The sequence below is a fragment of the Collinsella sp. AM29-10AC genome (assembly GCF_003469085.1).
Lineage (GTDB): Bacteria > Actinomycetota > Coriobacteriia > Coriobacteriales > Coriobacteriaceae > Collinsella.
The window spans coordinates 1-57,671 of record NZ_QSKB01000015.1; the positions used below are offsets into that span (position 1 = coordinate 1).

Below are 57,671 nucleotides of genomic sequence, written 5' to 3' on the forward strand. Positions count from 1 at the left end.
CTGCGGGAATGGCCTATTTGCTCAATGTGTTCGGCTGAGATCGGAAATCAACCTCGGTGCGAATAATGATTATGAGAAATTATTCTCGTCTGAGAATATAGTTTCAAGCATGCCTACAGAATGCCGTCCCCTTGGGCGCAAATAAAAGGCGGAGCAGCCGTTCAGGTCGCTCCGCCGCAGGTAAACCGCTTAGTTGGTATGTCCGCCGCCCGCTGTCATCTGAGCCGCATGCTCCAGCTGGTCCGCTATGGCCTCCCAGCTTTCGCGAGCGGCCTTCGTAGAACCGGGAAAGTTTACGACAAGTGTATGACCTCGTTGCATGCAAATAGCGCGCGAGAGCATAGCGCGGTGCGTCTTGGTCATGGAGTAGGCACGGATCGCCTCTGCAATACCCGGCACATCGCGCTCGCAAACGGCACGCGTCGCCTCGGGCGTCACATCGCGCATCGAAAGCCCCGTGCCGCCGCAGGTGAGCACGACATTGGCGTGGCACTCATCGGCGGCTTCCACAATGGCATCACCGATCTCGCTGACGTCGTCGCGCACAACCACATGTGAGGCGACCGTCCAGCCCTGCGCCTCGATAAGTTCCTCGAGTGCGGCTCCGGCCTCATCCTGGGCAAGATCGCGCGTGTCCGAACACGTCACGATCGATATCTTCAGCTCCATAGTATTCCTCCTACAACACGGCGCCCTCAGGCAGGTCGACGCGAACAATGTCCACGACATCGCCCACCTTGAGGTCGCACGGTCCTTCGTCAACACGCAACAGGCAGTTAGCCCGCTGCATCGTGCCGAGCAGCGCCGAATTCTGCGTCTTGGCCTCGGTCACCAACAGCTCACCGGTCTCGGGGTCGCGCAAAACCGTGGCGCGATCGAAGAAGCGGCGATGCTGTCGCTTTTTCACGCCGTGCGTGAGCGTCGCCTGCTGCACGGGACGCGTACCCTCGGCAAAGCCGCGCATCTTGCGGATCGCGGGGCGGGCGAGCATCTCAAAGCCCACATACGCCGCCGCGGGATTGCCCGAAAGCCCCAAATACGGCTTGCCCCCAAGCAGGCCAAACGTGATGGCTTTGCCGGGACGCATCGAGATGCGGTCGAAGAGCACCTCGCCCTCGCGCCGGACGAGCGCCGTCACATAGTCGTAATCGCCCGCCGAGGCACCGCCGCTCGTAATGACAAAATCGCACTCCTGCACGGCGCGATGCACGAGCTCGGCGATTGCCTGCTCATCATCGGGAGCGATGCCAAAGAACACCGGCTCGGCGCCGGCATCGAGTGCCTCGGCCATCAACGCCGACGAGTTGGAGTCGCGAATCTGCCCGCGCGCCGGCAGCTCACCCGGCGCGACCAGCTCCGTGCCCAGCGAGATAATGCCCACACGCGGCGCGGCATGCACCTTCACGCTCGCATACCCGGCGCTCGCCAGCAGGCCAGCGCCGGCCGGGGCCACAACCTCGCCGGCGTGCATCACAACATCGCCGACATGGGCCTCCTCGGCGGCAGAGCGAACGTTCTCCCCTACCTTGGCAGGCGCCGAGAAGCTCACGTGCGAGCCCTCGTTGCCGTCGCCGTCAAGCACCTCGACGATCTCGTATTTCACCACGGCATCGGCACCTTCGGGTACCGGCGCGCCCGTCATGATGCGGACCGTCTCGCCCACGCCGACCACGCCCTCAAAGACATGGCCCGCGGCCTCGTGTCCGACAACGTCGAGCGTCACCGGCGCCTCGCCAGATGCCTGCGCCAAGTCCGCCGAGCGCACGGCATATCCGTCCATAGCGCTGTTGGCAAACGGCGAAATGTCGATATCGGCCACCGCGTCCTCTGCCAAGGGAAGACCGGCGGCCTGCCACACGGGAATCTCGACAACTTCGGTGCGATTCACGTGCGACAAGACGATCGCCTGCGCGTCCTCCAACGGAATGAGTTTCTCAACCATATACACCTCTAGCATGCTGCGGCGCGCAACAAAAGCGCCGATTCTTTATGTTTCTCTCAGTATAATCCCTCGACGCGCGACCGCGACTTGGCCTGTACCCGCAAATACATCTGTCGGCCGCAAGCCGCGAAACAAAACCAAAACCAACCCACCGGCTCGTCGCGTTTACCGCGTTTTATAATGCTCGTGTTGCAACCCAAAAGAGGAACGTATGACTTTTACCGACAAACCCGAAAGCGCAAACGAGGCGCAGGATCATTCCCAGCCGCTCGACGACGGCGGCCTTTTCTCCCTTAACGACGTCATCATGGCAGGCAGGCAACAGCTCACCCGCTCCGAGCATCTCTTGGCTGCCGACACGCGCCGCAACGCCCGCAACCTACTCGCGAGCGCCAAGCTGCTCGTGCTCGTAGTTATCGTCTCGCTCGCCATGGGCGTTGCCGCTTGGGCGTTTTTGGCCTCGCTGAATATCGCGACCGACTATCGCGAGCACCATGAGTGGATTTACGCGCTGCTCCCCGTTGTGGGCGTTGCCACCGCATGGGTGTACAAAAACCACGGCCTCGCCGCCAAGCGTGGCAACAACCTGGTCATCGACTCCGCTCTGGGCACACGCCTCATCCATATGCGCATGGCCGTCCTCACCTTCGTCTGTTCCACGCTCACGCACCTAACGGGCGGATCGGCCGGTCGCGAGGGAGCCGCGGTGCAGATTGGCGGCACCATCGCCAGCAACATCTCGAACCTCGCCCACCTCAAAAAGCATGACCACCACGACCTCATGCTCGCCGGCATCTCGTCGGCCTTTGGCGCCGTATTCGGTTCGCCCCTTGCCGGAGCTTTCTTTGGCATGGAGATGTGCTTTATCGGCAAGATCGACTACACCGCGGGCATCTACTGCCTGGTCGCCTCGTTTACCGGCTACTTTACATCACTCGCCCTGGGTACCGAGTACGAAGCGAATGTCATTGCCAACGTTCCCAACATGACGCCCAAAACGGTCGTTATCGTTGTTATCAGCGCAATTATCTTCGGCCTGACGGCACGCCTCTTTGCCTGGTCGGTTCGAACAGTCAAGAACCTGTACGGTCGCTTTATCACCAATTACCTCATTCGCGCACTTATAGGCGCACTCGTGGTTTTGGCCGCCTATGCCCTCCTCGACGCCTGGGACTACGCCGGCCTTTCCACGTGGCTTTCCGGCGCCGGATTTGCAGGCAACACCACCCTGGCGGACGCAGTCATCAAGTTGGTCGTCACAGCGCTTACCCTGGGCGCGGGCTTCCAAGGCGGCGAGGTCACGCCCCTGTTTGGCATCGGTGCGGCACTCGGTGGCTGGATCGGTTGCCTTACTGGGCTCGACCCCAGTTTTCTGGCGGCTCTCGGCATGCTCGGCGTGTTCTGCGCCGGCCTCAACGTGCCCATCACCACCTGCATGATGGCCATCGACCTGTTCCACGGCACAGCCGCCGGGTTCTTTGTCATCGTGGCCTTTATCAGCTACCTAACCGGCGGACACCGCGGCGTGTACCCCGCCCAGCGCATCATCTCACCCAAGCGCCGTTCGCTTATTGTGGATGAGGGCGGTACGGTAGCGGATGCTATCGAGCGCCACAACGACCTGATAGAGTAGACGTTAGTATTCGCCGTGCAGCCACAATCGGGGGCAATTCGACCTGAGCGCGACCGCACCGTCACGTCATACGCCAGGAGTCGCCCCATGCACGCAACTGATTTTGGTCGCACGCTCATCATCGCCAACCCCACCGCCCAGTCGGGTGCGGCGCGCGAAGTCGCTGAGCGCCTGCAGCGCTTTTTGGACATGACTGCACGCGCATCCCAGTTTGACCTGGTGCTGACCGAGCGCATGGGACACGCCAAGGAGCTGGCCGCCCAGGCTCAGGGCTATCGCACCGTTATCGCGCTTGGCGGTGACGGCGTAATCCACGAGGTCGTCAACGGGCTTATGACGCAAAAGGAGGACGCACGCCCCGCTCTTGCCGTCCTGCCCGTGGGCTCCGGCAACGATTTTGCCCAGACGCTCGGCATCGACGATTTCTCCGGCAAAGATTTTGGCGCGCTGCTCACCTGCGAGCTGCAGCGTCAGGACATCGGGCGCATTCGCTCGTGGAGCCCTGCGAGCGGCAGCGGCGAGGCTGCCGTTGAGTACTACGATCAGACGCTTTCGGTCGGCATCGATGCCGCCATTGGCCTGGGCACCACCGAGCTGCGCAAAAAGACCGGCTTGACGGGCGCTCCGCTCTACACCCTCTCGGGACTTGAGCAGTTTGGTCTGCGCTACCGCAACTACCCCATGACCATCAGCTTTGATGGCGCGCCCGCCGAGCGCGTGCGCGCGATTATCATGGCCATCCAGCTGGGACCCACCTATGGTTCGGGCTATCGCATCTGTCCCGACGCCGACCCCTGCGACGGCATGCTCGACGTCTGCTACGCCTGCGGCCCCGTCCCTCGCGCGGTAGCCCTGCCTATGTTCCTTTCGGCCAAGGACGGCCACCATACCAAGTTGCCGCCGGTTCGCATGCGTCGTTGCCGTCACGCCGCGCTCACCTTTGAGGAGCCCGACTACCCCATTCAGGCCGACGGCGAGCCCATCGTCGCCTCGCGCATCGAGGTCGACGTCCTCGGCGGAGCCCTCCACGTCTGGCGCCCCACCCACTAGCCATCCCTAAGTTGCGGTGAAATAGGGACTGTTTATGCAGCCGCACCCCCAAAACAGTCCCTATTTCACCGCAACGTATTGAGGGGATCATTCCTCCCCGCCCGGCTTGCGACGGTTGGCCTTTTTAATCGCGTTGAAGTGCTTGTCGTTAAGCCTGCGCTGGCGCGATCGCTGAGGCACCTTGGTCTTGACGCGTCGGCGCGGTGGACGCCCGCGACGCTCAAGCTCTGCCCTCAGCTTACGCAGACAGCAGCTGCGATTCTGAAACTGACTGCGGCTCTCACGCGCCGTCACGACAATCCCCGTGGGCCCATGCTTCATGCGTACCGCCGAGTCCGTCGTGTTCACGCCCTGTCCGCCCGGACCCGTCGCGCGAAACACCTGTACCGCGCAATCGCGTGCCAACTCCTCGACCGACATCTCGGCATAGCGCGCATACTCGCGCCATCCCATCTTGTTCTCATCCATATCAAAACCTCCCCTCATACAAAAAATGTGACAAAGGGACAGTCCCTTTGTCACATCGCATACCAATCGCTTGTGCTGCGCGCCTAGGCGAACGTGATCTCGCCGTTCTCGCAGTCCATTTCGGCGATACGGGCCAGGCTCTCAACGCGGAAGCCGCGCTCGCGGAGCTTATCGCCACCGCCCTGGAAGCCCTTCTCCACGGCAATGCCTATGCCGGCAACCTCGGCGCCCGCAGCCTCACAGATCTTGATGAGACCCTCAAGCGCGCAGCCGTTGGCCAAAAAGTCGTCGATAATCAGGACCTTGTCGCCCTCGGACAAGAAGCGCTTGCCCACGATAACCGGGTACTCCTTCTGCTTGGTAAAGGAGTAGATGGTCGTGGCATACTGCTCGCCGTCGAGGTTGATGGACTGTGCCTTCTTGGCAAAGACCACCGGCACGCCGCCAAAATGCTGAGCTGCGATGCAAGCCATGCCAATGCCCGAAGCCTCGATCGTCAGGATCTTGTTGATCTCGACACCCTCGAACAGACGGGCCCACTCGGCACCCATGTGGTCGAACAGCTCAACGTCGCACTGGTGGTTGAGGAAGGCATCAACCTTAAGGACATTACCGGCCTTTACGATGCCGTCATGGCGAATACGATCCTCAAGCTCCTGCATGGCGCAACCCCTTCTCGCGGCAACGATACCGCGCGATTAATAAACGTTGTTCGATAGTCTACCACGGACCGACCCCCGCCCGCCCCACAAGCCACATCGCACCATAAAGCTGCAAGACCAGTAGATAGGTCCGATTCGTGGCAAGCCTGCCACTACACGCTAATGACGGGCGCGCATCCTCACCAAACGTACCAATGTGAGCGCAAAGCCCACGGTAGCAACGGCCATCAGCACGTAGAATACCAAACGGAAGCCAAAGAGGAACACGTCCGGACGACCCGCCACATAGCTCGTGACCGTCTTGCCCATCGCCGCGCTCGTCTGTCCATACAGGATGCGCGACGCCGCCGTAATACCCAGCGCTATGCCCGCATAGCGCGCCAAGCTGCTCAAGCTGCCCGCAAAGCCAAGCGCCTCACGCGGAGCCGAACCCATATACAGCGAATTATTGGGACTCTGGAAGATCGACGTGCCGCACGACATAAACGCGACGCAGCACACAATCATCAAGACGGAAGAGTGCTCGTCAAGCGTGCTCACCGCAAAGAGACCGCACACGTACACGCCCAGGCCAACGGCCGTGGGCGCTTCACAACCAACACTGTCGGACACCGAGCCCGAAAGCGGGCCCACAAAGGCATTCACGACCGGCATCGCCAAAAACAACAGGCCGGAGATATCGGAGCTAAAGCCGTGGGCATCCTGAAAGTAGAACGGCAGCACAAACTCGGAGGCACCGATACCCACGAACACGATAAGCATGCAAGCCAGGTTAATCGTGAAAGCCGAGCTCGCAAAGCAGCGACGCGCCGCCTCTGTCAACGGCATAGGGCGTTCGCCAGCCTCCGGCTTCACATGCGGCAGCGTATAGAGTCCCACGATAAACGAGATTACGCCAATGGGCAGATTGATAAGGAAGATGCTCTCCCAGGGAAAGCTCGCCACCAGCACGCCGCCGAGCACGGGGCCGCACATCATGCCAAGAGCCACAAAGGTCGCCAGAATGCCCATGGCACGGCCGCGCTCACGCGCCGGAAACGACTCGGTGATGATGCCCATATTGTTGGCCATCGCGGCGGCACAGCCAATGCCCTGCACGAAACGCGCCAAGATAAGCACCTCGAGCGAAGCCGAAAGCCCGCAAAGCAACGAGCCACCCGTAAAGACGATTACACCAAGCTGGAACACATTCACCTTGCCGCGCACATCACCCAAGCGGCCAAACGGCAGCATGGCGACGCACGTCGCGAGCAGATACACCGAGCTCACGAGCTGAATGCGGTCGAGACCCACCCCCAGCTCCTTTTGCATCACTGGGAGCGCCACCGTCACGATGCTCGCATCCAGACACGCCATAAAGGTCATGACGAGCACGGTGAACAGAATCGCCCATTTATTCTTACCGTGGGTGTCGCCCTCTAGGGCAATGTGTTCGCGGCGCAGCTGCTCGGCAGTTTTCTCCATGTATATCCTTTCTATCGTGCAACGCAAAAACGGGACCCCAATCGCCTACAAACGGACACGATCGGGGTCCCGCCTACGGAATCGGAACTATGAGGACGTCGTCAGCCGAAAAGCCATCCCACGCCTCGCACGCACGCTAGCCTAGCACTGCTCGAGTGCCTGCTCAAGGTCGGCAATCAGATCGGCCGTGTCCTCGAGGCCGCACGACAAGCGCACCATGTCGGCGGAAATGCCACAGGCAATGAGTTCCTCATCGTTCATCTGGCGATGCGTGGCATTAGCGGGATGCAGGCAGCAAGTGCGGGCGTCGGCCACGTGCGTGGCGATCTGGGCGAGCTTGAGGCTCTTCATAAAGGTCTCGGCCGCCGCACGGCCACCGTTAAAGCCAAAGCTCACAACGCCGCAGGTACCGTTGGGCATGTACTTCTGAGCGAGATCATAGTACTTGTCGCCCTCCAGGCCCGGATAGCTCACGAAGCGTACCTTGGGATGACTCTGCAGGAACTTGGCAACGGCCAGGCCGTTCTCACAATGACGCGGCATGCGCACATGCAGGCTCTCGAGCGAGCTGTTCAAGAAAAACGCCGCATGCGGGTTCTGCATGGGACCAAGATCGCGCATAAGCTGAGCGGTTGCCTTGGTAATGAAGGCACCCTCGCGACCGAACTTCTCGGCATAGGTCACGCCGTGGTAGCTCTCATCGGGCGTGGTAAGACCCGGGAACTTGTCCGCATGGGCCATCCAGTCAAACTGGCCATGATCGACGATCACGCCACCCAGGTAGGCCGCATGGCCATCCATGTACTTAGTAGTGGAGTGCGTGACGATGTCGGCGCCCCACTCAAAGGGACGGCACATCACGGGCGTCGGGAAGGTGTTGTCGACCATCAGCGGTACGCCGTGGTCGTGCGCGGCCTTGGCAAAGCGCTCAATATCGAGCACGGCAAGGGCGGGGTTGGCGATCGTCTCGCCAAAGACGAGCTTAGTATTGGGTTCAAAGGCTGCCTCGAGCTCCTCGTCGGTGCAGTCGGGAGCAACAAACGTGCAGGTCAGACCCATGCGCTCCATAGTATGGGCGAGCAGGTTGTAGGTACCGCCGTAGATGGCAGAGCTCGCGACCACGTGATCGCCGGCACCGGCTACGTTAAAGATCGCGAGGAAATTCGCCGCCATGCCCGAGCTCGTGAGCATCGCGGCAGTGCCGCCCTCCATCTCGCAGATCTTGGCGGCAACCAAATCGCACGTAGGGTTCTGCAGACGGCTGTAGAAATAGCCCGACTCCTCTAGGTCAAACAGCTTGCCCATGTGCTCCGACGTGTCGTACTTCCACGTGGTGGACTGGTAGATGGGCACCTGGCGCGGCTCCGCATCTCCCGGGTGATAGCCGCCCTGAACACATGTGGTACCGATGGTCTGCTCGCTCATATCTTGCTCCCTTGCCTGGGTTACGTTTTATTCGGTTCACGATACCGCTACCCCGCACCCCTCTCAACCCATCCACAAGGTAGGTTATGGGACAAATTGATCCGGGGCATTTATCTCAAGCCTTGGACATTTGCTCGATAGATAAAAATGAGGCATCCATGAAGCTCTCGATGATTACACGCACCGTCACGGGTACCATAAGCGGGTACACCGTGACCAAGGAGACAACGATGAAGCAAATCGATACGGCCCAGCTCGACATCACCGCCTGTCAGGCTCAAGCTGCCGAATACCACGCCCGTGGCTTTAACTGCGCGCAGGCCGTCGCCTGCGCGCTCGCACCTGCCGTCGGACTCGACCCTCAGATCGCCTTTACCCTCACCGAGGGCTTTGGCGCCGGCATGGGCGGCATGACCGAAACCTGCGGCGCCATCTCGGGCGCCGTGGCCATCATGGGCTTCGTGATGAGCGACGGCATGGAAAACCCCAAGACCAAGGGCCAGACCTACAAGCTGTCGCGCGAAATCGCCAAGCGTTTTGGCGAGAAGAACACGACGACCGTCTGCGGCACGCTCAAGGGCATCGGATCGGATAAGGGTCCGCTCCGCAGCTGCCCCGGTTGCATCGACGATGCCATCGAGATCGCCTGCGATGTGCTAAAGCAGCTCGCCGAGTAGACGGCATCAACATAAAACGACGGCCGGCGCGCTTGGGATCCATCCAAAAGCACGCCGGCCGTCGCCGTCAGAACTCGGCAAATTCGGGAGCGCCGACCTCGATCTCCTCGCGTCCCGCCATAAGCTCGCGCATCTTGGCGCAAAATGGCTCCTGCTCCCCCGCCTTAAACACCAAGTGAAGTGTAACGGTATCCGCGTAATCGGTATCCGAAACCTTGGCACCCGAATCCTGGGCCAAGCGAAGCACCTGCTCATACTGTGGATAGGCCACATACACGTCAACCGGCACGACGCTTGTCATCTCGACGATCTGCCCGGCCTCCTGAGCCGCGGCCACCGCCGTCTGCGTCGCCGCGGTATAGGCGCGCACCAAGCCACCAGGCCCCAACAGCGTGCCACCAAAATAGCGCGTCACTACGCAGCAAACATTTTTGAGCCCCGCGCCACGCAGCACCTCGAGCGTCGGCATACCGCTCGTGCGGCTCGGCTCACCATCATCGCTCTGGCGCTCGCGTCCATCGACCAAAATCCACGCGGGAACATTATGCCGAGCGTCATAATGACGCTTGCGAACCATCTCGATAAAGGCATTCGCCTCATCCTCGGACTCAATATGGACCAGCTGGGCAATAAACCGGCTCTTGCGGTCAACGAACTCGCCCGTAGCCTCAATATTCGATTGCAAAGTAAAATAGCTGTCCAACAAAGCCCCTCAACAAAATAAAGCGCAGCAACAAACAGCCTCAATAATACGATAACCCTAGTAAAAAGAATGACAACGCCGATGATTCCGTCAACGAAAGCGAGAACCCGTCAGCGCGAGCAAGGTGCCTTGAAAGCCGAGGGCATTGACCTTATGGTCATGCCCGAAGGCTTGAAAGGCAGATTGCCGCGCTGACGGGTTCGCAGCGTCAACAAAGTGCCGAGTGGGCCGATAAGCCGGGTTCTGTCGTGAACGGTCATTTATCTTGTCTGCACGTTACCATGCAGCTCCACGCACGCTACCCGAACGCGGACCGGGCCGGCCCATAGCGTTCCTATTCGCGCTTGCTCCGGATGGGGCTTGCCAAGCCGCCGTGTTGCCACGACGCTGGTGGTCTCTTACACCACCGTTTCAGCTTTTCCCTTTACGCCTTGCGGCGCAGGTGGGAGTCTTCTTTTCTGCGGCGCTTTCCGTCGGATCACTCCGCCCGGCCGTTAGCCGGCATCCCGCCCTCTGGAGCCCGGACTTTCCTCACGCGTGCTGCAAGCAGCACATCGCGCGACCGTCTGGCCCACTCAGCAGTGCAAGAGTGTAGCACACCGTTGCCGCAGGCAATGGCACAACACAAGCGTTCGACACGATAAACCAAGAACCGCGCTATGCAGTACAATAGGGTTGTTGATGGGCAACGTCGTCAGTCGAGACGCGACCGCGCTCCGCACCCCTCCGTCTACTCGGTGCGTTCCCGCCTCCTCCCCGAGGCGGGATGTCGGCATTTTTCATGCACCGACAACCCAATAGTCTGCGAACAGCCAGGGCAGCATCGCGCACGGGCAGCATCGCGTACCTCAGCAACAAATGCAAAAAGGGACCCGTCCATTGCGGACGGATCCCTTAAAACAAGTGATCTTAAAACAAGTGATCGTCAAACCGATTTACTCGGCGTCGGTCTCCTCGTCCTTCTTCTCGGAAGGCAGCGGGGTAACCTCGATCTCGACGCCCAGAGTCTCAGCAGCAGACTTCATGGACAGGGAGATACGACGACGGTCGAGGTCGATCTCCATGACCTTGACCTGAACCTTGTCGCCCACATGGGTGACCTGAGAAGGCTGATCGACGTGCTTGTTGGCCATCTCGGAGATGTGCACCAGGCCCTCGATGCCCTCGCCCAGGTCGACGAAAGCGCCGAACGGGACAAGCTTGGTCACAGTGCCCTCGACGATAGCGCCGACGGGGTACTTCTTGACCAGTGCACGCCACGGATCCTCGGTGGTCTGCTTGAGACCCAGGGAGATGCGCTCGCGGTTGAGATCGACGTCGAGAACCTCGACCTCGACCTCCTGGCCGACCTTGACAACCTCGGAAGGATGGTTGACGTGGTTCCAGGAGAGCTCGGAGATGTGGATGAGGCCGTCGATACCGCCGAGGTCGACGAAGGCGCCGAAGTCGACGATGGAGGAAACGGTGCCCTGGAGACGCATGCCAGACTTGAGCTTGGACAGGATCTCGGAGCGCTCGGCCTTACGGGACTCCTCGAGCACGACGCGACGGGAGAGGACGACGTTGTTGCGGTTGCGGTCCATCTCGATGACGCGGGCCTCGATGCGGGTGCCCATGTAGGAGGTGAGGTCCTTGACACGACGGAGGTCGACGAGGGAAGCGGGCAGGAAGCCACGCAGGCCGATGTCGAGGATCAGGCCGCCCTTGACAACCTCGATAACCTCGCCCTCGACGTTCTCGCCGGAGTTGAACTTCTCCTCGATGCGGTTCCAAGCACGCTCGTACTCGGCACGCTTCTTGGACAGGACCAGACGGCCGTCCTTGTCCTCCTTCTGGAGAACCAGAGCCTCGATGGGATCACCGAGTGCAACGATGTCTGCAGGGTTAGCGTCCTTGCGGATGGACAGCTCGCGGACCGGGATAACGCCCTCGGACTTGAATCCGATGTCAACGAGCACCTCGTCATGCTCGATCTTAACGACAGTGCCGTTAACGAGATCGCCCTCATCAAAGTCGGTAATCGTACCGTCGATGAGGTTGTTCATCTCCTCCTCGTTGACATCGTCAAGAGAGAAAATGGACGAGTTCTGAATCTCACTCAAAGGTGGACCCCTTTCGAACTACGGGGCCCCGATTGCTAGGACCTACAGAAGGGTGCGACAAGCACACAACGTTTAGGAACACTCGGGAGCCGACAGATACTAATGTGACGCTTATGCAATCACGTTCGTATAGGTTACGGGGAAATCATTTCGATTTCAAGCGTGAACTGCGATTTTTTACTCGTGTGGAGACTTTTTCGTAATCTTATGAACACACGTCTCCGCAACTTGACGATAACCAGCCAGGCATTCGGCTTTGGGGTAAAGTATCCGGAGCCAACAACTCTAGATCGATTTTTCGAGAAAGGTGCCCGCGTGCTCAAAGCAGTCGTTTTCGATATGGACGAGACGCTTCTCAGCATCAACCTCAACGCGTTCATCCTTCGCTATTTTAAGGATGTCTCTTCGATGCTCGCGGATATCGGCCGCCGCAGCCGTGGTGGCACGATGGCACGCCTCGGCACCATCCTGGTCGACCTCAACGCCAACCGCCGAAGCGGCACGGACAACCGCACCAATCTTGAGTTTTACCGCACCGAGGTCGAGCGCCGATGCGGCATCTGCCTCTCCGATCCCCTCATCTACGAGGCGTTTACCTACTATGATCGCGAAGTTCTTCCGTACAAGAACGACGATGTCATTAACGCCCACGCCATGCCGGGCGCGCACGCCGCGCTCCAGGCCGTACAGGACGCTGGACTGCGTTGCGCGCTCTTTACCAACCCCAGCTTTCCCCAGGGGGCCATCGAGTGCCGCATGGGCTGGGGCGACCTGGCCGATGTTCCCTTTGAGCTCGTCACGCACATGGGAAACACCACCCGCTGCAAGCCCGATGCCACCTACTATCTAGAGCAGCTTCAGGTGATGGGGCTCGAGCCGCACGAGGTCCTTATGGTGGGCAACGATCCCAAGCGCGACTTCCCGTCCCCCGATTGCGGCATCCAAACCGCCTTTGTGGGCCAAGGCAAGCCCAGCCGAGCCACCTGGCGCGGAACCATGGAAGACTTCGCCCGCGACTTTAACGCCGTAGTAGAAGCCTTCTACGAACACCAAGTAGCCGACGAACTGTCTTAACAGACCTGGGTTTTGCCGATCATGATGTTGAGGATCTCGACGTCGGTATCCTTCATACCCACACGGCCCACGTAGCCCATGCTGGCGATCGTCTGCTCGACGGTATCCTGGATCAGGCCCTCGCCGGCACGGAAGCCACGGCCCTGCATAGCCATATCGTGGCCCAGAATCGCAGCGTCCACGGCTGCCGAAATCTTAGCCGCGCAACTCGCCTTGGCGCCATCGCACACGATGCCGCCCACGTTGCCGAGCGTGTTCGAGACCGTCGCGCCAATCTGCTCACGCGTGCCACCGCACAGCCAGGTAATCGCGGCACCGGCACCGCATGCGGCGCAAATAGCACCGCAAAACGCCGAGAGCGCACCAATATAGCTCTTGATATGCACGGCGATCAGATCGGACAGCATCACGGCGCGAACCAGGCGATCATGGTCGCAGCGCAAATACTCGGCATACTCCATAACAGGCAGCGCGCAGGTAATGCCCTGATTGCCCGAGCCGCACACGATGGCGACCGGCAGCGCGCAGCCGTTCATGCGGGCGTCGGACCCGGCGGCTGCACGGGCACGGGCACGGCAGGCGACGTCATCGGCACGAGCGCCCAACAGCGTACGGCCAACCTCGGCGCCCCAAGCGTGCGCCAGGCCCTCGGCACTGATCGCACCGTTCAGCTCAATCTGACGCTCAACGGCAGCGCAGGCGTCCTCAATGTCACCGTCCTCGATAAAGTCGATGATGGTCTCAATCGACATGGGCGTATCGGCGTTATCTGCCGCCCGCTCGGCCACGACGCGCTCGGCGCAGGCGGCACACTCCCCCGCCGACTTGCCGCACACCGGAATACCGTCGAGGGTATGGCACGTGACATTGGTGTGGTGGTCGGTAATCTCGACGACCGCGGTATGGCCCCCGGCCGTCGCAGTCACCTTGATGTAGAGGTTGGGCACACCCTCGACAAGCGACACATCGCAGTAGCCGGCGTCGGCGAGGAGCTCGGTCACGCGAGCACGGTCTTCATCGTCAACGCTCTCGAGCACCTCGAGAGCACTCTTAGCGTCGCCGCCCACGGCACCCAGCACGGCCGCGGCTTCAATACCGTGCATACCGCCCGAGTTGGGCACGGTCACGCTCTTGACGTTCTTGATGATGTTGCCCGAGCAGGCGACATCCATATGATCGGGTTCGCAACCGAGCGTCTGGCTCGCCAGCGCTGCTGCATAGGCAACGGCAATGGGCTCGGTACAGCCGAGTGCGCAGACAAGCTCGCGGTTCAAAACATCGCAAAACGCGGCATCACGGATGGAATCGGTAGGCATAGGTATCTCCTGCTTGCATAACGGGCTGGGCTCTCAAGAATGGTTAGTTCCTTTATTTGATAACAATGCATCAAAAACCGCAACCATGGTTCCGGCGGACGGCGCTCAAGCACAAACTGACAGCATTCATTCATGAGAAGCCGGTCTTGTTGCATGCTAAAGCGTTTGACCAAAAAACGCCCGAGCGTTTACGCAAAAGTCGCGCTATCATGCAGTCGAACGCGGTAAACACCTTTAGCATTTGCGCCGCACAGACCAGAGAGGAACCATCCATGAAGATCGGTATCGGTAACGACCACGCCGCCGTCGAGCTCAAGAACATCATTTCCGAGCACCTGAAGGAGCGCGGCTGCGAGGTCGTGAACTTTGGCACCGACACCTCCGAGAGCTTTGACTACCCCATCGCCGGCTACAAGGTGGGTAAGGCCGTTGCCAACGGCGACGTCGACCTGGGCATCCTCATCTGTGGCACCGGTGTCGGGATTAGCTTGGCTGCCAACAAGGTCGAGGGCGTACGCGCCGTCGTGTGCTCCGAGCCCTTCAGCGCCAAGCTCTCCCGCATGCACAACAATACCAACGTGCTCGCCTTTGGCGCCCGCGTCGTGGGCTCCGAGCTCGCCAAGATGATTGTCGACGAGTGGCTCGACGCCGAGTTTGAGGGCGGTCGTCACGAGCGTCGCGTTAACCTCCTCAACGAGATCGACCACACGCGCGGCCTCAAGGTCGTCGACGAGGCCTAAACATCTCAGTGCCACAAGCTAACAGCAGGGGCCCGCTCGGAACTCATGACCGAACGGGCCCCTTCATAGATTTTGGAATAAAAGGGCGCCGCGGATGGAGTTCCGCGGCGCCCAAGCCACACGCTAACAGCTTTAAGGAGTCAAAGCTGGTTTAGCCAAAGAAGCGCTTGATCTCAATCTCGGCGTTCTCCAGGCAGTCGGAGCCGTGGATCACGTTGGCGTTGACATCGACGGCAAAGTCGCCGCGGATGGTACCAGGAGCAGCGTCAAGCGGATTAGTAGCGCCCATGAGGGTGCGCATCTTAGCAACAGCGGAGAGACCGGAAACAACCATCTTGACAACCGGACCGCTCGTCATAAAGTCGCAGAGACCGCCAAAGAAGGGCTTGTCGGCCAGATGGGCGTAGTGCTCCTCGACGGTAGAGCGCTCGAGCGTGGTCATCTCCATGCGCTCGATGACAAGGCCGCTGCGCTCGATGCGAGCAACAATCTCGCCGATCTTGCGGTCGCGCACGGCGTCGGGCTTAATCATGATGAAGGTCTTCTCGATAGCCATAAGGTAGCCTTTCAAGTAGGTTCGCGCGTGCCCAAGTCCCATTCCGGCACCCGCCTGGACTGCATCGTAACAGAGTTTTAGCTGCAGTTAAACAAAAAGCTGTTTATTGAAACGTTGCAATTTATTAAAGCGTTCCATATGTGTCACTTCTGTTTCGAAGCTCGATTAGAGTACCATCCGACTGCCCATCAACCGCATCGAGCAGAGCAGACGGTCGGTTGCCGCCCGCGAACGTACCCCCTTCACAACCTGCCCAAAGGTCCTACAGAACTTCTCGACAAGCCCCTCCCCCATAGCAACAAAATACGGACGCTCACATCAGCAGACGTCCGTAAAGCAAAAAATGATTCCTCAATAAATGGCAAAAACAGCTTCGGCCAAACCCTTACTTTATCCCGTGGCCCATCTCGACGACCTTGGTCAGCGATCCAAACACGCCCTCGTCGGCCACGAGCTGTGCCTCGGCACGCTGCAGCTGCACGGCAACGGCGGCAGGGGCGGTACCGCCCTCGGTCGTGCGTGCAGCGACAATCGACGGGATGTCGAGCGCCTCGGTAATGTCGTGCTCAAAGAGCGAGCTTGCCTCCTGGAACACCTCAAACGGCAGGTCCTCAAGATTGCAGCCGCGCTTCTCACACATCAGGACCAGATGGCCCACCACGGCATGTGCCTCGCGGAACGGCAGACCACGCTTAGCCAGGTAATCGGCAACATCGGTGGCGGCAAGGTGTCCCACGCCGCACTCGCGCGCCATGGCGTCCTCGTTGACGGTCCAAGTCGAAATCATACCGGCCATAACCGACAGGCACTGCATGAGCGTATGGGCGGTATCGAGCGCGCCCTCCTTGTCCTCCTGCAAGTCCTTGTTATAAGCGAGCGGCAAGCCCTTCATGGTCACGAGCAGCTGCACCAGGTTGCCATACACACGGCCGCTCTTGCCGCGGATAAGCTCGGCAAAGTCGGGATTCTTCTTCTGCGGCATGATGGACGAGCCGGTGGAGTACGAGTCGGAAAGCGTAATAAAGCCAAATTCGGAGCTCGACCACAGCACGATCTCCTCGGAAAGGCGCGACAGATGCATGGCCATGACTGAGCCGGCGTAATGCAGATCGAGCAGGAAATCGCGGTCGGAAACCGCATCGAGCGAGTTGGGAATCACACCCGCAAAGCCAAGTTCGGCAGCCGTCATCTGACGATCGAGCGGATAGCTCGTGCCGGCAAGTGCGGCAGCACCCAGCGGGCAGTTGTCGGCGGCATCAAAGGCTGCCTTCAGGCGCGTAAAGTCGCGCGCGAACATCCAGGAATACGCCAGCAGATGATGCGACAGCAGCACGGGCTGAGCGTGCTGCATGTGCGTGTAGCCCGGCAGAATTACCTTGTCGTACTTCTTAGCCGCATCCACCAGCACATGGCGCAGCTCAAGATTGGCCTCCATGAGCTCCTTGGCCAGCGCCTTGACGCCCAGGCGCGTGTCGGTCGCCACCTGGTCGTTGCGCGAACGTCCGGTATGCAAGCGCTTACCGGCCTCGCCGATGCGACGCGTCAGCTCGCTCTCGATGGACATATGAATGTCTTCGTCGTTGATGTCGAAGGTGAAGTTGCCGGCATCGATATCCTGTTCGATTCCGGTCAGGCCCTTGGCAATCGCCTGCTCGTCCTCGGCACTGATGATGCCCTGGGCCGCCAGCATTTTGGCATGCGCCTTAGAGCCGGCGATATCCTGCTTATAGAGATGTTTGTCGACCGGCAGCGACGCGCCAAACTCCTGCGTGACCTCGGCCACGCCTGCCTCAAAACGACCGCCCCAAAGAACCATGGAACCGTCCCCTTTCTCCAAATACCAAAACAAGCGCCCAAAGCAATGCGCCATATCGCTAAAGCGATTTTTCAACCGCTAGTTTTACACATTCCCCACCGTGTGCGGAGCCATGTAGCTAATTTGCAAAGAAGTGACGCGCCATGCACTTGGCGCCCAACGTCTCCCTCCGGATGTTGCCCTGCGAACCATCGATCCAGGCCTTCAGGCTCATAGGGACGTCCTCGACCCTTGCAGCATCGAACTCGGGCGCGAGGGCAAGTAAAGCATGCGCGATAGCATTGAACATAATGGATACTCCTCATATATATAGGCGCAGAGCCGCCAAATTGATAGAAGGAGCCCCGCCGGACAACCCCGGCGGGGCTCGGACTCAGCCGCAGACGCGGCATCATATATGCGGGCGGAACGTAGGGGCCACCGATGTTAAGAAGTGTCAGCAAGCATAACGAAAGGTAGGGACCCCGTGCGCCCGTTATGTATCACGCGGATGGGCCGCGCGGATACCAAGGGAAGGAGGCGCTAGGCCTGGGCGGCAGCAGAGCTGAGGCCCTGGACCTTTGCCCACGTCTTGAGCGACAGCGTATCGATCTCGATAAAGCCGGCGCTGGCCTTCTCGTCAAACGTGGTGTCGCGGTCGTAGGTAGCCAGACCGTAGTCGTAGAGGCTGAAGGGGCTCTTGCGGCCGACGACATGGCAGTTGCCCTTAAAGAACTTCAGACGGACAGTGCCGGTCACGAACTTCTGGGTATCGGCCATAAAGGCATCGAGCGCGTTTTTGAGCGGGCTGTACCACTGGCCGTTGTACACGGCGGTGGCCCAATCCTGCTCGAGCTTGATCTTGGTCTTGAGCAGGTCGCCCTCGACGCAGATGTCCTCGAGCGCCTTGTGGGCGGTGATGAGCGTCAGGGCTCCGGGAACCTCATAGCACTCACGGCTCTTGAGGCCCACCAGACGATCCTCGACCAGATCGAGGCGGCCAAAGCCATTGTCGCCGGAGATCTTGTTGAGAGCGATGACGATCTCGGAGAGCTTCATCTTCTTGCCGTCGACGGCGACGGGCTTGCCGGCCTCAAACTCAATCTCGGTGTAGGTCGGGGTGTCCGGCGTGTCCTCGGGATTCTTGGTCATAACCCAAGCGTCGTCGAGCGGCTCGTTCCAGGGATCCTCCAGGTGACCGCACTCAATGGCACGACCCCACAGGTTGTCGTCGATGGAGTAGGGGTTGTCGTTGGCGCCCTCGGGAACCGGCACGTTGTGGGCGTGGGCATAGGCGACCTCGTCGGGACGGCACTTCAGGTCCCACTCGCGAACCGGGGCGATAACCTTAAGCTCGGGGTCGAGGGCCTTGACGGCGGCCTCAAAACGGACCTGGTCGTTACCCTTGCCGGTGCAGCCGTGGGCGACGTAGGTCGCGCCAAACTCGTGGGCGACCTCAACAAGCTTCTTGGCAAGCAGCGGGCGAGACAGGGCGGAGAGCAGCGGATACTTGTTCTCATACATGGAGTTTGCTGCGATGGCTTTGGTCAGGAACTCATCGGAGAACTCGTCGCGCAGGTCGAGCACCTGGCAATCGAGAACGCCCAAGTCGAGCGCCTTCTGCTTTTTGGCATCCAGGCCGGTCTCCTCCTGGCCCACGTTGCCGCAGACGCAAACGACGTCGAGATTCTTCTCGTCCTGGAGCCACTTGACACATACGGATGTATCAAGACCACCGGAATATGCGAGAACGACTTTTTCCTTGCTCATGGCTGTTTCCTTTCGCCCTTGGTAGCTAGTTAGAACATCGGTCAGTTGCAAGTCACCTTGAGGTCAAAAACCGTGCAATATCAGGTTATTCAGCAGATTGCATCACAGGCATGCCCTAGAAACATGCGGCTATGTCGTGCTTAAACCCAACGACCTCAAAATGACTCTGTTGAGGCATTGCGCCCCATGGGGACAGAGACGATTGTTATCGTCGTCGGGAAATTGCGCGCTGGCGTCGGATGGCATTGTCTGCAGTGGTGATGATCTTTACGAACTGCATCTGCCTCTCCTTTCACGTATCGCCGGGCGCAATTCAAATATCGCAAACGGTACCTTTTCCTCGGTAAACGGCTCTTTTGCCGTCTCCGTTTTCGATGTTCGCTATATTACGATAAAGTGCACGCTGCGCAAGCGACAAATTCAAATTTCTGAAAAGTTTTTTCATTAGTTTGTGAATTGCAGTGCAAATACGCACCATTCCTGCGAAAATACGCTCGACTACTAGTTGATGGTTATAACGTCTGAAACAATCTCGAAACGAAAGGCGCTTTTTTATGCAAACTTACGAATCGGACGCCAACATCGGCAACATTAAGATTCTCGCCGTCGATATGGACAAGACGCTGCTGACCGACGAGCGTGTGCTGCCCCAGGGTCTTGATGAGCGCCTGGACAAGCTCGCCGACGCCGGCATCGTATTCTGCCCCGCCAGCGGACGTCCCGCCCCCAAGCTCGAGGAGATGTTCGAGGGCATCAAGAACCGCCTCGCCTTTTGTCCCGACAACGGAGCGTGCGTGATCTATCGCGGCAGCTATATCTATAAGAGCAATATTGACGTGGAGCTGTATCAGCAGGTCTTGAGCCGTGCCTCGGAGGATCCTCGCGCTGTCCCCGTCCTGTGCTGCTTCGACGAGTTCTACGTGCTTGCCCGCGACCATCAATACCACGACGAGATCAGCGTCTACTACAACACAATCAACTACGTCGACAGCTTTGAGGGCATTGATTTCGAGTCCAACAAGATTTCGGTCTTCTTCCCCGGCTACGACGCCGAGCCCGCTTTCCGCGAGACCTATAGCCCCGAGTTCTCGGACAAGCTCTACGTCACCAACGCCGGGCGCGAGTGGATCGACTTTATGAACCTGGGCGTCGACAAGGGCGCCGGCGTCGCGCACCTGTGCGAGCACCTGGACATCGATATTGCCGATGCTGCCGCCGTGGGCGATACCTACAACGACATCCCCATGCTGGAGCGCGTCGGGCATAGCTTTATCGTGGACAATGCCGAGGAGCACATGAACGCGCATGCCAAGTGGCGCATTCCGAGCAACAACGACGGGGGCGTACTGACGCTCATCGACGCCATCTTGGCGGCTCGGTAACGTAGCTCATCGGACCTGGCCGGGCGAGGCGGGTAAGTTTTTCGCTCGGTCAGGTCCTGGGCTCGCTCGGAAAGCACATTAAGTGCTTTCCGGCTCGTGCGGAATCTACGAAAAACTTACCCGCCTCGCCCGGCCAGGTCCTGCGGTGACTTGCTTGCCGCCTGGATGGCGTCTTGGCGCCTAGATACTTTGGCTGATTTTTATTGAACGAAGGACGCTCCTTGTTGATGAGGGGCGTCCTCCTGGTTTTGTATTACTTTGGAATTGTGATCATGCCCTTACTTGGCGTCTGCCCAGGTCACTCCAGTCGAAGCTTCGGCGATTAGGGGGACGCGGAGGTCTACTACGTGCTCCATGACGTCGCGGACCATGGTGGTTAGGCGCTCGACTTCGTCGACGGGGCACTCAAAGTCCAGTTCGTCGTGCACCTGTAAGATCATGTGGGCGGCAAAGCCTTCTTCTTCCAGACGGCGGCTTACGCGGGCCATGGCGATCTTGATGATGTCGGCCGCGGTGCCCTGCATGGGGTGGTTCATGGCCGTGCGCTCGCCGAAGCCGCGGAGTTGCGGATTTTTGGCCTTGAGCTCCGGAATATGACGACGGCGGCCGTACATGGTCTCGGCGTAGCCCGTCTGCTTGGCGCGTGCCACCACGTTGTCGAGGAACGTGCGCACACCCGGGTAGGCCTCGTAGTAGCGGTCGATCATGTCGCGTGCCTCGGCCATCGAGATATGCAGCGACTGCGACAGGCCGTAGGCCTGCTGGCCATACACGATGCCAAAGTTCACGGCCTTGGCGCGACTGCGCAAGTCGGGCGTTACCTCGGACACCGGCACACCAAACACGCGCGCCGCCGTCTCGGCATGGAAGTCCTCGCCCTCGTTAAAGGCGCGCACCAGGTGCTCGTCACCCGAGAGATGTGCCAGCAGACGCAGCTCGATCTGCGAGTAGTCCACCGCCAAAAAGACGCTTCCCTCGCCTGCCGAAAACGCCGTCTTGACGGTACGACCCAGCTCCGAGCGCGTCGGGATGTTCTGCAGGTTCGGGTCGCTCGAGGACAGACGCCCCGTTGCCGTGATGGTCTGGTTGTACGTAGTGTGTACGCGACCGTCACCACGGCGTAGCGGGCCCAGCGTGTCCAGATAGGTGGACTTGATCTTAGACTTCTCACGCCAGTCCAAGATCAGACGCACGATTTCGTGGTCACGGGCAAGATCGCTCAGAACCTTGGCGTTGGTTGAATAATAGCCGCGCTTAGTCTTCTTGAGGCCCTTGGTCGGAAGGCCCATCACGTCAAAGAGCACGTGCGAAAGTTGCATGGGGCTGCCGATGTTAAAGGTCTCGTCACCCGCCAGGTCGCGAATGCTGCGCTCAACCTCGGCAATCTGGGTCGCCAGACCCTCGGACAGACTGTGCAGGCGGTCGGGGTCCACAAGCATGCCCGCGCGCTCCATCTTGGCAAGTACCGGAACGAGCGGCATCTCGATACCATCGAACACGTTGGCGGCGTTCTCGCGGGCCATGCGGTCGCGCAACGGCGCCACGAGCGCCAGCGTCAGGGCCGCAGTACGGGCGGCAGGCGCCGGAGCGTCCTCACCGGCACCCTCTGCACCGCGCGCCGCAGGCAGCGCCATCTGCAGATAGGTATCGGCCAGATACGCCTCGTCAAACTCAGAGCGGTCAGAATCCAGCAGGTAGGCGGCAACCACGGTGTCGAAGATACGCGTGGAATCGACTGCCAGCGGATCCATGAGCTCGGGCTCAGAAGAATCGATGGGCGAAAGCTCGTGCAACAACGCCTTCGTATCCGGGCTCGCCACGCGGCCCTCCATAAACAGGCGCGCAAGCACGCCGGCAATCACGCCGTGGGCGAAGTTGAAGCCATCGACTACGGCAGTGGTACCGCCGTCGCCCTCCTCGAGCGCGAACAGGCCCTTGGACGTCGCCAACCACAGCGTGCGCGTCAGTCCAAAGAGCGCGCCCTCTTCCTTGTCGTCGTCCACCACGGCGGCGACCCACTCGCCGGCATCAATCGCGCGGGAGACCTCAGCCGCAACGGCACCAAGCGCGTCGGCATCGCCGGCGGCTGCGCGAACCATAGCAGGTATCTCAAACACACTGGAGGCAGCAGCAGCCCCGCCCTCGCCGCCGATCAACGCCAAGAAACGGTTCTGCATGGCGGTGATACCAAGCGTACCCAGTGCCGCAGACACCTCGTCGGCAGAAAACGCCGGGAAGGACGTCGCCTCAAAATCGAGCTCGACGGGCGCATCGGTGCGAATGGTTGCGACCTTGCGGCTCAGCAGCGCATCGTCGATGTGCGCACGCAGGTTCTCGCCCATCTTGCCCTTGACCTCGTCGGCATGCGCGATGACCTCGTCCAAGCTGCCGTACTGTGCGATGAGCGCGCTCGCCTTTTTGGGGCCGATGCCCGGTACGCCGGGAATGTTGTCCGACGTATCGCCCTTTAGACCGTAAAAATCGGGCACGAGCGCCGGCGTAATGCCATGATACAGGTCGTCCACGCTCTCGGGCGTCATGATCGCCACGTCGGACAGGCCCTTGCGGGTCGAGACCACGTTGACGTGCTCGGTCACGAGTTGATACATGTCGCGGTCGCCGGTCACCAGCAGCATGTCGCAGCCGGCCTCTTCACCCAGGCGCGCCATGGTTCCCAGGATATCGTCGCCTTCCCAGCCCTCGGACTGCAGAATCGGCACGTTGAGCGCGGTGAGCAGCTCCTTGATCATCGGAAACTGCGCATGCAGATCGGGGTCCATGGGCGGGCGTTGCGCCTTATACTGCGGCAGCATCTCCATGCGCACGCGCGGTTTGCCCTTGTCAAACGCCACGACCACACCGTCGGGGTTAAAGGCATCGATCATCTTGAGAAACATGTTCAGAAAGCCGAAAATCGCGTTGGTGGGGCGGCCGTCCGGCGCATTCATGGTGGGCGGCACGGCGTGGAAGGCGCGGTGCATGAGCGAGTTGCCGTCGATAACGGCAAAGGTGCGGCGCTTGTCAGACATATTGAATACCTCGCTTTGGGCTGGGCACGGTTTGCTTACTCCAGTTTACACGCTCCCCGCCCCGCGGCCACCGCACATCAAGCTCCCCCGCCACCGCGAGCCCGCGCGTGATACGATGGCTCACGGTACATCAACCAGCACGATCGATCCGAAAGGAGCCTGCGTCATGGAGCGTCCCTGCGCATGGAAAAAGTACACGCCACAGCAAGTCGAGGAGCTCGAGGGGCTTTGCCGCGGCTATAAGCAGTTTTTGAGCGAGAACAAGACCGAGCGCCTGTGCGTCAAGACCGGCATCAAGATGGCCGAGGAGGCGGGATACGTCGACCTGGAGACCGTGATCGCCGAGGGCCGCACGCTCAAGGCCGGCGACAAGGTGTACGCCGCCAACCACGGCAAGGACCTTATGCTCGTCAACCTGGGCACCGCCCCGCTCGAGCAGGGCTTTAACATCCTGGGCGCCCACGTGGACTCGCCGCGCCTGGACCTTAAGCAGAATCCCGCCTTCGAGGCCGGCGACATGGCCTACCTCGACACGCACTACTACGGCGGCGTCAAGAGCTACCACTGGGTAGCCTCCCCGCTCGCACTCGTGGGCGTCATCTGCAAAAAGGACGGTACCACCGTCGACATCAATATCGGCGACAAGGCAGACGATCCGGTCTTTACCATCTCCGATCTGCTGATCCACCTCTCGAGCGAGCAGATGGCCAAGCCCGCCAAGGACGCCGTCGACGCCGAGATTCTCGACGTGATCGTGGGCGGCCGTCCCGTCAAGTTCGATGAGGACGACAAGGACGCTTCCAAGGAGCCCGTCAAGCAGATGTTCTTGGACATCCTCAAAGAGCAGTACGGCGTCGAGGAGGAGGACTTCCTCTCCGCCGAGATCGAGGTCGTGCCCGCCGGCCCCGCCCGCGACATGGGCCTCGACCGCTCCATGATTCTGGGCTATGGTCACGACGACCGCGTCTGCGCTTACCCCTCCATGCTCGCCCAGATCAATGTGGCCAATGTCGAGCGCACGAGCATCACGCTCATCGTCGACAAAGAGGAGATCGGCTCCGTGGGCGCCACCGGCATGACGAGCCGCTTCTTCGAGAACACCGTCGCCGAGATCATGACGCTCGCCGGCGAGGACAGCCCGCTGGCTCTGCGCCGCGCGCTCGCCCACAGCCGTATGCTCTCCTCCGACGTGTCCGCCGGCTTCGACCCGGGCTATGCCGGCAAGTTCGAGACCAAGAACGCCGCCTTTATGGGTCGCGGCCTGTGCTTTAACAAGTACACGGGCAGCCGCGGCAAGGGCGGCTCTAACGACGCCGACGCCGAGTATGTGGCCCTCATTCGCGACATCATGGACAAGGCAGGAGTGGACTTCCAGACCTGCGAGCTCGGCCGCGTCAACGCGGGCGGCGGCGGCACCATCGCCTACATCATGGCCAAGTACGGCATGAACGTCATCGATTCCGGCGTTGCCGTCCTGTCCATGCACGCCCTGTGGGAGGTCGCCAACAAGGCCGACATCTACGAGGCCTATCGCGGCTACAAGGCCTTCCTCGAGCGCGCCTAATCCACCCCACCCATAACTTGCGGTGGAATACGGATTGATTTGGTCTTTCAATAGCCCAAACAGACCGTATTCCACCGCAATTTCTTTTTTGGCAGAGGAGAGTCCATGCTGCAGGTCATCATTTCGCCCGCCAAGCAGATGCGCGCGGCCCAAAATGCTTTTGAAGTCCTGGGCATTCCACCCTTTGTGCGCGAGACAGCTCGCCTCCACCGCGCACTGCTAGATATCGAGCGGAATGAAGGCAGCGGCGGCCTGCAGGCGCTGTGGAACGTGAGTGACAAACTGCTGGGACCTTGCCTCAACACCCTGCATGAGTTCGGGCCCATCCTGAAAAACGGCGATCTCGACAATCCCGCACTCGCCCGTCACTTCTCCCCTGCCATCATGTCCTATCACGGCATTCAGTACCAGAGCATGGCACCCGAGGTAATGGATGCCGAACAGCTCGCCTGGCTGCAAAGCCATCTGTGGATCCTCTCCGGCCTCTACGGGTGCGTTCGTCCCTTTCATGCCGTCGAACCGTATCGGCTGGAGATGGGCGCGAAGCTTGTCGTCGACGGTGCCCGAGACCTCTACGCATTTTGGAGCGATAAGCTCGCGCGGGCTATCGCCCCGGCAGGCTCAAACACCACGATCGTCAACCTCGCCAGCGTAGAGTATGCCAAAGCCGTTCTGCCCCACCTCGCGGGCGACGCCACGGCCGTCACATGCCTCTTTGGCGAGGGCATCCGCAACGGGAAGCCCATCCAACGGTCGACCGCCAGCAAAAAGGCGCGCGGCTCCATGGTGCGGTGGATGGCAGAAAACAAGCTCGAGGATGCAAGCGAACTTACCGCATTCAACATCGGCTATCGGCACATCCCCGAGCTTTCAGACAAAAACACCCTGGTTTTCATGAACGCGCAGGCACTATAGGCCCGCCGTTTCCAAACACCCCGTTACTCCGCCAAGCCATCGGCCTTTGCAATCTCGCTCGTCGAGCCATCTTGGTAGGTAATCTTAACGTGCTCTACGTCGGATACCGTAACGCCCGACGGAGGTTCCAGACGCCACTCCGTCAGCGCAATGTCCATGGTCGTGGGCACGTCCCCTTGATCTTTGAGCTTCACCGTCAGCGTTTTGAGCGTCGCATCAAACGTCACGCGTTCGATTTCTTCACCCGGAATAGACCCGCCGCTCAGCTGCAGCTGCACAAACTCGTCGCGCGGATACCAATAGTCGCCCGGTGCGGCAACCGTGTTGCCACCAGAAACTTTCATGGTCATAATCGGCAGGCCCTCGTCGGCTTCAAACCCCCAGGTGGCGCCGCCAGGACCGCCGAACGTCCAAATACAAAAGGCAATCACCAGCACGGCAAGCACCGCAAAACCAATCGCGACCAACCCATGGTGCGCACGGCTTTCCTCGGCCGATACACCCCATTGTGTCTCTCGATATAGATGCTTGTCTTCCATGTACGCCTCCCCACAGGCACGCTCGTTGGCCCAATCGTACCCATTCAGGCTATACTTGAGCCCATTACATAAACGGGGAGCTTGCAGGACAAGACGGCAGGCTGAGACTGGGCGCGCCCGCCCTGACCCGCAAACCTGATATGGGTAATGCCAACGAAGGGAGCCGTGCCAATGAGCGCACAGACCGAGCCCAAGCTCGTCACGCAAATCGACTTCGCCCGCGCCGGGCGGATCACACCGCAGATGAAGGAGGTCGCCGAGCGCGAGCATCGCGACCCCGAGTACATCCGCGAGCGCGTGGCCGACGGCCGCATCTCCATTCCCGCCAACATCGTGCACATCAAAAAGGGCATGCGCGCCTTTGGCGTCGGTGAGGGCCTGTCCACCAAGGTCAACGTGAACCTGGGCATCTCGGGCGACAAGGCCGATGCCGCCGAGGAATGGAAGAAGGTCAAGATCGCCGAGGACTTTGGCGCCGACGCCATCATGGACCTCTCCAACTCGGGCAAGACGCGCCAGTTCCGCCAGCAGCTCATCGACGAGACGCCGCTCATGGTAGGCACCGTCCCCATGTACGACGCCATCGGCTACATGGAAAAGCCGCTGGTCAAGCTCACCAAGGACGACCTGTTCGAAGTCGTGCGCGCGCATGCCGAGGACGGCGTGGACTTTATGACCATCCACTGCGGCATAAACAAGTCGGTCACCAAGACCTTTAAGGAGACCGGCCGCCTGATGAACATCGTGAGCCGTGGCGGCTCACTGCTGTTTGGCTGGATGGAGGTCACCGGTAACGAGAACCCATTCTATGAGTTCTACGACGAGTTGCTCGAGATTTGCCACGAGTACGACGTGACGATTTCGCTCGGCGACTCCTGCCGCCCGGGCTGCCTCTACGACTCCAACGACGCCACCGAGACCGCTGAGATGATCGAGCTGGGCAAGCTGTGCAAGCGCGCTTGGGCCGCCGGCGTCCAGGTCATGGTCGAGGGCCCGGGTCACATGGCGCTCGACGAGATCGCCGCCAACATGAAACTGCAGAAACGCCTGTGCCACAATGCTCCGTTCTATGTGCTCGGGCCGCTGGTGACCGATATCGGCGTGGGTTACGACCACATCACCGCTGCCATCGGCGGCGCCATCTCCGCCAGCTCCGGTGCCGACTTCCTGTGCTACGTGACACCGGCAGAGCACCTATGCCTGCCCAACGCCCAGGATGTGCTCGACGGCCTCATGGCCACCAAGATCGCCGCACACGCCGCCGACATCGCCAAAAAGGTGCCGCACGCCCGCGACATGGACGACAAGATGGGCCAGGCACGCCGCAAGCTTGACTGGGACGCCATGTGGGAGTGCGCGCTCGACCCGGTTACGGGCAAGAAGCGCTACGAGGAGTCCCCCGCCGCCACCGAGGGCACTTGCACCATGTGTGGCAAGATGTGCGCCGTCCGCACCGTCAACAAGATCTTCGAGGGCACCACGATCGACCTCGGCATAGAGGACTAACCCTGTCGCCGCGGCCGCCTCTGGCGGCGAGCTGGTGCCTGTCAATTGTTGACGTGTGAACATTTGCTTGCATTTGCGTAAAGATTGCATCGCCCGCCCGGGTTCGACATAGAGTCGGCCCGGGCATCTTTATAATGCTGGCTTAAAGACCCATTTGATTCCGACCGAACAAGGGAGCGAACATGGATCGTAGTAAGGTACCTGCCGTCCTGTCCATCGCGGGATCCGATTCCAGCGGCGGCGCCGGCATTCAGGCCGACATCAAGACCATCACGGCGCACCGCCTGTATGCCGAGACGGCCATCACCGCCATCACAGCGCAAAACACGCTGGGCGTCACCGCCGTACAGGATATCTCGCCAGATATCGTAGCCGCGCAAATTGACGCCGTTTTTGACGATATCCGCCCGAGCGCCGTCAAGATCGGCATGGTTTCTTCTGTCGAGATTATCGAAGTCATCGCCGACCGCTTGAGCGCCTGGAACGCAACGAACGTGGTCGTCGACCCCGTCATGGTCGCCACCTCGGGCGCGCGGCTGATTGCCGAAGATGCCGCCGAGGCGCTCACCCGCCGCCTGTTCCCGCTGGCGACGGTTATCACGCCCAATATTCCCGAGGCCATGGCCCTGCTCGACTACGAGGTCGACTCCGAGCGCACGCAGCAAAATGCTGCCATGCTCCTCACCCGCCGCTTTGGTTGCGCATCCCTCGTTAAGGGTGGGCATCTTGTCAACGAGGCCAACGATGTACTGGCCGAACCCGCGCCGCTCGATGACGAGGGCAACCATCTGGGAGATCCACTCACCACGTGGTTCCGCCACAAGCGTATCGATACCAATAACACACACGGCACCGGCTGCACGCTCTCGTCCGCCATTGCCTGCGCGCTGGCCCAGGGTATGGATCTTGCCGATGCCGTCAACGCTGGCAAGGCCTACCTGACAGGCGCTCTGGCCGCCGGCCTGAACATGGGCAAAGGCTCCGGCCCCGTCAACCACATGTGGCAGTATTAAGATTCGCAGTCCAAAACCACCGCAAAGGGGACAGGCACCCTTGCGGTGGTTCCCACAAACATCTCGATCTGTAACAGTTAAAGTCCATTTTTCGGCCCACCCGTTACAAATCGAGACATCCAAATTCCACTGAGAAGATAATCTCGATGTGTAACAGTAACTCGGCAAAATCGACCCTAGATGTTACAGATCGAGACAAACGACCGATATCGACCTAAATAATCTTAATCTGTAACATCTAGCCCGTTTTTGGCCTTACAACTGTTACAGATCAAAGCAAACCAACGAAACAAGCCGTCGCAAGGAGAACTATTGTGGTGGTTTGGGGCCGTGCTACTCACCGAGCATCTCTTGGAGCTTGGCCGCCACGGCGTGACCCAGGCTCTCATGGCTTTCGGGCATCATATGCAGATAGTCGATATCGCCCGGCTCGGCAAACTCCGCTGCATTCAAAAAGTCGCAGCCAAACTGCTCGGCTACGTGCGCGTAGTATTCAGCAAAATGCTCCGAGGCCTCGACGGAACGCTCGTCAAAATCGGTCATATATACATCGGCGATCTGCGGCTTGATCTTGATAGGAGCCATCAGCAGAATGCGCGGACAAGGCGCAGCGTCGGTCCACGGAAACGCGCGGACGGCGCGAATCAGCGCCATGGCGCCACGGGCGATATCGGCAGCCGTCACGTTAAAGACCGTCTTGCAGTCGTTGGTGCCCAGCATGATCACAATGGCGTCCAGTGGCTTATGGGCCTCGAGCAGCATCGGCAGCGCGCGGATGCCGTTAAGATTGGTGTCCAGATGGCACATGTCGTCGCGTACCGTCGTGCGGCCGTTGAGGCCTTCTTCAATTACATGCCAGCCCTCGCCTAAGTCACGTTGGGCCACGCCGCACCAGCGCACATCCCGCGCATAGCGCACCGCGGTGCCGTCGCGCATGCCCGCCGGATCGTAACCATAGGTGTTGCTGTCGCCAAAGCATAGAACGTTTTTCATCGTAAGCCCCTCGCTCAGTAAAAAGCCGACGGGAGCAGCCCTCCCGCCGGCTCGACCCATCTGTCAGCACGTACCGATTACAGGTACTTGCGCCAATCGTCCTCGTTCTCATCATCCTCGGTAGCAGCCTGGGCCTGCTCGGCGGCGCGAGCTGCCGCAGCGCGAGCGGCAACCTGGGCATAGGACTCCTCGTTGCGCTCGGGGAAGTTTGCCAGCACGTGCTCGAACTTGGCAAAATCCTCATCCCAGCGCGTAGAAGGCACGGCAAAGAAGACTTGCTTGACCTTAAAGTCGCCCGACGCGAGCTCCTTGCGGAAGAGCTCGGCCACGGCCTCGGCGTCAAAGCCGTTGTTGTCGCAGCCCCAAGCGCCCAGTACGAGCTTCTCGCGACCCAGCTCGTCGCAGATGGCAAGCACAAAGCGAATGCGGTCGCGCAGGGCATCCAGCAGAGCATCGTCGCTCACGCGATACTCCTGGCGGGCGCGCTTAACGTTGGGCGCGGCGGCCACGATCACGTCGGCGTATGCATGCACGTGGTTGCGATCGAAGCGCACCGCAGGCACCACCAGCGCACGGTTTCGGTAAAGCTCGCAGTTGATGTTGCGGCGACGGTTCTCGCCGTACCATTTGCGCTGCTTATCGAGAACGTTGTACAGATACGAATCGGCGCACAGCGTGGCCTCCTGGCCCAGATAACCCTGAATATAGCCACCGCCCGGATTGGTGAACGAGGCAAAGGCGAGCACGGCCATGTCGCAGAACTGCGCATAGCCACGACCGTTGTCCAAGATGGCCTGCGTGGCGGAGGCATCGAGCACGGTGACCTCAGGCAGGGACGCAGCAGGCTCCTCAGCAGGCGCGGACTCAGCTTCGGCGATTTCCTCGGCAGGCTCCTCGACGGGCTCAGGAGCTGCCTCGGTCTCGGGCGCTGCCTCGCTCTCGGGTGCCGCCTCGGTCTCGGCAGCCTCCGCGCCCTCGACGTCCTCGGCAACCTGTTCTTCAGCGGCCACAGCAGTCTGAACCTTGGCCTTCATCGCCGCGACAAAGCCGGCAGGCATACCGTCAAACTCGCGAACACCGGCAAGCGAACGCTCGATATCCTTGGCGCACGCTTCGGACACAGTTGACACGTGACGCTCGGCGGCCTTGGCACGGGCCTCGCGCTTGGGATTGGGCTGACCCGCTCGGTTGGACCTGCGGTTACGGTTCCTGTTGTCGACGTCTGCCATACGTGGCCACCTTTCCTGTCGCTGCCGCTATCGGCTTTTCCCATCCATGATACCCCGCCGCGTACAAAAAAGACGGCCCCGAAGGACCGCCTTTCGCATCGATTTGCCCGCACGGCAAGCACCGCCGCAATTCGCCACTAGTCGCGACGGCCAAGGATGTTCAGGATGCGCAGGAACACGTTGATAATGTCAACGAACAGATTGGACGCCATGAGCACGGCGTTGGGCAGCGTAGGCGGCACCGTCGTGGCAACATAGGTGTCGTAGCCAATAAAGCCGGCGAACACCACGATCACGATCAGGTCGGTGATGGACTGCGAGACGCCCATGAACATCAGCACGATCTCAACCAGAACAGTGGCGAGCAGAATGCCAAAACCGATGCCATATACGCGCTGGAAAAACTTGGGGAAGGTCACGCCCAGCGCGCCAAAGACAAAGGTGATGGCGGCCGTGGCGATAAAAGCGGTGTTGATGGTGGGCAGGTCGTAGTTGGCAAGGCCAAACGACGCGGTCAGGCCAAAGGTACTCGCAAAGATTACGTAGCCCACAAGGGACAGGCCCACGGACTGCTTGCTGGCGGCGGCCGACATCATGACCATGCCGACGATGGTCAAAATAAACGAGCCAAAGACCAGCGGCAAGGCTGCGCCGCTCATCATCATGCGCGCAAACGACATGGTGCTCGTAAAGTAGGCGCCGGCGCCCATGGCGCAAAAGCCCAAGAAAATCAGGGCAGACATGACAAGGTTGTACGCGCGCGGCGACATCTCCTTGGCACGGCTTGCACCGGTCTCGATGGGGCCGTTCTGATAGCCCTGGATATCGTTCATACTTCGTCCTTTCACAAAGCGCCGTGAAAGACGGCGCAGCAGATGACAAGATTCCTGCCATTGTACCCGAACGCCGTGCGTCCTTACCTACGGCGCTCGCCCTCAAGCGTACGATCAAACGCCCAGACCCACCAACGCATCACGTGGGCCTGCGAGCCGTCCGGCCGTCCGCACGCCTGGTCCTCCAGATACAACTCGGTCGCGTGCCCGCCAAAACGCACCTTATAGGTTGCCGTACGAACGCCGTGGACCGTCAGGCCAAAACCAGTGGACGAGACGATCTCGTCAATCGTAAAGCAGCGACCGTCGACCCAGCAGACGGTAACCGGCACGACTTGTCCGCCCGCGAGGATGCGGGCCACGACGTCCACATACTGCTTGTGCACGCGCCGAGTTTTGCCGTCTGTCTGTCGATATTCCATGCCTCCTATTATCGAACGCATGTTTGCATGTTGTAAAGCGAACAGACTGTGGTTTTGGAGTGTCGTAGTAATCGCACGTGTCCGTATGGCGTGTTAGCAAAAAGAACACCCGCGGCCAACAGGGCTAATATTCAATTTTAGTGCCAAAAAGTTCACTTCTCCCATCAGAACTCGGTAAAGAGACCCGCAGGAGGTGATACGATTTATCATGTTTTTGTAACGTGTCTGCAAACTTCGAGAAAGCCCATATATGGACGTAACGTTCTCAACCTTCCTCGGCCAAATTGTGTCGAACCCAGTCCTTGCCGTCACCGTGATCCTCGCGTTGGGCGCCATCTTCGTCAATGGATGGACCGACGCGCCCAACGCCATCGCGACCTGCGTCACTACGCGTTGCATGCCCGCCCGCGCCGCCATTCTCATGAGCGCCGCATTCAACTTCCTCGGCGTGCTCATCATGACGCACTTTAACGCGAGCGTCGCCAACACCATCTCACATATCGTCGACTTTGGCGGAAACAGCACCATGGCGCTCGCCTGCCTATGCGCGGCGCTGTTCTCCATCGTCGTCTACGGCGCCACAGCGTCGCGTTTTGGCATCCCCACCTCGCAAAGCCACAGCCTTATCGCCGGCCTGACCGGTGCCGCCATCGCCCTCGGCGGTGCGAGCAGCGTCAACGTCCACGAGTGGATGAAGGTCATCTACGGTCTGGCGCTCTCCATCGGCCTGGGCTTTGTCATGGGCTGGGTCCTGTGCAAGCTCGTCTCGATTCTTTTCGCCGCCGCCAACAGGCGACGTGCCAATGTCTTCTTTAAATACGCTCAGATCGCGAGCGCTGCGGCCATGAGCTTTATGCACGGCGCGCAGGATGGACAGAAGTTCATCGGCGTGCTCTTTTTAGGCGTGGCCTTTGCCAGCGGCCAGACGAGCGTCGGCGATGCAGGCATCCCCATCTGGATTATGCTGCTGTGCTCGGCCACTATGGGTATCGGCACCAGCGTGGGCGGCGAGCGCATCATCAAGTCCGTCGGCCAGAGCATGGTCAAGCTCGAAAAGTATCAGGGCTTCTCCGCCGACCTGGCGGGCGCCGCAAACCTGCTGCTTGCCACCCTTACCGGCATCCCCGTGTCCTCCACACACATCAAGACCTGCGCCATCATGGGCGTCGGTGCCGTCAAGCGCCTCTCAGCCATCAACTTCGGCGTCGTCAAAGACATGATGTTCACCTGGTTCTTCACCTTCCCCGCCTGCGGACTCATCAGCTTTGTCATGGCCAAGCTGTTCATGATGTTCCTCTAGTCAAACCGAACGTCCATCCGGACTGCATTACCTCGCCCACCCGTCTTCGCCTCGAAAGGACCCACCCATGGCAAAGAAACCCGATTCGTTCTACTTCGACAACTACGTCGCCTGCGCCGACCTTGCCGTCCAGGCCGCCGAGCTGCTCACCAAGATTTTCGAGAACTTCGATCCCGCAAAGATTCACGATATGCTCAACAAGATGCACGCGATCGAGCATGCGGCCGACAAGAAGCACCATGAGCTTGAGGACGCCTTGCTCACCGCCTTTATCACCCCGCTCGAGCGCGAGGATCTGGATCTGATGAGCTGCTCACTCGACACCGTGCTCGACCGCATCGAGGGCGTCGTGCAGCGCGTCTACTTCACCAACATCCAGAGCATCCATCCCGACGCCATCGTCATCGCCCACAAGGTGACTGACGCCTGCCGCGCCATGAAAGACCTGATGGTCGAGCTGCCCAACTACCGCAAGTCCAAGACCCTGCGCGAACTCGTCATCCAGATCAACACCATCGAGTCCGAAGCCGACGAGCTCTATATCAACGCCATGCGCAACCTGCACGTTAACGGCAAGGACCCGCTCGAGGTCATCGCCTGGCGTGACGTGTACGCCTTCCTGGAGTACTGCGCTGACTGCTGTGAGAATGTGGCCGATGTTGTGGATTCGATTGTCATGAAGAACAGTTAATTGGGGGTACGTGTCCCGGCGGCGAAGGGCCGGCACCTGTTTGCTTTCTCACTCCGGCTGCATGGCAGAGTCGTTCGAAAGTAAACAGGTGCCGGCCCTTCGCCTTACGTACCACCATTGGGAACTTTGGCTGATACTTTGAAAGCGATGGGGCTTTTGTTGGCGGGGCCTTTGGACCCGATTGGGAACTTTGGGACCGCCTTAAACGTTTGGGTGGATGGGGCTTTGGGTACCCTTTGTTTTACTTTGGATTGATTCGTTGAATTTGGAGGGCTTGGTTGTGAGTTATTTGGATCTGGCTCGGTCTCGGTATTCTTGTCGCGAGTTTGAGAATCGTTCTGTTGAGCAGGCTGTGGTGGATGCCATTGTTGAGGCTGGGCGGATTGCTCCTTCTGCTTGTAATAATCATCCAACCCGTGTGATGGTGTTGGATACGCCTGAGCTTCTGGAGAAGGCTGCTGCTTGTCAGCCTCGGTTTGCTCGTGATGGGTCTATCTTTGGCGCTCCGCTTATCTTCCTTATTTGCAGCGTTACCGATGATGCTTGGGTGCGCCCGTATGATCAGATGAATTCCAGCGAAATCGATACATCCATCGTTTGCGATCAGATGATGATGGAGGCCACCGAGCAGGGCCTGGGAACGTGCTGGGTATGCCATTTTAAGCCAGAGGTGGCACAGGAGCAGTTCAATCTGCCCAAGGGCGTTTATCCCTATCACATGCTTGTCTGTGGCTATCCTGCCGACCACATCGCCGACCCCGAGCATCGCGAGGCCCGTACCATTCCCCTCCCCAACTTCCTCCTCAAGTAGTTTTTTGGCACATGCCCTAAAACCTACCTTTTACCGCTCACCCATTCGCCGAGTTCTGCGCCACAATGTGCAGGGCTCGGTTTTTTATGTTGCGCGCCCCTGCACAGTCATAAAAAAGGACCCGCAAGCTGCGGGTCCTTTCTAGGCACTAAATTGTAGGCCGAATGTTAGTCCAGGTCGTCGGCAGCAAAGTTGTCGATCGGGGCGAAGGGATCGGCCACGGGGACAACCGGGTCAGCGACGGGCAGCGGCTCGGCGGGAACAGTCACTGCAGGAGAAGCGGCAGAACCGACCGGCGTGGAGGCCATCAGATCGGCCGGGAAGGAATTCTGGGCATCGTCCATGAAGTGCTGGATGAGCTTGAGATACTCTGCCTTGAACTCCTCACGGGAAGCCTTGAGACGATCGATCTCCTCGAGCTCGGCCTGCTTCTCGGTCAGAGCCTGGCGGATAACCTCGCGGGCCTTGGCGTCAGCCTCGTTGCGGATACGCTCAGCGTTCTCGTTGGCATCGTTGACGATGGTCTCAGCGGTCTGCTGGGCAGCGATCAGGGCAGCGGAAATCTGGCGCTCCTGAGCGGAGAAGTCAGGGGCGGGAGCAGCCACGGGGGCGGCAGGAACGGCCTGGGCGGTGGCATCCTGAGCTTGGGCAAGCTGAGCCTGCGCATCGGCAAGCTGCTGCTCGGTAGCAGTCAGACGACCCTTAAGGTCGACGATCTTAGCGAGCATAGCGTCAACCTCGGAAGACAGCGTCTCCAAGAAGACGTCGACCTCAGCAGGATCGTAGCCACGCTTGGCCTCAGAGAAAGTCTGAGCCTGGATGTCTGCAGGGGTAATAGCCATAACAAGTCTCCTTTTTCATCGCCTCGGCGCTACACGCCCGACGTAAGTTACTAAGTCAGTTCTACACGAGTATACCTATAAGAAGCTGCAGAACCAGCCTCTGCACCAACTGCAACGCAATAATCGCAACGACCGGCGAAAAATCGATACCGCCCATCGGCGGGATGAAACGACGGAACAGGTTGAGCCACGGACCGCACACGCTATCAAGCACCGCGGCAATATCCTGAAGCAAACCACCCTGCTTCATGGGAATCCACGTCATAAAGCAGTAGACGACAATGAGCGTGGAATAGAAGTTGAACAGCGTGTTGACCAGCTGGACGATAGTGTAGATGTTGATGGGAATCTCCTCGTCTTGTCTTTACTTAAGGTAGCCGTCGGCACGAAGCTTCTTGAGATCGGAATCTTTGACCTCGCAACCGGCGGGCAGCACCATGAACACGCGGTCGCCCACCTCCTTGACCGTGGCACCCAGACCGCAGGCAAAGCCGTAAGAGAAGTCCAAGACGCGCTTGGCAACTTCGGTGCGTACGCCCACAAAAATCAGTGCGACAGGCTGCTTGGTGCGAACGCGGCGCACCACGGTCTCCACGTCGTCATAGCTCTCGGGGCGCAGGACATAGGCCGGCAGCTGCGGCGTGGCGTTGATGATATTGCTCGCATAGGCCGAGGCATCGCTCGGTGCAGGCGCGGGTGCAGCGGCGGCACGGGCGCGGGTATTCTCGGCGTAGCTCGACGGCGTGTCATAGGCACCAGGACGATAACCGCTCGCAACACTGTCCTGCGAGCGCGAAGGCGGGTTATACGTCGTGGCATGGCGGGAGTCATCGCCGACCAGCTGACCGGAGCGCGTATACACGGCAACCGACTCAGCTTCACCGCGGCGCGTCTGGCCAAGCAGGCCGTTGCTCGGCTCGTCTTGGGTGTAGAAGCCCTCGCCCGAAGCACCACTGTAGCCGTTGTTCTGATAGCCATCGTCGTAGCCGTCATCGTAGCCGTAGTCGTCGTCCTGGCCATAACCCTGGTCGTAACCCTGCTGGCCGCCCAGGTGCATCTTATTTTTAATCTCGTCAAGGAAGCCCATGGTTGTGTCCTCTCGCGGTTTAGTGCAGGCGCCCCGATAATCAGTGCGCACTTCAGAGCCTTATTTTACTGCAAACTCCGGGCTAAATACTACCCTGCCCAGGCGAACGAGTGTAGAGCCCTCCTCAAGGGCAGGCTCAAAGTCCTCGCTCATGCCGCAGGAAAGCTCAGGTAGGTTCAAATCGGGATGCGCCGCCTCCAGCTCATCCCTCAGCTCACGAAGCCCCGCAAAGGTGCGGCGTGCCACATCCTTATTCCCCCGGGGCGCCATAGTCATAAGCCCCTGCACGCAAATTCCCTCAAGCTCCGCAAGCTCACCCGCGGCGGCGCGAATCTCATCGGGCGAAAAGCCTCCCTTCGACTCTTCACCACTCACATTGACCTCAATGAGCACACGCTGAGGGCCGGCAAGCTCGCCTGCCCCAATCTTGCGGACAGCACGGCTCGAGATCGCCTGCGCCAGATGCAGCGAACCCACCGAGTGAATCAGCTCGGCTGAGCCCAGCACCGCATTTATCTTATTGGTCTGCAGGTTGCCGATCATATCGAAGCGCACCTCGGGCGGCTCCGGATGCTCCGCCAGACCCGCGAGCTTGCGAACCAGCTCCTGCGGGCGGTTCTCGGCAAAATGGCGATACCCCGCCTGGATGGCGGCAACGGTCTCATCGACACCAACGGTCTTGGACACGGCAATGAGGCGCGCGGCGTCGTGGGGGCGGCCCGCGCGATCGAGCGCCGCATAAAAACGTTCCAGAATCCGCTCGCGGCGAGCGCGCATCAAGTCCAAATAGTTATCCATTGCTAATCGCCTCCGCTGACAGCCAAACAAGTAGTCCCATGCTAACGCAAGAGCGCGGCCCCGCATGTGCAAGGCCGCGCTCACTTAGGTATTTACAATCTTTCGATGAACGGGGTTACTTACTCCTCGTCGTCCTCGCCATCGTCCTCGTCCTCAAGATGATCGAGCAGGTAGCGAAGACCCTCGCTGACCTCGTTAACGGGCACCTTGGCAACGTAGCGTGCATCGACGGCGGGCCTCATGATAACACCCTCGCCCGAAGGCACGCGCATGCTCTCGAGCTCATCCTCATCAGTGCAGGCGATATCACCGGCAGTCATACGCTGTCCGGTCAACAGGAAGGTCAGACGGCAGGCGGCATCGATGGAAATCGAGGCGATGCGATCGAGATAGCGCGATACCATGATGGCGCGGCGCAGGTCGTCATAGTTGCTGTCGTCGTCCATAAAATCGCCCGTGTCCATGCGGTTAAAGGTGCGGAAGAACTTCTCGTAGGCGGCGTGCACTGGCTCGTCCTCGACGGCCAAGTTGCAGATGATGGACATGTCGTTGGTGACGAGCGCAGAAAGCGAAGAGCCCAGTACCTGGTAGACGGCCTCAGCCTCGGCCTCGACCGTGCCGACAAGCTCCTTGGGCAGCGAGATGTCGGCCTTGATCATATGACGCGTGGCGCGGCAAATCTGGCGAACCTTATCGGTCATGCGCTGCAGGTTAAAGTCGACGTAGATGATCGTCTGCAGCAAGCGAAAGTCGGAGGCGACCGGTGACTGCGTGGCAATCAGGTTGTAGCAGACGGCCTCCAGGTTGGCGCAGCGTGCGTCAATCGAAAGCGTGCGCTTCTTGGTCTTGGTGGCGAGCTTGCGGTCGTCGGTCACATAGGCCTTCACGGCATCGTGGAGGGCCAGATCGACGGCCTCGTAGATGCTCAGCATCTCGTGACGGGCCTCGATGAGCTGACGGGAAAACAGTTTGCGCATGGTTCACTCCAATCAGTTGGGTGCGGTCATGCCGCCCGCACAGTGAATACGCACCGGACCAGATCCGATCGGCTTGGGACTAGTCGCACCGATCAGCCAAAGCGGCCGGTGATATAGTCTTCCGTCCGCGAGTCCACCGGGCTGGTGAAGATCGCGTCGGTTTGACCATACTCGATGAGCGTAGCGGGCTCGCCGGCAACTTCCTGCAAGAAGAATGCGGTGTAGTCGCTAATGCGAGCTGCCTGCTGCATTGAATGCGTGACGATGATGATCGTCATCTCGGGCGCCAGCTCGGCCATCAGATCCTCGACCTTAGAGACGGACGTGGGGTCGATGGCGGAGCAGGGCTCGTCCATCAGAAGAACATCGGGTTGCACCGCAAGCACGCGCGCGATGCACAGACGCTGCTGCTGACCGCCCGAGAGCGCCAAACCATCCTTGTTGAGCTGATTGGATACCTCTTTCCAGAGGTTGACGCGCTTGAGCGATTCTTCCACGATGTCATCGAGGTCACTTTTGCTAGTCACGCCCTGCAGACGAGGGCCAAAGGCGACATTCTCGTAGATGGATTTAGGAAACGGGTTGGGCTGCTGAAAGATCATGCCCACGCGACGACGGAGATCGACCGGGTCGACACCCTCGACATAGATATCGTTGCCGTCGAGCGTCATGGTGCCCTCGACGCGCGTGCCCTCGATCAGGTCATTCATGCGGTTGATGCAGCGCAAAAACGTCGACTTGCCGCAGCCCGAAGGGCCAATGAAGGAGGTGATGGCGTTTTTGGCGATGTTGAGGTCAAGCCCCGTCAGCGCATGAAAGTCACCGTACCAAAAGTTGAAATCCTTGGCCGTAATGGCCGCTTGCTCCAACGTGGGAGCGGACTGATAAACGGACATGGGACTCCTTAACTAGCGACGCTTGCGCGACAGGAAGCGCGCAAACAGGTTGAAGGCCAGAATGATCACCATCAGCAAGAGCGCGGTGCCGTAGGCTGCGTTCATGTTGATGCCGTCGTTGGCAAGCAGATACAGGTGAACCGTCATGGGGCGGCCGGAATCGAGCGGCGAAATAGGTAGATTGATGGCCTGCCCCATGGTATAGAGCACCACCGCGGTCTCGCCAATGGCACGGCCGATGGCGAGAACGATGCCCGTGGCAATACGGCCAAAGGCAGAGGGAAGCACGATCTTGGAGACAACCTGCCACTTGGTGGCGCCCAGGCCATATGCGCCCCAGCGGATATAGCGCGGAACGGCGCGAATGGCCTCTTCGGTGGTACGCATGACGATGGGAAGCATCAAGAGCGCGAGTGCCAGGGCGGCCGAGACCATCGAAAGGCCCAGGCCCATGGCCTCGACAAACAAGGCGTAGCCAAACAGGCCCATAACGATGGAGGGCACCGAGGCCAAAGCGTCAGCAGCGTAGCGAATGAGCTCGACGACCTTGCCCTGCTTGGCGTACTCGGCCAGATAGACGGCTGCCAGCACAGCGATCGGCGTGCAGATAAGCATGGCGAGCGCCGTCACGTAGACGGTCGAGACGATCGTGGGCCAAATTCCGCCCTCGGCGTTGACGCCCTGGGGCCAACCGAAGATAAAGTCGAGCGAGATGTGTGGCAGGCCGTTGATGACCACGTAGGCGATGATAGCGACCAGCACCAGCGTGGTGATGTAGGCAGCGGCACGAAACACGCCAAGCATGATCTTGTTGGACAGGTCCTTGTTGATGCGGCCCTTCTTGCCGTGGGAAAGGGCACGCTTGATGCGCTCGCGCGACGAGGTCGTATCGACCGTCGTGTCAACGGAATCGGACATAGCCTACCCCCTCTTCTTCTTGGAAATCAGACGGACGATGCCCACCAGCGTGGCGGAGATGATAAACAGGACCACGCCCATGCCGAACAGCGCCGAGCGATGCAGACCCGAGGAATAGCTCATGTCGAGCGCGATCTGGCTCGTGAGCGTCGAGATAGGGCTCGCAACGCTGTCGGGAATAACCGGGGCGTTACCCACGACCATGAGCACGGCCATGGTCTCTCCGATGGCACGGCCCATACCCAGCACGATGGCATCCACGATACCCAGCTTAGCGGCAGGTAGCACGACCTTATAGATGGTCTGCCACTTAGTAGCACCCATGGCATACGATGCCTCGCGAATGCCCATGGGAATGGAATTGAGGGCATCGATGGTGAGCGTGGTGATGGTAGGGACGATCATGATGGCGAGCACAAACCACGCCGTCAGCGCACCAAAACCAAGGCCGCCGGTCAGTTGTGCGATAAACGGGCGGATGATGATCATGCCAAAGAAGCCGTAGATGATGGAGGGTATGCCCGCCAGCAGGTCAACGGCGGGGCTGATGAGCTTGCGCACGCGCTTGCTGGCAATCTCGACCAGGTAAACGGCCGTACCCACGCCCAGCGGCACGCCCATGGCGAGCGCACCGACGGTCACCAGACCTGAGCCGGCAAGCAGCGACATGATGCCGTAGTGGCCCTCAGAGGGCGCCCACGTAAAGCTAAAGAAGTCCGCCAGACCGATGTCGGTAAAGACGGGCAGCGCCGAGTACGTGGTAAAGACAAAAATCAGGATGACGGTAACGACCGCCAAAAACGCGCAGGCAAAGAAGATCCACTGCAGCGCCTTCTCCTTGATATAGGTACTGCGCGATACGAGCGCCAGCTCGCGCTTCTTGGGTGCCTGAGCATTCTGCTCAGTCTGGGAGTTTTCCTGTGCTTCCATGCTACTCACTCCCCTTCTCGTCGTTGGTGACGGGAATAAAGCCCGCCTCGCGAATCTGCTTGTCCATCTTTTCGGACGTCACGTAGTCGATGTAATCCTGCGCCTGCTGCGAAGGCGCACCCTTCACAAAGAAGTAAAGGTCGCGCGAGATGGGATAGCCGCCACTCGCGACCGTCTTCTCGGACGCCTCAACATGATTGACCGAGACAGCCTTGACCGAGGTCTTGGCGTTGAGGCTATCGACGAAGCCCAGCGAAATGTAGCCGATGGCCCCACGCGAACGAGATACCACGTCGCGCACCTGGCCCGTACCCGAAAGAACAGCCGAGCGGCGATCGAACGGCGTGCCATCCATCACGATGGTACGGAAGGCCTCGCGCGTACCGGACGCCTCGTCTCGGTTGATGACCTGAATCCTCAGGTCCTCGCCACCGACCTCTTTCCAATTGGTAATCTTGCCGGCGTAGATATCGCGGAGCTGCTCGGTCGAGAGGTTATCGACGGGGTTGTCGTCGTTCACGATGACCGCAATACCGTCGTGGGCAATGACGATGGGAGTCAGGCCCAGATCCTGTTCGTCGGCATTGAGTCCACGGGAGGAGCTGGCGATATCGGCCGTGCCGGCGCTGACGGCCTCGATCCCAGCGGAAGAACCCAAACCGGAAACGAGCACGTCGATGCCGGTCTCCTCCTTAAAGCCCTCGGCCGCAATCTCGGCGATAGGAAGGCAGGTCGTGGAGCCGGCCACGGTAATGGAAGAGGTAGAAGATCCCGAAGAACAGGCGCACAGCGTAAGCGTAAGCACAGCGGCGCTCAGGACCGATACGATCTTTCTCATAGCATCACGCCGATCGCAGCATGGCGCCCACAGGTGCCGTCCTCGTTACGGTAGGAATAAAAGCGGTCGTTCTGACGCACGGTCGAAAGCTGGGTATCCACGATATCATCCGCGTCGACACCGACATCTACCAGCGCCTCGCGAATGGCAGCGGAAAGATCAAGCATGCGAGAGGTATTCGCATCGATGCAAGAGAACTCGGCGGCAAAGCGATCCATGAGTTCCTGGGATACCTCATATTCGTCACCCAAGATATGGGGGCCGATATAGGCGGAAACGTCGCTCGCATCGCAACCGGCAGCATCGCAAAGCGCCTGGCACGCCTTGGCGGAAATACGTGCAATCGTGCCCTTCCAACCGGAGTGCACCACGGCAAATCCGCCGGGGGCCACCAGCACCACGGGAACGCAGTCGGCAAAGCAGAGCAGCACGGGCACGTTATGCGCCGTGCAGACGATGGCATCACAGCCCTCGGCAATCTGCTCGCGAACGTCCTCAAGGTCATCGGCGCCGTTCGAGGTCACCGCAACGATATGATCACCATGGACCTGATTGGGAACGAGCAGGTTGTGCTCGCACTCGGCGGCACCCATAGCCTCGAGCGCACGACAACGATTTTCTTGAACAGCAAAGGGGTCATCGCCAACATGCGAGCCCAAGTTGAGTGAGGAGTACGCATCTTCGGAAACGCCACCGGCGCGCTCGGTGAAGGCAAAGCGAACATCGGATGTCGCGCCCTCCACCAACGTAACTCCATCATGGTCGACACGCGAAACTTTGTCCGCACGTGCTGCCATACTAAAGCCTCCTAATAACACAAGTACCGCGGCATCGCCGCTACAGCCCGCGTTTATACGGCTGTCATACTTCTCTAAAAGGATACCTGCTGCGCTGGAGGCAATCGTAAAGGGAACGTAAAGAGATTGGAGGTTCTAGTTTACAAAGTCGAAATAAAAAGGGCGCGTCCATACGGACACGCCCCTGTGCACAACAATGCAAAGAACGACTTAGAAGCTGCCGCGCTTCAGGAAGTCGGGAAGCTCGAACTGATCGTTGCCGAAGTTAGGAAGCTCGGTGCCACCGACGTTGCGGGTCGGAGCGGCCTGAGCCGGGCTCGTGGCAGGAGCGGTGCGCTGCGGCTCAGCGGAGGCAGCGGCCTTGCTCTGAGACTGCTGAGCAGCAAAGAGCTCGTCCTGACGGTTGACGTTGGAGTCGGAGAAGCCCGTAGCGATGACGGTGATACGCACCTGATCGCCCAGGGACTCGTCGACAACGGTACCGAAGATGATGTTGGCCTCGGGGTCGACGGCGTTGGCGACAACGTCGGCGGCGTCGCTGATCTCCTGGATGCCCAGGTCCTTGGAACCGGCGATGGAGAGCAGCACGCGCGTGGCACCATCGATGGAGCTCTCGAGCAGCGGGCTGGAGATGGCCTGCTGGGCAGCGTCGACGGCACGGGTGTCCCCAGAAGAGGTACCGATACCCATCATGGCGGTACCGGCCTGCTTCATGATGGTCTTAACATCGGCGAAGTCCAGGTTGATGATACCGGGGACGGTGATGAGGTCGGTGATGCCCTGGGTGCCCTGGGAAAGGACGCCATCGGCAATCGCGAAGGCCTCGAGCATGGTGGTCTTCTTCTCGGCGATGTCGAGCAGCTTATCGTTAGGGATGACGATCATGGTGTCGACGCAATCGGAGAGGGTCTTAATGCCCTCCTCGGCGCTCTTCTTGCGCTTGCGGCCCTCGAAGGTGAAGGGCTTGGTCACGACGGCGACGGTCAGCGCACCGACCTCGTTCATCGCGATATCGGCAACGATGGGAGCAGCGCCGGTACCGGTGCCACCGCCCTCGCCGCAGGTGATGAACACCATGTCGGCGCCAGCGAGCGCCTCGGCAATGTCGTCGCGGGACTCATCGGCAGCCTTGCGGCCAACCTCGGGGTTGGCGCCGGCGCCCAGGCCGCGGGTAAGGTCGGTGCCGATGTGCACCTTGATATCGGCATCAGAGATCGCGAGTGCCTGAGCATCGGTGTTGATGGCAACAAACTCGACGCCGCGGATGCCCTCTTCGATCATTCGATTGACCGCGTTGGTACCGCCGCCGCCGACGCCGACCACCTTAATGACGGCAAGGTAGTTGTTGATCTCTGTCTCGTGCATGTCGGTCCTCCGAACAAAGGTTATAGCCATAGCATGGGTCGACCCCTGCGCACATTAACCTTCAGGTTGAAAGTAAATGCAAAGGTAAACCGTATTATGTTTGCACATTATGAACGTATCAGTCAAATAATTGACCGTGAAAACCAAACAAACCAGATAAACGGCGTGGTATGGCCCCTCAACAAAGCATCAACCAGCGCTACGAGGTCGGAGCGTTCCTAAATGTATAGTTACCCGGAGAGCGCACATTGATATACGTTACGCCCTCTACCTGCGAAAGCAGCTTGGTGACTACGCGCTCCTTCTTGACGATATCGTTCGAATCGCCCAGCGACACCTCAATGCCGTTATTGAGGTTTGCCGAGATGGCTTCGACCGAAGGCGTGGAAATATCCTTGACTTGTCCCAAGAACTCGCTCGAAAAACCACGCACATAATCCAAGCCAGCCTTAACGGCCTTGGAGCTCACCGCCTGGCCGGAAACCGGAGCGACATCCGCCGAGACATCAGTCAACAACACCGCGCCATAGTGCTTAGCGAGCGCCAGCGCGGCATCGATTCCGGTCAAGGTATTTGAGCCCTGCCCTGTCGTGATGACGTTGCCTTGGTCGTCCACTTCGACCGACGTCGACAGTGGGGCGATCCAGGTGTCATCATCCCCGATGGCCCAGGCAAGGTCATCGGAACTGATATAGGCAATTGCGATGACCTTGCGCTCCATCGGCGTAATGATGAGCGTATGCGGGAACTGACGCTGGACATCCACGCCCGAGACCCACGGATTCTGCTTGAGGTCCTCGGTAATCTGGTCGGGATCGACGTTAAAAAGCGACGTTCCCTCGGGCAAATCGATCAGCTGGATAGCATCGTGCTTCGTCACATGCTCGCTGCCTTGAATCTGAATATCAGTGGCGGTAAACAATCCAGAGTTGATCACCACGATGGCAACGACGACGAGCACGGCCAAGGCGGCCAGAACGCCGCCCACGATTTTGCCTTTGCCTGCAACGACAGAAGCGGCGTCTGATGTTTTATTTACCATCGCCCCAAGTGAAGATAACGGGTTGACGCTTTTTTTACCCGAAGGCTTCTTGGCGGTAGCCGGCACCGATGTCAGCGAGCGCGGTTTCGATGCGCCCAGCGTGCGACCTGGACGCGGCGCTTTAGTTCCCGTCGAGGGCTTAGGAGTTGCCATGGGACGGGCGGGTTTGGCGCCCATAACAGGCTTTGACGTCACCGAGGGACGCGAGGACTTTTTTGCGGCCGGACGATTACCGAGCTGCGAGCCGACAACCGGACGACTGGTCTGTCGAGCATGCCCGACAGACTTAGAGTGCGCGACGGTATTGCGTTGAGGTTTGGCAGGCGCGCCGGAACGCCCTCCGGCGCGGCGGAAGGTGGGTTTCGATGCTCTAGAAGCCGAGGAATTTAACTTCCGGTCTGAGCTCGATGCCATACGCCTCCCTCACCTTTCCGTGCACATGTCTGATAACCGCGGCAACGTCATCGGCCGAGGCAGTTCCGTTATTAACGATAAAATTAGCGTGAACGGGCGAAACTTCCGCGCCGCCAATCGAAAAACCCTTTAATCCACAATCCTCGATAAGCTTGCCCACACTCGCATCGGGCGGGTTGCGAAAGACCGACCCGCAGGATGCGCGACCCATGGGCTGCGTACGCTTGCGCCTCGTCAGGTACCACTCCATGCGCTCGCGAATGTCGGCCTTGGGCGCCGGTTTAAGCTTGAGCACGCACTCGAGGATAATCTCATTGCGGGGAAGGCTACATTCGCGGTAGCCCCAAGTGATCTCGGACCCCGCATAATGCTTGATACCGGATGCCGGGTCAAACGTTACGACATCCTCAACCAGCGAGCCAATCCACTCGGTCCGCGTGCCGGCATTCATAGATATCGCACCGCCGACCGAACCAGGAATGCCAACGGCAAACTCAAGGCCCGAGAGGCTACGCGACAGGGCATCGTTGACCAGGCGCGCAAACATCACGCCCGCACCGACCGTCAGCGTACAACCGTCATCGGCAACAACCGTGCGCTGGAACTCACGTCCGAGCGAAATGACGGCACCGCGATAACCGCCATCGGCAACCAGCAGATTGGAGCCCTTGCCGATGATGACCCACGGCACCTGCTCGCGATCGAGCACCGCCACGGCGCGGCGGAGGGCATGATAGCTATGGCACGTCACAAAGAGGTCGGCCTTGCCGCCGATACGATAGCTCGTATGACGCGCAAGGCGCTCGTCCTCGATCACATCCGTGTCGATCATGCCCGAGAGCGCCATGACGGCGTTAAACAGACCCATTAGACTTAAGCGTCTTTCTTGGCAGTCAGATACTCAATGAACTCGGGACCGACGGTCGTAACGTCGCCGGCACCCATGGTGAGCAGCAGGTCGCCCTCGCCCACCATCTGCTCGAGCTCCTGATTGAGCTCAAGACGGCTGGAGCAGTACACGACCTCCTTGCCAGGATGCTTGGCGCGCACGGTATCGGCGAGCATCTTAGAGGTGACACCCGGAATGGGCATCTCGCCAGCCGAGAACACATCGATCAGCAGCAGTTTATCGGCATTGGCAAATGCATCGGCAAAGTCGTCGCACAGGGCCTGCAGGCGCGAATAGCGGTGCGGCTGGAACACGACGTCGACGTGCTTGTAGCCCAGCGACGAAGCGGCGGCAAGCGTCGCCTTGATCTCGGTGGGGTGATGGCCGTAATCATCGACCACGGTGATGCCATCGATATCGCCCACGTGGGTAAAGCGACGGCGGACGCCCTCAAAGCTCGAGAGCGCCTTGGCGGCGGCGTCGATGTCAAGGCCCAGGACATGGGCGACGGTGAGCACGGCCGTGGCGTTGAGCATGTTGTGGCGACCGGGATTGCTCTTGATCTCCACAGCGTGCTCAGTGCCGTCCTCAAAGCGAACGATAAAGTCACTCTGGATGCCCTTGACATCCGGGTGCACGCAGACGATGTCGTTGCTCTCGGCAAAGCCGTAGGAAAGCACGTGACGGCCCGTCGACTTGGCGAGCTCGACCAGATGCGGGTCCTCGCCGCAGACGATGACGGTGCCGTCCTCGCCCACCAGGCTCATGAATTTGGCGAAAGTTGCCTCGATCTCCTCGATACCCGAGTAGTGATCGAGGTGGTCGGCCTCGACGTTGGTCACAATGACCACGTTGGGGTTCAGGAACAGAAAGGAGCTGTCGGACTCGTCGGCCTCGGCGACAAAGTAGTCGCCCGAGCCGTTCTTGCCGTTCGTGTCATAGCCCTCAACGATGCCGCCGATCAAGAAACTCGGATCCAGACCCATGCGGTCGAGCATGGTGGCGCACATCGAAGACGTGGTGGTCTTGCCATGCGTGCCGGCAACAGCGACGGTGGTGTAGCCGTGGCCCAAAGCAGAGAGCATCTTGGCACGGGGCCACACGGGAATACCAAGCTCGCGAGCGCGAACGAGCTCAGGGTTGGACTCCGGAATAGCGGTGGAGACAACAACCACGTCGGGCTTGACCTCGTCGATCGTGGCTGCCTCATGGCCCACGTGCACCTTCACACCAGCGCGGGTAAGCTGGCGGATATAACGTGACGTCTTAAGGTCGGAGCCGGTAACGGCATAACCGCGCTCGTGCAGAACGAGGGCGATGCCGCTCATGCCGGCGCCGCCGATACCGATAAAGTGGGCGCTCTTAAACTCGGGCGCGGAGGTTGCAGTCTGGGAATCAGCCATGTGCTCGTGTACTCCTTGCGTAAACACTGCCTGTAACCCGTTAACTGTACCGCACCTACCGCATCAGCGCGAGGGCGACCGACGATATCCCGTCTAACTAACGCAAACCCTCTACCGCATCGGCCAGAAGAGCGGCGGCCCTATCCTGAGCCAGACCACGCGCCGCCTGACGCATGACGTCGCGCTCTGCCGCGTCATCGACCAGGTGCAGCAGCTCATCGGCAAAGGCAGAACCGTCGATATCGGCATCGGCACAGAGCACGCCGGCCCCGGCGTCGACCAGATAACGGGCATTGGTGGTTTGGTGGTCGGCCGTCGCATGCGGATACGGCACGAGTATCGAGGGCACGGCGAGCGCAGCGATCTCGGCCACGCTCGATGCACCCGAACGCGAGAGCACCAAATCGGCAGCAGCCAGCATATCGCCCATGTTGTCGATGTAAGGCTGGACGCGGTAACGCTTCGCCTCCTCGGGCGTCAGCGCCAAAGCGCGCTCGGTCTCCTCAAAGCCGTCGGCACCCGTCGAATGCAACACATAGAGGTTCTTGCGCGAAAGCAGCTCGTTTTTGAGCGAAACCGCGCGCTCGTTGAGGTGCTGGGCGCCAAGTGAACCGCCAAAGACGAGCAGCAGCGTAGCGTCCTCGGGAACGCCAAGTGCCTTGCGGCCGCGAGCGCGATCGCCCTCGATCACCGAGCGACGTACGGGGTTGCCGGTCATGAGCACGTGGTCAGGGTCACCTTCGCGCTCAAAGACCGAGCGCGCTGCCGGCACCGAGATGCACACGCGAGCGGCGTGGGAGTTCATCATCTTGTTGGCCAGGCCCGGAACAGAGTTCTGCTCATGTAGCAGATACGGAACGCCTGCGCCCTTGCACCACCCCAGCAGCGGAACCTCGACATAGGCACCAAAACCGATGGCAGCATCGGGCTTGCCGACCTTTGAGAAATGACTGGCGAGCGCACGCTTGGCCTTGTTGACACGCCACAGCGAGGTCAGCGCTGTCCAGGGACGGGAGCGGTCGAAGCCCGTGACCGTAATGGGCACAAAATCAAACCCAGCCTCGGGGACCAGACGACCCTCGAGCTTGCGCGACTGGCCCACGAACACAACGTGGTGGCCACGGTCATGCAGCTCCTCGGCCAAAGCGAGCGCGGGGTTAATGTGTCCTGCCGTGCCGCCGGCTGCAATAGCAACGGTCATCTTATCGGTCATGGTAGTCCCTTCGTACACGCGGTCCCTGGTCGTCGGTGCGCAAACGCGCCGACGGGTCCGAGTTCAAATCGATTCGATTATATCCGCCGCCCGCACTGCGAGGACTGGGGCGCTGCGGACGACCTTGCGGCGCCGTCCGCGGACGTGGACGAGCTGCCGGCTCGGTCGCAGAGCCATCCAGAACGGTAAAGCCGCTACGCGAAGGTCGTTCACCGCGCACGTGGGCCACGCCGGCGGTGCTCTCGTCCATAACGGCAAAGCTCTCACGGCGGCGGTCATACTCATCGCGGCGGGCGCTCTCGTACGAAACGCGCAGAATCAACCCGGCAAGCATAAGCGACACGATAATCGACGAACCGCCGTAGCTAATAAACGGCAACGGTTTGCCCGTCATGGGAAACACGTTGAGGATGCCAAGCGCGTTAATCAAAAACTGCACCGCGAGAATGACCGCGGAGCCAGACGCCATAAGCGCGCCCCGACGATCGGTCGCCTGCTCGGCAATGCGAAACGCCGAGTAGATCAGCATCGCAAACACCAAGAAGAACAGCACGGTTCCGACAAAGCCGACTTCCTCGCCAATGATGGCCAGGATGTAGTCATTGTGCGCCTCGGGCAGATACGAGTACTTCATGGTTGAGTTGCCGATGCCACGGCCGAACAGACCGCCCGAGGCAAAGGCCATGATGGCAAGCGTGGCCTGATAGCCGTCACCATACTCATCAGCCCAAGGGTTCAAGGCAACCTGAATACGCACCATACGGTACGGCTCTGCGACAAGTGCAATCACGATCACGAGAATGCCGAAGATTAGCACGCCGATGATAAATCTCGGGTCGAGACCCGCAAACAACGCCATGCACATGAGGGTCAGCAGGATGATCAGGACGGTACCGAAATCGGGCTGGATAAAGATCAGAAAGAGCGAAATGCCCAGGTAGATGCCCATCTTGCGAAGGAATTCGTTGATGTTGCCACCGGGCGAAAAGAAGCGATCAAGCATGATGGCCGAATACGCAATGGCAAATGGCTTTAAAAACTCGGAAGGCTGGAACTGAATGCCGGCGATGTTGAGCCAGCGCGTGGCGCCACGGCTGCCGCTGCCCACCAAGAACACCAGAAACAGTAGCCCTATCATGCCTATGAGGAAGATCCTGAGCACATCCTCCCCAAACCAGCTGTCCGGCAAAACGCGCACGATGGCAATCAGCGCCAGAACACCAACCACGGCAAACGCAGCCTGTCGACCCAGAAAAAACGTCGCTGAGCCATTCTCGTGCAGTGCCTCGACCGAAGACGCCGAGTACACCATCAGCAGGCCAAAACACACCAAGATAAACAGACAGGCCATGAATATCAGACGGGGGCGCATGATGCGGGCGGGAACGCCGGCAATATAGCGTTCGCTAAACGACTGCCCGCCGCGACCGGAACGCGGTGTGCTACGCCGCGAGGAAGCACGGTCCGAGTCGGGCGTCCTCATACCTTGTCGGGGGCTCTCCTCTCTCACCGGCAACCCCTATTCCATTTGCGATTTCGCTGCAGCGGCAAGCTGGGCCACATAGTCCTTAAACACGCGGCCGCGCTCCTCATAGCCCGAGAACTCATCGAACGAAGAGCAGGCAGGAGAAAGTAAGATCACGTCGCCACGGCTCGACAGCGAACGGGCAACGTCCACGGCATCGCGTAGGTCATCCGCCTGGGCGATATCCACATCGCCATCGACATCGGCCTCGTCCATAGCGGCGGTGAAGCGCTCGCGCGCATCGCCAAAGCAGACGACCGAGCGCACGTTATCCATAACAACGCGCGCGAAGTCCGTGAGCGGCGTGCCCTTATCGTGGCCGCCGAGCAGCAAGATCACGTCGTCATCGGGAAATGCCGTCAGTGCCTTCTCGACCGCGTCGGTGTTGGTCGCCTTGGAATCGTTGACGTAGCGCACACCGTCAATCTCGCCGCACGGCTCCACGCGATGCTCGAGCGGCTGGAACGAGGCCAGACCGCGGCGGACACCATCGACATCGGCACCGACGGCCAGAGCAGCCGTGGCGGCACATAAGGCATTGATGACATTGTGGTGGCCCGAAATCTTGAGCTCGGACGTGGCGACAAGCTGAGTCTCGACGCCCTTCAGGCGCACGACCATTTTGCCGTCGCGCACAAAGGCGGCGTCTGCACCCTCGGGCTCGTCAAAAGCGACCTTGCAGATGCGGCGACCCGGCTTATAGATGTACTCATCGAACTCGTGAATGCCGGCGTCTTCGACGTCGACAACCACCAGATCGTCATCGACCATATTGTCAAACAGCTTGATCTTGGCAAGCGCATAGTTCTTATGGCTCTTATGCCAGCCCAAGTGGTCGGGAGTGATGTTGAGCAGCACTGCCACGCGAGGGTGGAGCTCGGTGGTCGTAGCAATCTGATAGCTCGAGAGCTCAGCCACAAACCACTCGTTGTGGGCTCGGCCGTCAATCTCGTTGATAGGCGGCTCACCGATGTTGCCGACAGCTACACTGGCCTCACCGGAAGCCTTGAGCAGATAATCGGTCAGCGACGTGGTGGTCGTCTTGCCGTTGGTGCCCGTGATGGCAATCCAGTTATCGGGCGACAGGCGATAGGCAAACTCGGGCTCACCCATAATCTGGGCGGCATGCTCGCGCCCGGCCTTAAAGAAGCCCGAGAACTCCGAGATGCCCGGGCACGTCACGCATACGTCATAGGCGCCCTCGACCTGTTCGGTCCCATAGACAAACGACGCACCGGCAGCCTCGAGCGCACGCGTGGCGTCATTGGGCTCAGAGGTGCCGCCGCCATACACGGTAACGGCGCTTACGCGCTCTGGATGTGCCAGCGCCCAGCGGGCGACATCGAGACCGGATTTGCCCTGACCCAAAACGAGCAAGCTAAAGACATCAGCAAGAGACATGAAAGACCACTATCCCAACTGGCAGAACAGAGCAAGGCCAACGGCACCAAATGCCGCAGCGATAATCCAAAAACGGATGACGACCTTGGTCTCGGCCCAACCCTTCTTTTCGAAATGATGATGGATGGGCGCCATAAGGAAGACGCGCTTGTGCGTAAAATGGAAGTAGACAACCTGAATCATGACCGACAGGGTCTCAACGATAAACAGGCCGCCGATGATGAGGGAGACGACCTCGGTGTTGGTCATGATGGACGTGCAGGCAAACGCGGCGCCCAGAGCAAGCGAGCCGGTATCGCCCATAAAGATGCTCGCCGGATAGCAGTTGAACCACAGAAAGCCCAAGCAGGCACCGGCACACGCGGTACAGAAGATGGACAGGTTCACGTCTCCGTGCAAAAACGCCATGGCAGCCATGGCGAGCATGGCGATCATGGAGGTGCCGCCAGCAAGACCGTCAAGGCCATCGGTCAGGTTCACGGCATTAGAAAGACCGGCAATCATCAGCCAGCAAAAGACAATATAGAGCCACGGGAACGAATAGCCGCAGATGGTGGTCGAAAGCACGCCAAGGTCGATCGTCAACCCACCGGGAAAACAAATCTCGGGGGCGACGCCGCACCAGTTGACGGCAAGTACCGTAAAGGTGACACAGATAATGGTTAGGCCGATCATCTTGGCATGAGGCGTCAGACCGAGCGAGCGCCCATGCGTAACGGAGGTCAGGTCGTCGATCAGGCCCAGCACGCCGGTCGCCAGCGTGGCGAGCAGTACGAGTACGAGCTCGGTGGTGAGCTTGCCCATCAGCAGGCAGGTCAGCGAGATCGCGACGAGGATGACAACGCCACCCATGGTGGGCGTTCCCTGCTTAACCAAATGACGCTTGGGGCCGTCGGCACGAACCTGCTGGCCGATACCCTCGACCTTGAGCAGCTTGATCCACCACGGCATGAGCAGCAGCGCAATGGCTGCGGCGATGCCAAGCCCCAAAAAAGCCTGATACGTTGGATACGAGGGATTGCCGAACATGGGCTAGCACACACCTTCCACAAAGCGGTCGAGCTCAACAAAGCGGGAACCCTTGACCAGTACAACATCATGTTTTTCAAGCGCGCCGCCCATGCGGTCGAGCACCTGCTGATAATCGGAGAACACCTGGATGCGGTCCTCGTCCATGCCCATCATGCGTGCGGCATCGGCCATAAGCTGGGCCAGCTCACCACCCACGCACGCCAGCATGTCGAGCTTCTTGGCGGCGGCATAGGCGCCCACGAGCTCATGCATGCGAGGAGCCTCATCGCCCATCTCGCCCATCTCGCCCAGGATCGCCATGCGAGACCCCGTGCACGAAAGCGAGCACAGCAGATCGAGGCCAGCAGCCATGGATTCGGCACTGGCGTTATAGGAGTCATCGATGACGCGTGCACCGCTCTTGGCGCGCTTGATCTCCTGGCGGTGTCCGGTGATCGTGAGACCCCTAAAGGCAGCATCGATCTGCTCGGGCGTCACGCCCAGGCGATAGGCAACCGCGGCGGCCTTAACGGCATTAGGAACGGACTGCACGCCGGGGATGGCAAGCATGGTATCGATCGTCTCACCCTGGCCAAAATCGAGCGTAAAGACCGGACGGCCTTCGTCATCAACGCGAACGTCGCGGGCGCGGACCTCATCATCGTCCGAGACGCCGGCCAGCATCACGTCGATACCAGCAGGTTGGGCGAACGTGTCGCGAATGAACGGCGTAAAGTCGTCCTCGCCGCCCAAAACCAGCAGCGGCAAATAGTCGCCGGCGGCGCACATGCCCTGTACAATCTCGGCCTTAGCGCGGGCGATGTTCTCGCGGCTGCCCAAAATGCCGATATGAGAGGTGCCGATCTTGCTCACGATGGCAAGGTTGGGATTGGCGGACTGGGACAGGCGCTCGATCTCGTGGAAATGGTTCATGCCCATCTCGAGCACCAGAACCTCGGTATCGGCCGGAGCGGAAAGCACCGTGAGCGGCATGCCGATCAGGTTATTGAAATTGCCCTTGGTGGCCCAGACACGATAGCGCTTGGCGAGCACAGCGGCGAGCACGTCCTTGGTCGTCGTCTTGCCGATGGAACCGGTAATGCCAACGACCAGGCAGCCAAGCTCCAGGCGATACGCGTGCGCCAAACGCAGCAGAAACTCCTCGGGATCATCGGTCAGCAAGATGGCACAGCCCTTGTCCTGCGCCAGCGAGACCAGCTCGGCCTCGGGCTCACGCGTCATCACGACGGCGCCGGCACCCGACTGGACGGCACGGGAAGCATAATCATTGCCGTCGACGTTTTCACCGGGAAAGGCGACGAAAATCGTCCCTTCCTCGACCTGGCGCGAGTCGATAACGCACCCGCGGCATACCAGATCGACTTCTCCCGTCACGGTTCGGGCCCCTGTTGCGGCCGCGAGGTTGTTGACGGCGATCTCTATCATTGCAGCTCCCCTGTAAACCTAAATAATGCTATCGGCGTATTGTATCCCAGCGCCGCGCATGCGTGGTGCAGGGCATGTGAACACCCCTCATATGGGACAACAAACCACGCCCCAAAGATTGTAACCCCCTACTTCGTGTGCGGGATACCCAGCACGTCGAGCGCGTTGGCCATAATTGACTGGAACGGCACCGCAGCGGCATCTGAGCCGCTCGGCGTTCCGTCGAGCGTGATATAGCACAGCACCTTGGGCGATTGTGCCGGTGCAAAGCCCATAAAGGACGACATGTAGTTCTCCTTGAGGTAGCCGCCGTTCTCGTCGGCACGTTCGGCCGTGCCGGTCTTGCCCGCCACGTCATAGCCGTCAACTGCGCCGCCAACGCCCGTGCCTTCAGACACGACCGTCTGCATGCACGATGTCACCTGGGATGCGGCGTCCTCCGAAATCGCGCGCTCGCCTTCGCCCCAGTCCTTCTCGTCGCCTTTGCTGGACTTATAGAAGTGCGGGGTCATCATCACGCCGCCGTTGGCGATGCCGCCCACGGCACGTGCGATCTCAATCGGCGAGACAGACAGCGCCTGTCCAAAGCTCATCGAGCCCAGCGTGGCGCCGTCATACTGGTCACGCTCCTTGACGATGCCCAGGCTCTCGCCCGGAAAATCGACACCAGAGCTGTGACCGATGCCCCACTTGTCCACATAGGCGGCAAAGTCGTCGGCACCGATCTTGCGCCCCACCAGGACAAAACCCACGTTGGACGAACGGCGCATCATCTCGCGCACATCCATGGTCATGGCGTAGTCACGCTTGTCGGCATCGGTGACGGTATCGTCGCCCACCTTGATGCTCGCCGGCACCTCAAACGACGTACTCGACCGCACGACACCCAAGTCGAAGCCGGCGCCCGCCACGAGCGTCTTAAAGACCGAGCCGGGCTCGTAGGCGTCGGTGACCAGGCGCAGGTTCATATCCTCGGTCTTGGCGTTTTCCAAATTGGTCTGGTCGTAGGTCGGATACGAGCAGGCTGCCAAGATCTCGCCTGTCGTAGGATCGGTGACCAGCGCCGAGCCGTTCTTGGCCTTTGTCTTCTCCACAGCCTCTGCCAGGGCATCCTCGGCCGCACGCTGGATATTGACGTCGAGCGTCGTCACGATATCAACGCCGTCGACCGCAGCCACCTTTTTATAGGCACCGCCCGCGATATAGCTGCCGTCCCTCGCGCGCTCGCGTACGAGAGAGCCGTTCGTGCCGGTCAGAAGCTTGTTGTATTGCTTTTCGAGACCCGTCAAGCCGTCGTTGTCTACATTCACTACACCCAGCACCTGCGATGCCAGATTGCCGTATGGATATACGCGCTTCATGGCCTGCTCAAAAAGCACGCCGGGCAGGTTCTTCTTCTCCAGCGCCGCAGCGTCGTCTTCGTCCACCTGGCGCTTGATATACACCCAGGTTCCATCGGACTCAACGAGCTTGCGGCAGGTCTTTTTATCGATTCCAGTTGCCTTGACCAGCGCCGACACCGTCTTGTCAACATCCTCGACAAGCTGGGGGTTCACGGCGATGTTGCGACATTCGACCGACGACGCTAGCACGTTACCGTTGCGGTCGTAGATGGTGCCACGTTTGGCATAGAGGGTCTGCGCAAGCAGGCGGCGCGCATCGGCACGCTCGCGCAGTTTATCGGCTTCGACAATTTGATAGTCGGCAAGGCGAAAGACGCCCAAGCCCAAGCCAAGCCCAATGAAGCCCATGACGGCTTTGCGGCGAGGCAGAGGCGTGCCTGTGAGCCATTCGGTCGACGAACTCTTGCGCGACCTGGTGTTATGCACTTGAGGGCCGCCCGAGCCGCGAAGTCGCGACGCCGGGTCGTTGCCACGGGACTGCCCGGCGTTGTAAGATTGCCGACCCGTTCCTTGATAACCAGAACGTCCCCGCGACGAGGGACGTCCAGAACCGCGGCCCCCATCGGAACCGCGGCGATAGTCATTTGTCATACTCAGCTACCGTCTTGCTACTGAGCGGTCGCGGTCGCGTTGGCGCCCGCGGCTGCATCCTGCGAAAAGTCAAGTGTAACGCTCTCGCTGGGCTCCACCATGCCATAAGCGCCCGCAAGGTCGCGAATGCGCGTGTCGGCGCCATAGACCGAATGCATGACCTCCAGGTCGGAGCTCTCATCGGTCGCCTTTTCGAGCGTGTTGGTAAGCTCGGCGTTGCTGTTGAGCACCTGGGCCGTAACGCCGGCGAGCGCCACGCGGGCGACGCCGATCGTCATGAA

The 57,671-nt window shown here is 59.9% G+C and carries 52 protein-coding genes, 1 other RNA gene, 1 pseudogene and 1 riboswitch (1 of these 55 running past the window's edge); of the genes and pseudogenes, 13 read left to right on the forward strand and 41 right to left on the reverse strand.

The features are described 5' to 3' along the window. Positions 1–189: 189 nt before the first annotated feature. Positions 190–669 carry a molybdenum cofactor biosynthesis protein B gene (locus DW754_RS05995; RefSeq protein WP_117758703.1) on the reverse strand — a complete coding sequence of 160 codons (480 nt, stop codon included), beginning with the start codon at positions 667–669 and terminating at the stop codon, positions 190–192. Between the two features lie 10 nt (positions 670–679). Next, complete coding sequence (gene glp, locus DW754_RS06000; RefSeq protein ID WP_117758739.1) at positions 680–1,942, reverse strand: gephyrin-like molybdotransferase Glp; 1,263 nt, start codon at positions 1,940–1,942, stop codon at positions 680–682. Between the two features lie 211 nt (positions 1,943–2,153). On the opposite strand from glp, the gene DW754_RS06005 reads away from it, so the two are divergent. Then, positions 2,154–3,575, forward strand: a complete 1,422-nt coding sequence (locus DW754_RS06005) for a chloride channel protein (RefSeq protein WP_199411446.1) — start codon at positions 2,154–2,156, stop codon at positions 3,573–3,575. Between the two features lie 87 nt (positions 3,576–3,662). Continuing rightward, positions 3,663–4,625, forward strand: a complete 963-nt coding sequence (locus DW754_RS06010; protein WP_117758704.1) for a diacylglycerol kinase family protein — start codon at positions 3,663–3,665, stop codon at positions 4,623–4,625. An 87-nt stretch (positions 4,626–4,712) separates the two neighbouring features. Here the strand turns inward: DW754_RS06010 and DW754_RS06015 are convergent. The 4 genes and pseudogenes from DW754_RS06015 to DW754_RS06030 all read right to left on the reverse strand — a co-directional run. After that, positions 4,713–5,024, reverse strand: a pseudogene (locus DW754_RS06015) (peptide chain release factor-like protein); the annotation flags it as partial. A gap of 152 nt (positions 5,025–5,176) precedes the next feature. Further along, positions 5,177–5,755 carry a xanthine phosphoribosyltransferase gene (locus DW754_RS06020; RefSeq protein WP_117758705.1) on the reverse strand — a complete coding sequence of 193 codons (579 nt, stop codon included), beginning with the start codon at positions 5,753–5,755 and terminating at the stop codon, positions 5,177–5,179. Between the two features lie 159 nt (positions 5,756–5,914). Continuing rightward, entirely contained in the window at positions 5,915–7,219 is a 1,305-nt protein-coding gene (locus DW754_RS06025; RefSeq protein WP_117758706.1) for an MFS transporter, read from the reverse strand. A gap of 141 nt (positions 7,220–7,360) precedes the next feature. Further along, positions 7,361–8,644: an O-acetylhomoserine aminocarboxypropyltransferase/cysteine synthase family protein gene (locus DW754_RS06030; protein ID WP_117758707.1), complete on the reverse strand. Its 1,284-nt coding sequence runs from the start codon at positions 8,642–8,644 to the stop codon at positions 7,361–7,363. Positions 8,645–8,874: 230 nt separating this feature from the next. Between DW754_RS06030 and DW754_RS06035 the strand changes: the two genes are divergently transcribed. Continuing rightward, a complete protein-coding gene (locus DW754_RS06035; RefSeq protein WP_117758742.1) occupies positions 8,875–9,321 on the forward strand; it encodes a C-GCAxxG-C-C family protein in 447 nt (148 codons plus the stop codon). Positions 9,322–9,388: 67 nt separating this feature from the next. Here DW754_RS06035 and DW754_RS06040 read toward each other — a convergent pair whose 3' ends face one another. From DW754_RS06040 to rpsA, 3 genes are all read right to left on the reverse strand, one after another. Further along, complete coding sequence (locus DW754_RS06040; protein ID WP_199411449.1) at positions 9,389–10,027, reverse strand: YigZ family protein; 639 nt, start codon at positions 10,025–10,027, stop codon at positions 9,389–9,391. A 213-nt stretch (positions 10,028–10,240) separates the two neighbouring features. After that, positions 10,241–10,602, reverse strand: an RNA gene (rnpB, locus tag DW754_RS06045) — RNase P RNA component class A. Positions 10,603–10,959: 357 nt separating this feature from the next. Then, the gene (gene rpsA, locus DW754_RS06050; RefSeq protein ID WP_022095232.1) at positions 10,960–12,126 is read right to left on the reverse strand and encodes a 30S ribosomal protein S1; all 1,167 of its coding nucleotides are present in this window, start codon (positions 12,124–12,126) and stop codon (positions 10,960–10,962) included. 315 nt (positions 12,127–12,441) lie between these two features. On the opposite strand from rpsA, the gene DW754_RS06055 reads away from it, so the two are divergent. Further along, positions 12,442–13,200, forward strand: coding sequence for an HAD family hydrolase (locus DW754_RS06055; RefSeq protein ID WP_117758709.1), 759 nt, complete (start codon positions 12,442–12,444; stop codon positions 13,198–13,200). Here DW754_RS06055 and DW754_RS06060 read toward each other — a convergent pair. Next, complete coding sequence (locus DW754_RS06060) at positions 13,197–14,516, reverse strand: serine dehydratase subunit alpha family protein (RefSeq protein WP_117758710.1); 1,320 nt, start codon at positions 14,514–14,516, stop codon at positions 13,197–13,199. The genes DW754_RS06055 and DW754_RS06060 overlap by 4 nt on opposite strands. Before the next feature lie 272 nt (positions 14,517–14,788). Here DW754_RS06060 and rpiB point away from each other — a divergent pair, with 272 nt between their 5' ends. After that, positions 14,789–15,256: a ribose 5-phosphate isomerase B gene (gene rpiB, locus DW754_RS06065; protein ID WP_006234151.1), complete on the forward strand. Its 468-nt coding sequence runs from the start codon at positions 14,789–14,791 to the stop codon at positions 15,254–15,256. Between the two features lie 151 nt (positions 15,257–15,407). Here the strand turns inward: rpiB and ndk are convergent, their stop codons facing one another. The 4 genes from ndk to DW754_RS06080 all read right to left on the reverse strand — a co-directional run bounded on the left by ndk (position 15,408) and on the right by DW754_RS06080 (position 19,377). After that, the gene (ndk, locus tag DW754_RS06070; protein ID WP_117758711.1) at positions 15,408–15,812 is read right to left on the reverse strand and encodes a nucleoside-diphosphate kinase; all 405 of its coding nucleotides are present in this window, start codon (positions 15,810–15,812) and stop codon (positions 15,408–15,410) included. A gap of 385 nt (positions 15,813–16,197) precedes the next feature. Next, positions 16,198–17,628, reverse strand: coding sequence for an argininosuccinate lyase (argH, locus tag DW754_RS06075; protein WP_117758712.1), 1,431 nt, complete (start codon positions 17,626–17,628; stop codon positions 16,198–16,200). A gap of 118 nt (positions 17,629–17,746) precedes the next feature. Continuing rightward, a complete protein-coding gene (locus tag DW754_RS10940; protein WP_158550218.1) occupies positions 17,747–17,917 on the reverse strand; it encodes a hypothetical protein in 171 nt (56 codons plus the stop codon). Positions 17,918–18,150: 233 nt separating this feature from the next. After that, the gene (locus DW754_RS06080; RefSeq protein WP_117758713.1) at positions 18,151–19,377 is read right to left on the reverse strand and encodes an argininosuccinate synthase; all 1,227 of its coding nucleotides are present in this window, start codon (positions 19,375–19,377) and stop codon (positions 18,151–18,153) included. A gap of 554 nt (positions 19,378–19,931) precedes the next feature. Here DW754_RS06080 and DW754_RS06085 point away from each other — a divergent pair. Next, complete coding sequence (locus DW754_RS06085) at positions 19,932–20,759, forward strand: Cof-type HAD-IIB family hydrolase (RefSeq protein ID WP_117758714.1); 828 nt, start codon at positions 19,932–19,934, stop codon at positions 20,757–20,759. Between the two features lie 278 nt (positions 20,760–21,037). On the opposite strand, the gene polA is transcribed toward DW754_RS06085, so the two are convergent. Continuing rightward, a complete protein-coding gene (gene polA, locus DW754_RS06090) occupies positions 21,038–23,788 on the reverse strand; it encodes a DNA polymerase I (RefSeq protein WP_117758715.1) in 2,751 nt (916 codons plus the stop codon). Positions 23,789–23,954: 166 nt separating this feature from the next. On the opposite strand from polA, the gene DW754_RS06095 reads away from it, so the two are divergent. Both DW754_RS06095 and DW754_RS06100 read left to right on the forward strand, forming a co-directional pair. Then, the gene (locus DW754_RS06095) at positions 23,955–25,352 is read left to right on the forward strand and encodes an aminopeptidase (RefSeq protein WP_117758716.1); all 1,398 of its coding nucleotides are present in this window, start codon (positions 23,955–23,957) and stop codon (positions 25,350–25,352) included. Positions 25,353–25,457: 105 nt separating this feature from the next. Next, positions 25,458–26,267: a YaaA family protein gene (locus DW754_RS06100; RefSeq protein ID WP_117758717.1), complete on the forward strand. Its 810-nt coding sequence runs from the start codon at positions 25,458–25,460 to the stop codon at positions 26,265–26,267. A 23-nt stretch (positions 26,268–26,290) separates the two neighbouring features. Here DW754_RS06100 and DW754_RS06105 read toward each other — a convergent pair whose 3' ends face one another. Further along, positions 26,291–26,806, reverse strand: coding sequence for a hypothetical protein (locus tag DW754_RS06105; protein WP_118072001.1), 516 nt, complete (start codon positions 26,804–26,806; stop codon positions 26,291–26,293). Positions 26,807–26,869: 63 nt separating this feature from the next. Further along, positions 26,870–26,985, forward strand: a riboswitch (TPP riboswitch). On the opposite strand from DW754_RS06105, the gene thiC reads away from it, so the two are divergent. Next, entirely contained in the window at positions 26,978–28,312 is a 1,335-nt protein-coding gene (thiC, locus tag DW754_RS06110) for a phosphomethylpyrimidine synthase ThiC (protein ID WP_117758719.1), read from the forward strand. Its footprint overlaps the riboswitch before it by 8 nt. Positions 28,313–28,494: 182 nt before the next feature. After that, positions 28,495–29,325, forward strand: a complete 831-nt coding sequence (gene thiD, locus DW754_RS06115) for a bifunctional hydroxymethylpyrimidine kinase/phosphomethylpyrimidine kinase (protein ID WP_117758720.1) — start codon at positions 28,495–28,497, stop codon at positions 29,323–29,325. A gap of 333 nt (positions 29,326–29,658) precedes the next feature. Here the strand turns inward: thiD and DW754_RS06120 are convergent, their stop codons facing one another. The 4 genes from DW754_RS06120 to DW754_RS06135 form a co-directional block, all read right to left on the reverse strand. After that, positions 29,659–30,318 (reverse strand): SGNH/GDSL hydrolase family protein, encoded by a 660-nt coding sequence (locus DW754_RS06120; RefSeq protein ID WP_158556905.1) that lies wholly within the window; start codon positions 30,316–30,318, stop codon positions 29,659–29,661. A 77-nt stretch (positions 30,319–30,395) separates the two neighbouring features. Then, on the reverse strand, positions 30,396–31,547 hold the full coding sequence (locus DW754_RS06125) for a TIGR02452 family protein (protein WP_117758722.1): 1,152 nt from the start codon (positions 31,545–31,547) through the stop codon (positions 30,396–30,398). 137 nt (positions 31,548–31,684) lie between these two features. Continuing rightward, positions 31,685–32,380 (reverse strand): Bax inhibitor-1 family protein, encoded by a 696-nt coding sequence (locus DW754_RS06130; RefSeq protein WP_117758723.1) that lies wholly within the window; start codon positions 32,378–32,380, stop codon positions 31,685–31,687. A gap of 83 nt (positions 32,381–32,463) precedes the next feature. Next, positions 32,464–32,802, reverse strand: coding sequence for a hypothetical protein (locus DW754_RS06135; RefSeq protein WP_117758724.1), 339 nt, complete (start codon positions 32,800–32,802; stop codon positions 32,464–32,466). Positions 32,803–33,052: 250 nt separating this feature from the next. On the opposite strand from DW754_RS06135, the gene DW754_RS06140 reads away from it, so the two are divergent. From DW754_RS06140 to DW754_RS06150, 3 genes are all read left to right on the forward strand, one after another. Further along, positions 33,053–34,102 carry an inorganic phosphate transporter gene (locus DW754_RS06140; RefSeq protein ID WP_006234237.1) on the forward strand — a complete coding sequence of 350 codons (1,050 nt, stop codon included), beginning with the start codon at positions 33,053–33,055 and terminating at the stop codon, positions 34,100–34,102. 67 nt (positions 34,103–34,169) lie between these two features. Next, positions 34,170–34,793 carry a DUF47 domain-containing protein gene (locus DW754_RS06145; RefSeq protein ID WP_006234238.1) on the forward strand — a complete coding sequence of 208 codons (624 nt, stop codon included), beginning with the start codon at positions 34,170–34,172 and terminating at the stop codon, positions 34,791–34,793. A 280-nt stretch (positions 34,794–35,073) separates the two neighbouring features. Continuing rightward, positions 35,074–35,604 carry a nitroreductase family protein gene (locus DW754_RS06150; RefSeq protein ID WP_117758725.1) on the forward strand — a complete coding sequence of 177 codons (531 nt, stop codon included), beginning with the start codon at positions 35,074–35,076 and terminating at the stop codon, positions 35,602–35,604. A 167-nt stretch (positions 35,605–35,771) separates the two neighbouring features. Here DW754_RS06150 and DW754_RS06155 read toward each other — a convergent pair whose 3' ends face one another. The 21 genes from DW754_RS06155 to DW754_RS06255 form a co-directional block, all read right to left on the reverse strand. After that, positions 35,772–36,446 (reverse strand): DivIVA domain-containing protein, encoded by a 675-nt coding sequence (locus tag DW754_RS06155; protein WP_006234242.1) that lies wholly within the window; start codon positions 36,444–36,446, stop codon positions 35,772–35,774. A 61-nt stretch (positions 36,447–36,507) separates the two neighbouring features. Then, positions 36,508–36,795, reverse strand: a complete 288-nt coding sequence (locus DW754_RS06160; RefSeq protein WP_040358293.1) for a YggT family protein — start codon at positions 36,793–36,795, stop codon at positions 36,508–36,510. 15 nt (positions 36,796–36,810) lie between these two features. Continuing rightward, the gene (locus DW754_RS06165; protein WP_006234245.1) at positions 36,811–37,533 is read right to left on the reverse strand and encodes a cell division protein SepF; all 723 of its coding nucleotides are present in this window, start codon (positions 37,531–37,533) and stop codon (positions 36,811–36,813) included. 60 nt (positions 37,534–37,593) lie between these two features. Beyond that, complete coding sequence (locus DW754_RS06170) at positions 37,594–38,331, reverse strand: YggS family pyridoxal phosphate-dependent enzyme (RefSeq protein WP_118072002.1); 738 nt, start codon at positions 38,329–38,331, stop codon at positions 37,594–37,596. Positions 38,332–38,450: 119 nt separating this feature from the next. Then, complete coding sequence (locus DW754_RS06175; protein ID WP_006234247.1) at positions 38,451–39,308, reverse strand: PhoU domain-containing protein; 858 nt, start codon at positions 39,306–39,308, stop codon at positions 38,451–38,453. A gap of 92 nt (positions 39,309–39,400) precedes the next feature. Beyond that, complete coding sequence (gene pstB / locus DW754_RS06180; RefSeq protein ID WP_118072003.1) at positions 39,401–40,204, reverse strand: phosphate ABC transporter ATP-binding protein PstB; 804 nt, start codon at positions 40,202–40,204, stop codon at positions 39,401–39,403. Positions 40,205–40,216: 12 nt separating this feature from the next. Beyond that, entirely contained in the window at positions 40,217–41,122 is a 906-nt protein-coding gene (gene pstA / locus DW754_RS06185) for a phosphate ABC transporter permease PstA (protein WP_006234250.1), read from the reverse strand. Between the two features lie 3 nt (positions 41,123–41,125). Continuing rightward, complete coding sequence (gene pstC, locus DW754_RS06190; RefSeq protein WP_117758728.1) at positions 41,126–42,052, reverse strand: phosphate ABC transporter permease subunit PstC; 927 nt, start codon at positions 42,050–42,052, stop codon at positions 41,126–41,128. 1 nt (position 42,053) lies between these two features. Beyond that, positions 42,054–42,890 carry a phosphate ABC transporter substrate-binding protein gene (locus DW754_RS06195; RefSeq protein WP_055251678.1) on the reverse strand — a complete coding sequence of 279 codons (837 nt, stop codon included), beginning with the start codon at positions 42,888–42,890 and terminating at the stop codon, positions 42,054–42,056. Then, positions 42,887–43,687: a polyphenol oxidase family protein gene (locus tag DW754_RS06200; protein ID WP_117758729.1), complete on the reverse strand. Its 801-nt coding sequence runs from the start codon at positions 43,685–43,687 to the stop codon at positions 42,887–42,889. Before DW754_RS06200 ends, DW754_RS06195 begins: the two co-directional genes overlap by 4 nt. Before the next feature lie 210 nt (positions 43,688–43,897). Further along, entirely contained in the window at positions 43,898–45,052 is a 1,155-nt protein-coding gene (gene ftsZ / locus DW754_RS06205) for a cell division protein FtsZ (protein ID WP_022094491.1), read from the reverse strand. 199 nt (positions 45,053–45,251) lie between these two features. Then, on the reverse strand, positions 45,252–46,040 hold the full coding sequence (locus tag DW754_RS06210) for a cell division protein FtsQ/DivIB (RefSeq protein ID WP_227790121.1): 789 nt from the start codon (positions 46,038–46,040) through the stop codon (positions 45,252–45,254). Positions 46,041–46,464: 424 nt separating this feature from the next. Further along, positions 46,465–47,376, reverse strand: coding sequence for a UDP-N-acetylmuramate dehydrogenase (gene murB / locus DW754_RS06215; RefSeq protein ID WP_118072004.1), 912 nt, complete (start codon positions 47,374–47,376; stop codon positions 46,465–46,467). Positions 47,377–47,381: 5 nt separating this feature from the next. Then, on the reverse strand, positions 47,382–48,800 hold the full coding sequence (gene murC / locus DW754_RS06220; RefSeq protein ID WP_099431529.1) for a UDP-N-acetylmuramate--L-alanine ligase: 1,419 nt from the start codon (positions 48,798–48,800) through the stop codon (positions 47,382–47,384). A 97-nt stretch (positions 48,801–48,897) separates the two neighbouring features. Continuing rightward, positions 48,898–50,013 (reverse strand): undecaprenyldiphospho-muramoylpentapeptide beta-N-acetylglucosaminyltransferase, encoded by a 1,116-nt coding sequence (gene murG / locus DW754_RS06225; RefSeq protein WP_117637519.1) that lies wholly within the window; start codon positions 50,011–50,013, stop codon positions 48,898–48,900. Further along, positions 50,003–51,496: a putative lipid II flippase FtsW gene (gene ftsW, locus DW754_RS06230; protein WP_117758731.1), complete on the reverse strand. Its 1,494-nt coding sequence runs from the start codon at positions 51,494–51,496 to the stop codon at positions 50,003–50,005. Before ftsW ends, murG begins: the two co-directional genes overlap by 11 nt. 36 nt (positions 51,497–51,532) lie before the next feature. Further along, positions 51,533–52,939 carry a UDP-N-acetylmuramoyl-L-alanine--D-glutamate ligase gene (murD, locus tag DW754_RS06235; RefSeq protein WP_117758732.1) on the reverse strand — a complete coding sequence of 469 codons (1,407 nt, stop codon included), beginning with the start codon at positions 52,937–52,939 and terminating at the stop codon, positions 51,533–51,535. Positions 52,940–52,948: 9 nt separating this feature from the next. Beyond that, complete coding sequence (mraY, locus tag DW754_RS06240; RefSeq protein ID WP_117758733.1) at positions 52,949–53,968, reverse strand: phospho-N-acetylmuramoyl-pentapeptide-transferase; 1,020 nt, start codon at positions 53,966–53,968, stop codon at positions 52,949–52,951. Between the two features lie 3 nt (positions 53,969–53,971). Next, positions 53,972–55,396: a UDP-N-acetylmuramoyl-tripeptide--D-alanyl-D-alanine ligase gene (murF, locus tag DW754_RS06245; RefSeq protein WP_117758734.1), complete on the reverse strand. Its 1,425-nt coding sequence runs from the start codon at positions 55,394–55,396 to the stop codon at positions 53,972–53,974. A gap of 128 nt (positions 55,397–55,524) precedes the next feature. Beyond that, positions 55,525–57,225 (reverse strand): penicillin-binding protein 2, encoded by a 1,701-nt coding sequence (locus DW754_RS06250; protein ID WP_332068160.1) that lies wholly within the window; start codon positions 57,223–57,225, stop codon positions 55,525–55,527. A 182-nt stretch (positions 57,226–57,407) separates the two neighbouring features. Next, positions 57,408–57,671: the 3' portion of a hypothetical protein gene (locus tag DW754_RS06255; RefSeq protein ID WP_117758735.1), read on the reverse strand. Its footprint extends 207 nt past the window's final position; 264 of the gene's 471 nt are visible here — the last part of the coding sequence; the start codon falls outside the window, past its right edge — the gene reads right to left on this strand; its stop codon occupies positions 57,408–57,410.

What these genes read in the sequence shown, in the direction of transcription:
- thiC (WP_117758719.1), top strand. Translation starts at nt 26,978, where the DNA reads ATGAGCGCACAGACCGAGCCCAAGCTCGTCACGCAAATCGACTTCGCC.
- DW754_RS06100 (WP_117758717.1), top strand. Translation starts at nt 25,458, where the DNA reads ATGCTGCAGGTCATCATTTCGCCCGCCAAGCAGATGCGCGCGGCCCAA.
- DW754_RS06125 (WP_117758722.1), bottom strand. Translation starts at nt 31,547, where the DNA reads ATGGCAGACGTCGACAACAGGAACCGTAACCGCAGGTCCAACCGAGCG.
- DW754_RS06105 (WP_118072001.1), bottom strand. Translation starts at nt 26,806, where the DNA reads ATGGAAGACAAGCATCTATATCGAGAGACACAATGGGGTGTATCGGCC.
- DW754_RS06175 (WP_006234247.1), bottom strand. Translation starts at nt 39,308, where the DNA reads ATGCGCAAACTGTTTTCCCGTCAGCTCATCGAGGCCCGTCACGAGATG.
- DW754_RS06200 (WP_117758729.1), bottom strand. Translation starts at nt 43,687, where the DNA reads ATGGCAGCACGTGCGGACAAAGTTTCGCGTGTCGACCATGATGGAGTT.
- DW754_RS06005 (WP_199411446.1), top strand. Translation starts at nt 2,154, where the DNA reads ATGACTTTTACCGACAAACCCGAAAGCGCAAACGAGGCGCAGGATCAT.
- DW754_RS06025 (WP_117758706.1), bottom strand. Translation starts at nt 7,219, where the DNA reads ATGGAGAAAACTGCCGAGCAGCTGCGCCGCGAACACATTGCCCTAGAG.
- argH (WP_117758712.1), bottom strand. Translation starts at nt 17,628, where the DNA reads ATGGTTCTTTGGGGCGGTCGTTTTGAGGCAGGCGTGGCCGAGGTCACG.
- DW754_RS06145 (WP_006234238.1), top strand. Translation starts at nt 34,170, where the DNA reads ATGGCAAAGAAACCCGATTCGTTCTACTTCGACAACTACGTCGCCTGC.
- mraY (WP_117758733.1), bottom strand. Translation starts at nt 53,968, where the DNA reads ATGTTCGGCAATCCCTCGTATCCAACGTATCAGGCTTTTTTGGGGCTT.
- DW754_RS06155 (WP_006234242.1), bottom strand. Translation starts at nt 36,446, where the DNA reads ATGGCTATTACCCCTGCAGACATCCAGGCTCAGACTTTCTCTGAGGCC.
- DW754_RS06085 (WP_117758714.1), top strand. Translation starts at nt 19,932, where the DNA reads ATGCAAACTTACGAATCGGACGCCAACATCGGCAACATTAAGATTCTC.
- DW754_RS10940 (WP_158550218.1), bottom strand. Translation starts at nt 17,917, where the DNA reads ATGTTCAATGCTATCGCGCATGCTTTACTTGCCCTCGCGCCCGAGTTC.
- ftsW (WP_117758731.1), bottom strand. Translation starts at nt 51,496, where the DNA reads ATGAGGACGCCCGACTCGGACCGTGCTTCCTCGCGGCGTAGCACACCG.
- DW754_RS06165 (WP_006234245.1), bottom strand. Translation starts at nt 37,533, where the DNA reads ATGGGCTTCCTTGACGAGATTAAAAATAAGATGCACCTGGGCGGCCAG.
- DW754_RS06120 (WP_158556905.1), bottom strand. Translation starts at nt 30,318, where the DNA reads ATGAAAAACGTTCTATGCTTTGGCGACAGCAACACCTATGGTTACGAT.
- pstB (WP_118072003.1), bottom strand. Translation starts at nt 40,204, where the DNA reads ATGTCCGTTTATCAGTCCGCTCCCACGTTGGAGCAAGCGGCCATTACG.
- polA (WP_117758715.1), bottom strand. Translation starts at nt 23,788, where the DNA reads ATGTCTGACAAGCGCCGCACCTTTGCCGTTATCGACGGCAACTCGCTC.
- DW754_RS06170 (WP_118072002.1), bottom strand. Translation starts at nt 38,331, where the DNA reads ATGGATAACTATTTGGACTTGATGCGCGCTCGCCGCGAGCGGATTCTG.
- DW754_RS06095 (WP_117758716.1), top strand. Translation starts at nt 23,955, where the DNA reads ATGGAGCGTCCCTGCGCATGGAAAAAGTACACGCCACAGCAAGTCGAG.
- thiD (WP_117758720.1), top strand. Translation starts at nt 28,495, where the DNA reads ATGGATCGTAGTAAGGTACCTGCCGTCCTGTCCATCGCGGGATCCGAT.
- DW754_RS06020 (WP_117758705.1), bottom strand. Translation starts at nt 5,755, where the DNA reads ATGCAGGAGCTTGAGGATCGTATTCGCCATGACGGCATCGTAAAGGCC.
- DW754_RS06030 (WP_117758707.1), bottom strand. Translation starts at nt 8,644, where the DNA reads ATGAGCGAGCAGACCATCGGTACCACATGTGTTCAGGGCGGCTATCAC.
- murG (WP_117637519.1), bottom strand. Translation starts at nt 50,013, where the DNA reads ATGACCGATAAGATGACCGTTGCTATTGCAGCCGGCGGCACGGCAGGA.
- DW754_RS05995 (WP_117758703.1), bottom strand. Translation starts at nt 669, where the DNA reads ATGGAGCTGAAGATATCGATCGTGACGTGTTCGGACACGCGCGATCTT.
- ftsZ (WP_022094491.1), bottom strand. Translation starts at nt 45,052, where the DNA reads ATGCACGAGACAGAGATCAACAACTACCTTGCCGTCATTAAGGTGGTC.
- DW754_RS06080 (WP_117758713.1), bottom strand. Translation starts at nt 19,377, where the DNA reads ATGAGCAAGGAAAAAGTCGTTCTCGCATATTCCGGTGGTCTTGATACA.
- DW754_RS06135 (WP_117758724.1), bottom strand. Translation starts at nt 32,802, where the DNA reads ATGGAATATCGACAGACAGACGGCAAAACTCGGCGCGTGCACAAGCAG.
- DW754_RS06140 (WP_006234237.1), top strand. Translation starts at nt 33,053, where the DNA reads ATGGACGTAACGTTCTCAACCTTCCTCGGCCAAATTGTGTCGAACCCA.
- DW754_RS06195 (WP_055251678.1), bottom strand. Translation starts at nt 42,890, where the DNA reads ATGAGAAAGATCGTATCGGTCCTGAGCGCCGCTGTGCTTACGCTTACG.
- murF (WP_117758734.1), bottom strand. Translation starts at nt 55,396, where the DNA reads ATGATAGAGATCGCCGTCAACAACCTCGCGGCCGCAACAGGGGCCCGA.
- murD (WP_117758732.1), bottom strand. Translation starts at nt 52,939, where the DNA reads ATGTCTCTTGCTGATGTCTTTAGCTTGCTCGTTTTGGGTCAGGGCAAA.
- rpiB (WP_006234151.1), top strand. Translation starts at nt 14,789, where the DNA reads ATGAAGATCGGTATCGGTAACGACCACGCCGCCGTCGAGCTCAAGAAC.
- DW754_RS06010 (WP_117758704.1), top strand. Translation starts at nt 3,663, where the DNA reads ATGCACGCAACTGATTTTGGTCGCACGCTCATCATCGCCAACCCCACC.
- glp (WP_117758739.1), bottom strand. Translation starts at nt 1,942, where the DNA reads ATGGTTGAGAAACTCATTCCGTTGGAGGACGCGCAGGCGATCGTCTTG.
- murB (WP_118072004.1), bottom strand. Translation starts at nt 47,376, where the DNA reads ATGGGTCTGTTTAACGCCGTCATGGCGCTCTCGGGCATGATCGACACG.
- pstC (WP_117758728.1), bottom strand. Translation starts at nt 42,052, where the DNA reads ATGGAAGCACAGGAAAACTCCCAGACTGAGCAGAATGCTCAGGCACCC.
- DW754_RS06130 (WP_117758723.1), bottom strand. Translation starts at nt 32,380, where the DNA reads ATGAACGATATCCAGGGCTATCAGAACGGCCCCATCGAGACCGGTGCA.
- DW754_RS06060 (WP_117758710.1), bottom strand. Translation starts at nt 14,516, where the DNA reads ATGCCTACCGATTCCATCCGTGATGCCGCGTTTTGCGATGTTTTGAAC.
- ndk (WP_117758711.1), bottom strand. Translation starts at nt 15,812, where the DNA reads ATGGCTATCGAGAAGACCTTCATCATGATTAAGCCCGACGCCGTGCGC.
- pstA (WP_006234250.1), bottom strand. Translation starts at nt 41,122, where the DNA reads ATGTCCGATTCCGTTGACACGACGGTCGATACGACCTCGTCGCGCGAG.
- murC (WP_099431529.1), bottom strand. Translation starts at nt 48,800, where the DNA reads ATGGCTGATTCCCAGACTGCAACCTCCGCGCCCGAGTTTAAGAGCGCC.
- DW754_RS06035 (WP_117758742.1), top strand. Translation starts at nt 8,875, where the DNA reads ATGAAGCAAATCGATACGGCCCAGCTCGACATCACCGCCTGTCAGGCT.